The sequence below is a fragment of the Streptomyces sp. NPDC000075 genome (genome assembly GCF_040301925.1).
GTDB classification, from domain to species: Bacteria; Actinomycetota; Actinomycetes; order Streptomycetales; family Streptomycetaceae; genus Streptomyces; species Streptomyces polychromogenes.
Map to the genome: position 1 here is coordinate 1 of NZ_JBEPFL010000052.1, position 43,843 is coordinate 43,843.

General features: G+C 75.1%; 40 protein-coding genes. 22 read left to right on the forward strand and 18 right to left on the reverse strand.

Annotated features, from left to right (window positions below; genetic code table 11):
• The coding region (locus ABT403_RS36440) for a DEAD/DEAH box helicase (protein WP_502966020.1) at positions 1-1,573 on the reverse strand (1,573 nt) is incomplete at its 3' end.
• 307 nt (positions 1,574-1,880) lie between these two features.
• Here ABT403_RS36440 and ABT403_RS36445 point away from each other — a divergent pair.
• Complete coding sequence (locus ABT403_RS36445) at positions 1,881-2,084, forward strand: cold-shock protein (protein ID WP_344168195.1); 204 nt, start codon at positions 1,881-1,883, stop codon at positions 2,082-2,084.
• A gap of 111 nt (positions 2,085-2,195) precedes the next feature.
• On the opposite strand, the gene ABT403_RS36450 is transcribed toward ABT403_RS36445, so the two are convergent.
• The 3 genes from ABT403_RS36450 to ABT403_RS36460 form a co-directional block, all read right to left on the reverse strand.
• Positions 2,196-2,405, reverse strand: a complete 210-nt coding sequence (locus ABT403_RS36450; protein ID WP_344168192.1) for a ferredoxin — start codon at positions 2,403-2,405, stop codon at positions 2,196-2,198.
• Between the two features lie 5 nt (positions 2,406-2,410).
• A complete protein-coding gene (locus tag ABT403_RS36455; RefSeq protein ID WP_344168189.1) occupies positions 2,411-3,622 on the reverse strand; it encodes a cytochrome P450 in 1,212 nt (403 codons plus the stop codon).
• A 126-nt stretch (positions 3,623-3,748) separates the two neighbouring features.
• Entirely contained in the window at positions 3,749-4,093 is a 345-nt protein-coding gene (locus tag ABT403_RS36460) for a thioredoxin family protein (RefSeq protein ID WP_344168186.1), read from the reverse strand.
• Between the two features lie 80 nt (positions 4,094-4,173).
• Here ABT403_RS36460 and ABT403_RS36465 point away from each other — a divergent pair, with 80 nt between their 5' ends.
• From ABT403_RS36465 to ABT403_RS36480, 4 genes are all read left to right on the forward strand, one after another.
• On the forward strand, positions 4,174-4,443 hold the full coding sequence (locus ABT403_RS36465; protein ID WP_344168183.1) for a DUF8847 domain-containing protein: 270 nt from the start codon (positions 4,174-4,176) through the stop codon (positions 4,441-4,443).
• A 75-nt stretch (positions 4,444-4,518) separates the two neighbouring features.
• Positions 4,519-5,139 carry a DUF7691 family protein gene (locus tag ABT403_RS36470; RefSeq protein ID WP_344168180.1) on the forward strand — a complete coding sequence of 207 codons (621 nt, stop codon included), beginning with the start codon at positions 4,519-4,521 and terminating at the stop codon, positions 5,137-5,139.
• Positions 5,140-5,321: 182 nt separating this feature from the next.
• The gene (locus ABT403_RS36475; RefSeq protein WP_344168177.1) at positions 5,322-5,678 is read left to right on the forward strand and encodes a YciI family protein; all 357 of its coding nucleotides are present in this window, start codon (positions 5,322-5,324) and stop codon (positions 5,676-5,678) included.
• A 99-nt stretch (positions 5,679-5,777) separates the two neighbouring features.
• Positions 5,778-7,013, forward strand: coding sequence for an RNA polymerase sigma factor (locus ABT403_RS36480; RefSeq protein WP_344168441.1), 1,236 nt, complete (start codon positions 5,778-5,780; stop codon positions 7,011-7,013).
• Here ABT403_RS36480 and ABT403_RS36485 read toward each other — a convergent pair.
• From ABT403_RS36485 to ABT403_RS36505, 5 genes are all read right to left on the reverse strand, one after another.
• A complete protein-coding gene (locus ABT403_RS36485; RefSeq protein ID WP_344168173.1) occupies positions 7,003-8,469 on the reverse strand; it encodes a condensation domain-containing protein in 1,467 nt (488 codons plus the stop codon). The genes ABT403_RS36480 and ABT403_RS36485 overlap by 11 nt on opposite strands.
• A gap of 71 nt (positions 8,470-8,540) precedes the next feature.
• A complete protein-coding gene (locus ABT403_RS36490; RefSeq protein WP_344168170.1) occupies positions 8,541-8,930 on the reverse strand; it encodes an STAS domain-containing protein in 390 nt (129 codons plus the stop codon).
• Positions 8,931-8,980: 50 nt separating this feature from the next.
• Positions 8,981-12,544 carry an nSTAND1 domain-containing NTPase gene (locus ABT403_RS36495; RefSeq protein WP_344168167.1) on the reverse strand — a complete coding sequence of 1,188 codons (3,564 nt, stop codon included), beginning with the start codon at positions 12,542-12,544 and terminating at the stop codon, positions 8,981-8,983.
• 51 nt (positions 12,545-12,595) lie between these two features.
• A complete protein-coding gene (locus ABT403_RS36500; RefSeq protein WP_344168164.1) occupies positions 12,596-13,492 on the reverse strand; it encodes a LysR family transcriptional regulator in 897 nt (298 codons plus the stop codon).
• Positions 13,489-14,244: a GntR family transcriptional regulator gene (locus ABT403_RS36505; RefSeq protein ID WP_344168438.1), complete on the reverse strand. Its 756-nt coding sequence runs from the start codon at positions 14,242-14,244 to the stop codon at positions 13,489-13,491. Before ABT403_RS36505 ends, ABT403_RS36500 begins: the two co-directional genes overlap by 4 nt.
• A 229-nt stretch (positions 14,245-14,473) precedes the next feature.
• Here ABT403_RS36505 and ABT403_RS36510 point away from each other — a divergent pair, with 229 nt between their 5' ends.
• From ABT403_RS36510 to ABT403_RS36530, 5 genes are read left to right on the forward strand one after another with little or no spacing between them, the layout of a single operon-like run.
• Positions 14,474-15,637 carry an ABC transporter substrate-binding protein gene (locus ABT403_RS36510; RefSeq protein WP_425580325.1) on the forward strand — a complete coding sequence of 388 codons (1,164 nt, stop codon included), beginning with the start codon at positions 14,474-14,476 and terminating at the stop codon, positions 15,635-15,637.
• Positions 15,637-16,542 (forward strand): ABC transporter permease, encoded by a 906-nt coding sequence (locus ABT403_RS36515; RefSeq protein ID WP_344168161.1) that lies wholly within the window; start codon positions 15,637-15,639, stop codon positions 16,540-16,542. Before ABT403_RS36510 ends, ABT403_RS36515 begins: the two co-directional genes overlap by 1 nt.
• Complete coding sequence (locus ABT403_RS36520; RefSeq protein WP_344168158.1) at positions 16,530-17,510, forward strand: ABC transporter permease; 981 nt, start codon at positions 16,530-16,532, stop codon at positions 17,508-17,510. Before ABT403_RS36515 ends, ABT403_RS36520 begins: the two co-directional genes overlap by 13 nt.
• A gap of 5 nt (positions 17,511-17,515) precedes the next feature.
• Positions 17,516-18,610 (forward strand): ABC transporter ATP-binding protein, encoded by a 1,095-nt coding sequence (locus tag ABT403_RS36525; protein ID WP_344168155.1) that lies wholly within the window; start codon positions 17,516-17,518, stop codon positions 18,608-18,610.
• Complete coding sequence (locus ABT403_RS36530) at positions 18,607-19,266, forward strand: HAD family hydrolase (RefSeq protein WP_344168152.1); 660 nt, start codon at positions 18,607-18,609, stop codon at positions 19,264-19,266. The genes ABT403_RS36525 and ABT403_RS36530 overlap by 4 nt, the downstream gene beginning before the upstream one ends.
• Here the strand turns inward: ABT403_RS36530 and ABT403_RS36535 are convergent.
• Both ABT403_RS36535 and ABT403_RS36540 read right to left on the reverse strand, forming a co-directional pair.
• The gene (locus tag ABT403_RS36535) at positions 19,247-19,732 is read right to left on the reverse strand and encodes a hypothetical protein (RefSeq protein ID WP_344168149.1); all 486 of its coding nucleotides are present in this window, start codon (positions 19,730-19,732) and stop codon (positions 19,247-19,249) included. The genes ABT403_RS36530 and ABT403_RS36535 overlap by 20 nt on opposite strands.
• 206 nt (positions 19,733-19,938) lie before the next feature.
• Positions 19,939-22,125, reverse strand: a complete 2,187-nt coding sequence (locus ABT403_RS36540) for a TerD family protein (RefSeq protein WP_344168146.1) — start codon at positions 22,123-22,125, stop codon at positions 19,939-19,941.
• A gap of 67 nt (positions 22,126-22,192) precedes the next feature.
• Between ABT403_RS36540 and ABT403_RS36545 the strand changes: the two genes are divergently transcribed.
• Positions 22,193-23,149, forward strand: a complete 957-nt coding sequence (locus tag ABT403_RS36545) for a GlxA family transcriptional regulator (protein ID WP_344168143.1) — start codon at positions 22,193-22,195, stop codon at positions 23,147-23,149.
• A 118-nt stretch (positions 23,150-23,267) separates the two neighbouring features.
• Positions 23,268-24,263 (forward strand): type I glyceraldehyde-3-phosphate dehydrogenase, encoded by a 996-nt coding sequence (gap, locus tag ABT403_RS36550; RefSeq protein WP_344168140.1) that lies wholly within the window; start codon positions 23,268-23,270, stop codon positions 24,261-24,263.
• A 36-nt stretch (positions 24,264-24,299) separates the two neighbouring features.
• Here the strand turns inward: gap and ABT403_RS36555 are convergent, their stop codons facing one another.
• Genes ABT403_RS36555 through ABT403_RS36565 form a run of 3 tightly spaced genes read right to left on the reverse strand, consistent with a single transcriptional unit; the run spans position 24,300 to position 27,085 of the window.
• On the reverse strand, positions 24,300-25,349 hold the full coding sequence (locus ABT403_RS36555; protein WP_344168137.1) for an alcohol dehydrogenase catalytic domain-containing protein: 1,050 nt from the start codon (positions 25,347-25,349) through the stop codon (positions 24,300-24,302).
• Positions 25,350-25,391: 42 nt separating this feature from the next.
• Complete coding sequence (locus tag ABT403_RS36560; RefSeq protein ID WP_344168134.1) at positions 25,392-26,189, reverse strand: ATP-grasp domain-containing protein; 798 nt, start codon at positions 26,187-26,189, stop codon at positions 25,392-25,394.
• Positions 26,186-27,085 carry an ATP-grasp domain-containing protein gene (locus ABT403_RS36565; RefSeq protein WP_344168131.1) on the reverse strand — a complete coding sequence of 300 codons (900 nt, stop codon included), beginning with the start codon at positions 27,083-27,085 and terminating at the stop codon, positions 26,186-26,188. The genes ABT403_RS36560 and ABT403_RS36565 overlap by 4 nt, the downstream gene beginning before the upstream one ends.
• A gap of 234 nt (positions 27,086-27,319) precedes the next feature.
• Between ABT403_RS36565 and ABT403_RS36570 the strand changes: the two genes are divergently transcribed.
• The 7 genes from ABT403_RS36570 (at position 27,320) to ABT403_RS36600 (ending at position 34,180) form a co-directional block, all read left to right on the forward strand.
• Positions 27,320-28,912: a sensor histidine kinase gene (locus ABT403_RS36570; protein WP_351650767.1), complete on the forward strand. Its 1,593-nt coding sequence runs from the start codon at positions 27,320-27,322 to the stop codon at positions 28,910-28,912.
• The gene (locus ABT403_RS36575; protein WP_344168125.1) at positions 28,909-29,310 is read left to right on the forward strand and encodes a roadblock/LC7 domain-containing protein; all 402 of its coding nucleotides are present in this window, start codon (positions 28,909-28,911) and stop codon (positions 29,308-29,310) included. Before ABT403_RS36570 ends, ABT403_RS36575 begins: the two co-directional genes overlap by 4 nt.
• Positions 29,307-29,663 carry a DUF742 domain-containing protein gene (locus tag ABT403_RS36580; RefSeq protein WP_344168122.1) on the forward strand — a complete coding sequence of 119 codons (357 nt, stop codon included), beginning with the start codon at positions 29,307-29,309 and terminating at the stop codon, positions 29,661-29,663. Before ABT403_RS36575 ends, ABT403_RS36580 begins: the two co-directional genes overlap by 4 nt.
• Positions 29,644-30,252, forward strand: a complete 609-nt coding sequence (locus ABT403_RS36585; RefSeq protein ID WP_344168119.1) for a GTP-binding protein — start codon at positions 29,644-29,646, stop codon at positions 30,250-30,252. The genes ABT403_RS36580 and ABT403_RS36585 overlap by 20 nt, the downstream gene beginning before the upstream one ends.
• A 77-nt stretch (positions 30,253-30,329) precedes the next feature.
• Positions 30,330-31,559 (forward strand): cytochrome P450, encoded by a 1,230-nt coding sequence (locus ABT403_RS36590; protein ID WP_344168116.1) that lies wholly within the window; start codon positions 30,330-30,332, stop codon positions 31,557-31,559.
• Positions 31,556-32,794, forward strand: a complete 1,239-nt coding sequence (locus tag ABT403_RS36595; protein ID WP_344168113.1) for a cytochrome P450 family protein — start codon at positions 31,556-31,558, stop codon at positions 32,792-32,794. The genes ABT403_RS36590 and ABT403_RS36595 overlap by 4 nt, the downstream gene beginning before the upstream one ends.
• Before the next feature lie 213 nt (positions 32,795-33,007).
• Positions 33,008-34,180: an alpha/beta hydrolase family protein gene (locus ABT403_RS36600; RefSeq protein WP_344168110.1), complete on the forward strand. Its 1,173-nt coding sequence runs from the start codon at positions 33,008-33,010 to the stop codon at positions 34,178-34,180.
• Positions 34,181-34,219: 39 nt separating this feature from the next.
• Here ABT403_RS36600 and ABT403_RS36605 read toward each other — a convergent pair whose 3' ends face one another.
• The 3 genes from ABT403_RS36605 to ABT403_RS36615 all read right to left on the reverse strand — a co-directional run bounded on the left by ABT403_RS36605 (position 34,220) and on the right by ABT403_RS36615 (position 36,618).
• The gene (locus tag ABT403_RS36605) at positions 34,220-34,942 is read right to left on the reverse strand and encodes a zf-HC2 domain-containing protein (RefSeq protein ID WP_344168107.1); all 723 of its coding nucleotides are present in this window, start codon (positions 34,940-34,942) and stop codon (positions 34,220-34,222) included.
• Positions 34,939-35,544 (reverse strand): sigma-70 family RNA polymerase sigma factor, encoded by a 606-nt coding sequence (locus tag ABT403_RS36610; protein ID WP_344168104.1) that lies wholly within the window; start codon positions 35,542-35,544, stop codon positions 34,939-34,941. The genes ABT403_RS36605 and ABT403_RS36610 overlap by 4 nt, the downstream gene beginning before the upstream one ends.
• Before the next feature lie 87 nt (positions 35,545-35,631).
• On the reverse strand, positions 35,632-36,618 hold the full coding sequence (locus ABT403_RS36615; protein ID WP_344168101.1) for a DUF1996 domain-containing protein: 987 nt from the start codon (positions 36,616-36,618) through the stop codon (positions 35,632-35,634).
• A 149-nt stretch (positions 36,619-36,767) separates the two neighbouring features.
• On the opposite strand from ABT403_RS36615, the gene ABT403_RS36620 reads away from it, so the two are divergent.
• From ABT403_RS36620 to ABT403_RS36630, 3 genes are all read left to right on the forward strand, one after another.
• A complete protein-coding gene (locus ABT403_RS36620; RefSeq protein ID WP_344168098.1) occupies positions 36,768-37,514 on the forward strand; it encodes a DUF1838 family protein in 747 nt (248 codons plus the stop codon).
• A 430-nt stretch (positions 37,515-37,944) separates the two neighbouring features.
• Positions 37,945-39,720, forward strand: coding sequence for a S8 family peptidase (locus tag ABT403_RS36625; RefSeq protein WP_344168432.1), 1,776 nt, complete (start codon positions 37,945-37,947; stop codon positions 39,718-39,720).
• A 256-nt stretch (positions 39,721-39,976) separates the two neighbouring features.
• On the forward strand, positions 39,977-42,742 hold the full coding sequence (locus tag ABT403_RS36630; RefSeq protein ID WP_344168095.1) for a helix-turn-helix transcriptional regulator: 2,766 nt from the start codon (positions 39,977-39,979) through the stop codon (positions 42,740-42,742).
• A gap of 14 nt (positions 42,743-42,756) precedes the next feature.
• On the opposite strand, the gene ABT403_RS36635 is transcribed toward ABT403_RS36630, so the two are convergent.
• Positions 42,757-43,680, reverse strand: a complete 924-nt coding sequence (locus ABT403_RS36635) for a glycoside hydrolase family 19 protein (RefSeq protein WP_344168092.1) — start codon at positions 43,678-43,680, stop codon at positions 42,757-42,759.
• Between the last annotated feature and the right edge of the window lie 163 nt (positions 43,681-43,843).

Sequence of the window (43,843 nt, forward strand, 5' to 3'; positions counted from 1 at the left end):
CCGCAACACCTACCGCAGCGCGGACGGCCGCTGGCTGGCGGTGTCCGCGTCGGCCCGGTCCATCGCGGAGCGGGTGGTCCGTGCGGACCCGGGCCGCGCGGCGGGCCTCGGCGGCCTGGCGGGCCTCGATCGTCTTGCGGGACTCCTTGCCCCGGCCGGTCCGCCCCGGGCGGGTGCCGAGACCGCGGAAGCCCAGCTCCGTGCCGCTCGGCCGGCCCTTGGCGTCGGTCGGCAGCGCCCCCGACAGCGGAACCCCGGAGGGCTTGCGCGCGCCGGTGATCCGGCTCAGCGCGGCCTCGCCGGAGCGCACCTGGGTGATGGTCGGCCGGATCTTCGCGTCGGCCATCAGCCGGACCATGTCGCGGCGCTGGTTCGGGGTGACCAGCGTGACGACCTTGCCGGACTCGCCCGCGCGGGCCGTGCGCCCGCCGCGGTGCAGGTAGTCCTTGCTGTCGGCCGGCGGGTCCACGTTGACCACGAGGTCGAGGTCGTCGATGTGGATGCCGCGCGCCGCGACGTTCGTCGCGACCAGGACCGTCAGCTGCCCGTCCTTGAACTGCCCGAGGGTCTTGGTGCGCTGCGGCTGGGACTTCCCGCTGTGGAGTCCCTCCGCCCGGACGCCCATGGCCCGCAGGTGCTTCACGAACTGGTCGACGCCGTGCTTGGTGTCCAGGAACATGATCACCCGGCCCTCGCGGGCGGCGATCTCGGTGGCCGTCGAGACCTTGTCCGCCGCGTGGATGTGCAGCACGTGGTGGTCCATCGTGCCCACCGAGGCCGACTGGGGGTCCACGGAGTGCGACACCGGGTCCTTGAGGTAGCGGCGCACGAGCTGGTCGACGTTGCGGTCCAGCGTGGCCGAGAACAGCATGTGCTGCCCGTCGTGGTGCACCTGGTCCAGGAGCTCGGTGACCTGCGGCATGAACCCCATGTCGCACATCTGGTCGGCCTCGTCCAGCACCGTGATCCGCACCCGCTCCAGGTGCACGTCGCGCCGCTTGACCAGGTCGCTCAGCCGTCCCGGGGTGGCCACCACGATCTCGGCGCCGGTGCGCAGCGTCCCGGACTGCCGGCCGATCGACAGCCCGCCGACGACGGTGGCCATGCGCAGCCGCAGCGCCTGGGCGTACGGGGCCAGTGCCTCGGTGACCTGCTGCGCCAGCTCGCGGGTCGGGACGAGGACCAGCGCGAGGGGCCGCTTCGGGTCCGCCTGGCGGCCGGCGGTGCGGGCCAGCAGGGCCAGGCCGAAGGCGAGGGTCTTGCCGGAGCCGGTGCGGCCCCGGCCGAGGATGTCACGGCCCGCGAGGGAGTTCGGCAGCGTGGCCGCCTGGATCGGGAACGGCTCCCGCACCTGCTGGTCGGCGAGGGTCTTCACCAGCTCAGGGGGCAGTCCGAGTTCGTCGAACGAGGCCACCGGCGGCAGGGCCGGGGTGGCCGTCCGGGGCATGGCGAACTCGCCCTGCGGGCCGAGGGTCCGCGGGGCCTTGCCGCCACCGCCACCGCCCTTGGACCGGGATCCTGCCGACGCCGCGGCCTTGATGCCGAAACGCCCGTGAGCTGACGGGTTCTTCATGCAGAACCTTCCGTGAGGGGAACCGAGCGCGCGGGGGAACGCGGTCCGCAACGGCGACGAGCCGGGGTCCGTACCCCTCGGTACGGTCCCCGGCTCGTCGTACGCGTCCGCACCGGGCGAAAACGCCCCGCGCCTGAAGTCTTCGGCCCATTTTACCAGCGGGCCGCCCCGGCTCCCGGAGGTTCGCGCGGGCGTTCGACGCACCCCCGGTTGGCGGCGTCCGGAGTGTGGTCCGCGGGGCGGGTGGGCAGGATCGAGACGGCCGCGCAGGCGGCCCGAGTGGAACGTCGAGTGAGGATCAGTACCGATGGCAACTGGCACCGTGAAGTGGTTCAACGCGGAAAAGGGGTTCGGGTTCATCCAGCAGGACGGTGGCGGCCCCGACGTGTTCGTGCACTTCTCCGCCATTCAGGCGCAGGGCTACAAGTCGCTCGACGAGAACGCCCAGGTCGAATACGAGGTCACCCAGGGGACCAAGGGCCCCCAGGCGGAGATGGTGCGGCCCCTCTGACCGGGCCCTTCTGACCGTGCCCCGCGCACGCCGTGCCCTTCGCACGCCGTGCCCCGCGCACGCCGTGCGCGACCGCTGCCCCCGCCAGCCCGGCCGGCGGGGGCAGCCGCGTCACTCCGGGGCCCGCGCCTCCTCCCGGACGGTGATCGCCGAGACCGGGCAGGCCCGCGCCGCCTCCCGGACCATCGCGCTGCCGTGGCCGTCCTCACGGCCGGGGAGCACCCCGCTGAGGCCGTCGTCGTCCTGGGTGAAGACCTCCGGAGCCGCCAGTACGCACTGGCCCGCGCCGATGCAGACGTCCCGGTCCACGGAGATCCGCACGCCGCTCACCACGCCACCGGCAGTTCGATCATGCCCTGGACGGTGTCCCCGGGCTTGAACGGGATCGTGTCCGGATCGGCGTCCAGGCGCAGGCCCGGCAGCCGGTCGAACAGCGTGCCCAGGGCGATCTCCATCTCGGCCCGGGCCAGGTTCTGGCCCAGGCACTGGTGGATGCCGAAGCCGAAGGCCAGGTGGCGGTTGGCCGAGCGGTGCCAGTCGAGCACGTCGGGGTGCTGGAAGACGGCCTCGTCGCGGTTGATCACCGAGGTCGAGAAGACCACCCCGTCGCCCGGCCGGATCACGACCCCGCCGACTTCGATCTCCTCGGTGGCGAACCGCAGCATCGCGTCCGCGATCGACAGGAACCGCATCAGCTCCTCCACCGCCCCCGACAGCAGCGAGGGGTCGGCCCGCAGCTCCGCGAGCTGCTCGGGGTGGCGCAGCAGGGTGAAGGTGCCGAGGGAGATCATGTTGGCGGTGGTCTCGTGCCCCGCGATCAGCAGGATCGCGGCCAGCGAGACCAGCTCGTCGACATCGGTCTCGCCGGTCTCCAGCCGGTCCTGGATCAGCTCGTCCAGCAGGCCCTCGCCCGGCTCGGCGCGCTTGCGCAGGATCAGGTCCCGCAGGTAGTCCTGCAGCCGCTTGCGGGCGTCCTCGACGTCGGCGGGCGCGGGGCCGCGCAGCAGCCTGCGGGACTGCGCCTCGAAGAACTCGTGGTCCTCGTACGGGACCCCGAGCAGCGCGCAGATCACCATGGACGGCACCGGCAGGGCGAAGGCGCTGACCAGCTCGGCGCGCGTGCCCTTCGCCGTCATCGCGTCGAGCAGCCGGTCCACGGTCTCCTGGATCCGGGGCCGCAGGGCGGCCGCCCGCTTGACCGAGAAGCTCGGGATCAGCATCCGGCGCTGGGTGTTGTGGACGGGGTCGTCCTCCCCGAGGAGCGCGGTGCGCTGCCTGCTGATCCCCTTGAACCGGGGGCTGGGGAGGGGGAAGGCGTCGTGGGTCCGGTCGGTGGACAGCCGCCCGTCGGCGAGCAGGGCCCGCGCCTCGGCGTGGCCGGTCACCATCCACACGGAGCGGCCGTCGAAGAGGGTGACCCGGGTCAGCGGCCGGGTGTCCCGCAGGGGCTGGTAGGCGGCCGGCGGGTGGTAGGGGCAGGTGCGGTCCTGCGGGAAGGAGACGGCGTCGGGCCGGGTGGTGGGCAGGGCTTCGGACATGGAGAACAACACCTCGCAAGGGATGGTTCCGTCGTGCCGACTCCATTACATGCCTTAGGCACCTATCCTACCTATGCCACTTTCGGCCAGCCTGCCCGAGTTCACCCGTAGGGAAACGGCCCGGCCTCAGACCCCCGCCCCCTCCAGGAGCCCGCGCAGCTCCGGCGCCGTCATCGGCCCGTCGTGGGCCGCCACCGCCTCGCCCGAACGCAGCAGCACCACGGCGGGAGCACCGGTCACCCCGTAGCGGCGGGTCGCCGCCGGGCAGCGGGTGATGTCCGTGCGCACGGCCGTCAGCCGGGCGCCGTACTCCCGCGCCAGCTCCGCGACGACGGCGTCCATCTCCCGGGAGGGCCCGACGGCCTTCGGCCAGGAACCGGTGAAATAGGCCAGGACCGGGGTCTCCCGCGCCATCCCGGTGATGAAGTCGAATTCCCGGTCCTCCAGGGGCCGGTGTACCCCACGGGTCATGGGCGGTGCTCTCCTCGGTTCGTCCGTACGCTCCCCGCCAGCCTAGGCCCGTTGTCAGTGGTCCCTGTGATCCTGGGCGCATGGACCTCAGCACACCGCGCCGCAGGGTCTACGGCGCCGACCACGACGATCCCGACCCGGGCCCCCGCCCCGGCCGCCGCTACGGCGAGCTCGTCGGCGGCCCGCTCGACGGGCTGCTCCTCGACGTCACCGGCTGGAGCCCCGGCCGGCTGGCCGAGGAGGCGCGCCTGCCCACCGAGATAGGCCGCTACGGGCCGGGCGGCCGCGCCCACTACCGCCGCCGCGCCGCGGACCCGGACCGCTGGGACTGGTCGGGGGACAGCCGGTAGCCGTCGGCGGCGCCGCCTTCGCCGGAACGGCCCGGTTCGGAGAACATGAAGCATCGCCTGGGGAAGGAAGTGACCGTGGGTCACCTTGTGATGAGCACCGGCAGCATGCGCGAAGCGATGAGGCTGCTCACCGCCGTGGAGCGCACGCCCGAGCAGGAGCGGACGCTCACCGGCGTCCGCGAGAAGTGCCGGACGGTGGACGGGCGGCTGCACGCCCAGGGCATCGACCTCGACGTCTCCGTGGCCCAGGCCCTGGAGGAGCTCCTCGACGGCACCGTCAGCGCGGCCCGGGGACCCGGCTACCACCACGCCCTGCACGCGCTGATCGCCCCGCACTTCTCGGACACCCACGACCTCGGGGACTGGCGGCGCCAGTCCTGGTTCTGGACGGTCGACGAGGAACTGTCGCGCGCCGGACTCCCGGCCCGCCTGGGCATCTCCCAGATCCTCATGTCCGGGCCGCCCGTACGCCTGCCCCCCGCCGGGGACACCACCCCCTGGATGGGGACGTTCCCGACCGAGCTGGCCGCCGAGTTCACCGCCGCTCACGAGGCCGTCCTGGACCGGGTGGACCCGGAGGTCCGCGAGACCGTCGAGGTCTTCCTCAAGGCCATCCGCTTCGAGGCCGAGGAATGGGCGTCCGCCGACGAGGACCGGCGCTCCCGCCAGGACACGATGTTCTTCTGGTGCGCCTGACCAGTGCCTCCCGGTGCCTCCCGGGCCCCCGACGGCCCGGCGGGCGTACGGCCGGGCGCCCCGGTGGCCCGTCCGGAGAATTCCCCGAAGAATTCTCCGCGAGCGGTCGATCCGGGCCCCTCCCGTTCGACGCAGGGGTGAGAGGCGGGGAAAGCCCCCGCCCTCCCGACCGAGGAGTCACCATGCCGCGCTTCCTGACGCTCATCCGCATCAACGAGCAGGACCTCCCCCCGCAGGACTTCCCGCCGGAGTTCGAACAGCGGATGGGCGCCCTGCTGGAGGAGGTCACCAAGGCGGGGGTCATGCTCGACACCGCCGGGCTGCTGCCCACCGCCCAGGCCACCCGCCTCGACTGGTCCGGCGGGAAGATCAGCTTCACCGACGGCCCCTTCACCGAGACCAAGGAGGTCGTCGGCGGCTACGCCCTCCTCCAGTGCAAGGACAAGGCCGAGGCCCTGGAGTGGACCAAGCGGTTCCTGGAGACCCACCCCACCTCCTGGCACGTCGGCGCCGAGGTCCGTGAGATCCAGGAGATGTGACCCCGGCTCCCGGGAGGCGGCCGAGGCGGCCCCGGCCGCCCCCCGCGCCGCGTTTGCCCCGCCGGGCCACGGCTGCTCTGATGGGTGGCCGTGACGGCAGTGACCACGGCCCGGGCGGTCGAGACGGTGTTCAGGATGGAGTCCGCGCGGATCATCGCCGGCGTCACCCGCATCGTGCGGGACGTCGGCATCGCCGAGGAACTCGCCCAGGACGCCCTGGTGGCCGCCCTCGAACAGTGGCCCGTCTCCGGGATCCCCGACCGGCCCGGCGCCTGGCTCATGGCCACCGCCCGGCACCGGGCCGTCGACCTCGTCCGCCGCAGGGAGACCTACGCCCGCAAGCTCGCCGAGGTCGGCCGCGCCCTGGAGGACGTACCGCCCCCCGCCGAGCCCGCCGGCCCGGACGACATCGACGACGACCTGCTGCGGCTGGTGTTCACCGCCTGCCACCCCGTCCTGCCCACCGAGGCCCGGATCGCGCTCACCCTGCGCCTGGTGGGCGGGCTCACCACCCAGGAGATCGCCCGCGCCTTCCTGGCCTCCGAGCCCACCGTCGCCCAGCGCGTCGTCCGCGCCAAAAGGACCCTGGCCAAGGCCGGGGTGCCCTTCGAGGTCCCCTACGGCGCGGACCGAGAACAGCGCCTCGCCTCCGTCCTGGAGGTGATCTACCTCATCTTCAACGAGGGCTACGCGGCCACCGCCGGAGACGACCTCCTGCGCCCCGCCCTCTGCGAGGACGCCCTGCGCCTGGCCCGGCAGCTGGCCGCCCTGATGCCCGAGGAACCCGAGGCGCACGGACTCGCCGCCCTGCTGGAGTTCCAGGCCTCCCGCACCGCCGCCCGCACCGGCCCCGACGGCGAACCGGTCCTCCTCGCCGACCAGAACCGCTCCCGCTGGAACCGGCTCCTCATCCGGCGCGGCGTCGACGCCCTCGGGCGCGCCGGCAGTGGCCCCTACGCCCTCCAGGCCGCCATCGCCGGCTGCCACGCGGCCGCCGTCCGCTACGAGGACACCGACTGGACGGCCATCGCCGCCCTCTACGGGCGCCTCGTACACCTGCTGCCCTCCCCGGTGATCGAGCTGAACCGGGCCGTCGCCGTCTCCATGGCCGAGGGCCCCGAGGCGGCCCTGCCGCTGGTCGACGCCCTGGCCGCAGCACCCGCCCTGCGCTCCTACCACCTGCTGCCGAGCGTACGGGGAGACCTGCTGGAGCGGCTCGGACGCGGACCGGAGGCCCGCGCCGAGTTCGAGAGGGCGGCCTCCCTCACCCGCAACGCCCGCGAACGGGACCTGCTGCTGGCCCGCGCCGCCGCCCTCCCCGGCGTCAGCCCCTGACCCCCGCCGCCCGGGCCGCCGCCCGCGGATCCGGTTCGGGCCGGCGCGGGGCCGTCAGCCCCACCGGCCGGCGGAAGCCGCCCGTGCGGGCGACGCACTGCACCGTCCGGCGCAGCGCCTCCTGGAAGTCGTCCATGGTGCGCCGGGCGGCGGGGGTGTCCACGTACAGGGAGTTCATGTGCAGCCCGTCCGCGTCCCGCTGGAACCACGAACACGTCCCGTTGCCCGTCGCCGACCACACGTGCGTGGTCGGCCGCCACTCCTCGTGCCGCTCGGCGCCCGGACAGCGGCGCATGTCGATGTAGGAGAAGAAGTTCACCGCGTACGGCCAGGAACGCAGGGCGAACTCCTCCGGGGCCAGCAGCTCCCACGCCCGCACGAAGGGCACGTCCAGGTGCCGCATCATCTCCCGGAACCCTTCCCCGACCCCGGCCACCACCTGGGCGAAGTCCTTGCCGGGGGAGGCGTCGAACTCGATCGGCAGGGTGTTGACGAACCAGCCCACCGAGTCGGTCCACTTCTCCCGCCCGCGCTCGCTCACGGGCATGAACCCCCGGTACACGCCCGGCCCGCCGGCCTCGCGCAGACACACGGCGACCGACGCCAGCAGGCCCATGAAAGGCTTCGCGCCGGTCTCCCGGCACACCTTCTCGAACACCTCGGCCTCGGCGGCGTCCAGCAGCCACGAGGCCTCGTTGACGATCGGGTACATCCGGTCCGGCTCGACGCCCAGGTCCAGCGGGTAGCGCGGGAAGAACTCCCCGTTGCGCTCGATGAAGGACTTCCAGTAGCCCAGGCGCTCGTCGTCCGCGTCGATGGACAGGTAGCGGCGGCGCTGCTCGTCGGCGAAGTCGAGGTAGCTCGGCGCCGGCGGCAGCACGGGCTCCTCGCCGCGCAGCAGCGCCTCGTACGCGGTGAGCACCTGGTGGGCGACCACCGGCATCGACATGCCGTCGCAGACGATGTGGTCGAACGCCAGGTACACGGTCGAGGACTCGGGGCGGACCACCGCGCCCATCACGAACAGCGGCCAGGAGAGGGTGTCGATGCTCCGCTGGAAGCGCTCCGACAGGAACGCCCCCAGCCGCTCGGCCGAGCCGTGCACGGCCACGTCGTGTGCCTCCAGGGCGAGTTCCCCGGCCGGCAGGGGAGCGCACGACACCTCCCCGGCCAGCCGCAGGAACTCGCACCGCAGCACCTCGTGCCGCTGGACGAAGCCCAGCAGGGCCCGCGCCAGCACCTCTTCGTCGAGCGGACCCTCGACCTCGAAGGTGACGGCCACCCAGGACGCGACCCGGTCGCCGTCCGCGCGGCTCTCCTCGGCGACGGTGAAGTGCTTGTCCTGGTTGAACGAAGCCCTCCGGTCCGCGGCGCCGGGGGCGGTCGTCGACCGCAACCGCCACTCGACCAGGCGCCCCGGCGCCACATGGTGCATCTCCAGCGGAAACTGCCGCATTCACGCCATCCCTTCGTCCCCCGAATCAGCCCCGAGCGCCTAACGACACCCGGGCCGCCGAAGTGACGCCCTCACCCCGGCTCCCGTTCCGGGGCCCCGTCCGCCCGCCCCACCCGGTCCCAGAGGTCCAGCAGCAGCCGCACGGACCGGGAGCCGGAGAGCAGCTCCCAGGAGCGGCCACCGCCGGTCCACCGGTCCAGGAGGTGCGCCAGGGACGAGTCGCAGAAGGTGACGCGGGCCGCGTCGAGGACGAGCCGGCGGGCGCCGAGGGCGGCGCCCTCGTCGAGGAGGGCCCGCAGAGGCAGACAGCTGAAGTGGTCGAACTCCCCGGCCAGCCGGACGGAGAGGACCCCGCCGTCGAGGGCGGAGCGGATGCGGGGGGCCGGCGGACCGGCCGGGCCCGCGGGGGCGCCGACGAGGCCCGGGAGAGCGGTGTCTATCGAGTCTATGGGGGTGTTCACGCCCCTCCAACGGGCCTTCCCCCGGCCCGGAACCGGCGCCGGGGCGCACTTCACCCACGTGGCCGTGGGACGGCTGCGGGCGGCGGCAGCTGGTGGCCGCGGCGCTGTTCCGGCGTCGGCGGGTGCAGGACCCGGCCCGCGGCCAGGCGCAGCAGCGGTCCGGCGGCGCCGGGGCCGGCAGGGGTCCACAGGCGGACCGTGCGGTCGCGCGAGGACGTGGCGATCCGGGTGCCGTCGGGGGACCAGGACAGCCCGTTGACCCAGTCGGCGTGCAGCCCGACGACGACGGCGGGCCCGGCCGCCGCCGGGTCCCACAGCCGCAGCGTCCGGTCCCGGGAGACGGAGCCGAGCCGGGTGCCGTCCGGGGACCAGGCCACGTCCTGGACCCGGTCGTCGTGCCCGGTCAGCACGGCGACCGCCGCGGCCGCCCCCTCGGCGTCCGGGGCCCACAGGCGGACGGTGCGGTCCCGGGACGCGGTCGCCAGCAGGCGCCCGTCCGGCGACCAGGCCACCTCCCACACCTGGTCCCCGTGTCCCTCCAGGGTGCGCAGCCGCTCGCCCGTCCCCGCGTCCCAGACGATGACCTTCCGGTCCGTCCCGCAGGTGACCAGCCGCCTCCCGTCCGGCGACCAGTCGGCGCCCGTCACCCAGTCGTCGTGCCCGCGCAGCACCAGCGAGGGCTCCCCGCCGGCCGCGTCCCGGACGTGGACGAGGCCGTCGCGTCCGGCGGTCGCCAGCCGGGTGCCGTCCGGCGACCAGCACACCGCCGACACCTCCTCGGTGTGCCGGCCCGGCAGCACCGCCGCCCGGGTCCCTTCGCGCAGCCACAGCGCCACAGCGCCGTCCCGGCGGCCCACCGCGAGCCGCGACCCGTCCGGGGACCAGGCGAGGTCCCCGCACTGCCCGGTCTCCAGCAGCTGCGGCGACCCGAACTCCGGGGCGGGCCAGAGCAGCACGGTCCCGTCCTCCGAGGCGCTGGCGACGCGGGAGCCGTCCGGGCACCAGGCGTTCTGCCAGACCGAGTCGGTGTGCCCGCGCAGTACGCAGGGCGGCGCGGCCGGCTCCCAGACGGCCAGGGTCCGGTCCCGCGAGGCGGTGGCCAGCCGCCGTCCGCCGGGGGACCAGGCGACCGCGTGCACGGTGTCCAGGTGCCCGGTGAGCCACACGGCCGTGCCCTCCCCGTCGGCCGCGGCGCCGGCCTCCAGGTCCCAGATCCGGACGTTGCGGTGCTGGTCGCCGGCGGCGAGCCGGGTCCCGTCCGGGGACCAGGCGAGGCAGCTGACCCCGTCCATGCTCCGCAGGAGCCGCACCGTGCGGCCCGTGGCCGGGTCCCGGAGCACCACCGTACGGTCCGCCGAGGCGGAGGCCAGCAGGGCGCCGTCGGGGGACCAGGCCACGGCCGTCACCGCGGCCCCGTGGGCGGCGCCCGCGACGACGGGCCTGCCGCCGGCGGCAGGCCAGACGCGTACGGTCCCGTCGTCACCGGCGGCGGCGATCCGGGTGCCGTCGGGGGACCAGGCCGCGCTCCACAGCATCCCGGGCGGGCCCTCCAGGGTGCCGGCCGGGGTGAAGGCGGCGGTGTCCCACAGCCGCAGCTCCCCGCCGGCCCCCGCCGACACCAGCCGGCTGCCGTCCGGGGAGAAGGCCAGCGCGGCGAGTCCCGCGTCGTGCCCGCCCTCGGCACCCGGCTGCCGCAGGGCGGCCACCCGCCGCCAGGAGGCGGTGTCCCAGACGGTCAGCCGGGCGTCCCGGGTGACGCAGGCCAGCAGGGCGCCGTCGGGCGACCAGGCCACCGTACGGGGCCGGTCGCCCGGGACGTCCAGGACGACCGGCGCCGCCTCCCCGGCCCCCGCCTCCGCCCCCTCGGGCCCCTCCTCCAGGCCGTGCGCCGTCCACACGCGCAGCCGCCCGTCCCCCGAACAGGCCGCGAGCCGCGCCCCGTCGGGGGACCAGGCCGCGCCGGTCACCGCCGCGCCGAAGCCCCCGCGCACCGCCCGCAGCAGGGAGCCGTCCAGGGCGGTCCGCAGCGCCTGGAGGGCGGCCGGGGTCGGCGCCCACTCCGTGACCGCCGCGAGGGCGACCGCGACGGCCGTCTCCGGCTCCCGGCTCTCCAGCACCCGGGCCGCCACCGCGTCCGCCGTGCGCGCCCGGGCCGCGCCGTCCGCCCGGGCGCTGCGCTCCACGTACTCCGCCACCAGCGCCGACACCTCCAGCCCGGCGGGGGCCTGCTCCCGCCAGGCGCGGGCCGCCGCCAGCCGCTCCCCGGTCAGCAGGAAGGACTCGCCCCGGCCCGCGAAGTCCCATTCCTGGGCCCAGCGTTCCCACTCGCCGCGCCGCCGCAGCTGCCCGGCGTGCTCCGCGACGGCCCGCCGCAGGGGCGGCCAGCGGCGCAGCAGCGCCTCGTGGGCCAGGTCGAGGACGCCCGCGTCGGAGGTCAGCAGCCGGCCCGCGACGAAGGCGTCGGCGATCTCCCGCTCGGCGGGCGCCAGTTCGGCCCGGGCCACCCGCCGGCGGGCCGGCTCCTCGCCCTGGACGGTGACCAGCCGCAGCAGGGTCCGCACCACGGGGTCCGGCCGCGCCCCCTCCTCCCCGTCCGCTCCGAGCAGCTCGGCGCGGATCCGGTCGGCCTGTCCGACGAGCGCCCCCGCGACCCCGCCGACCTCCCGGTAGTGCGCGTACCCGATCACCGACCCGGGGCCGCCCGCCCGCCGGTACAGCTCCTGGAGGGTGTAGGCCAGCAGCGGCAGCGCGTCGCCGCCGCCGCAGTCGTCGACGATCCGGGACACCAGGCCCGCCTCGAAGGAGGCCCCGGCGGCCGCCGCGGGCCGGGCCACGACCTCGTGCAGCGCCTCCCGATCCAGCGAGCCGATCACCACCGGATCCCGTACCAGGGAGGCCAGTCCGGCCTCCAGGAAGCCGGTCAGGAAGTCCGAGCGCAGGGTGCCCACCAGCCACAGCCCCGGCTGCCGCGCCAGCTCCTCCCGTACCGCGGCGGCGAAGGCGGTCCGCTCGCGCCGGCCCGAGAGGGTCAGCAGCTCCTCCAGCTGGTCCACCACCAGCACCCGGGGCCGCCCGTCGGCCACGGCGCCGTCCAGGGCCCGCCGCAGCGCGCCGACCGGGTCGGTTCCGGGGGTGATCGCCGGGTACGCGGTCCAGCGCGAGCGGCGCCCCGTCAGCGCGGGCAGCAGCCCGGCGCGGACCAGCGAGGACTTGCCCGAGCCGGAGGGCCCGACCACGGTCACGAACCGGTGCGCCCGGGCCGGGACCGCCGGGTGGAGCCGGCCGACGAGCGCGGCGGTCTCCCGCTCCCGCCCGAAGAAGACGGCCGCGTCCTCCTCCCCGAAGGCCTCCAGCCCCGGGTACGGCGGCTGCCCGGCGGTCCACGCGACGGGGACGGCCACGGGGCGCCGCTCCAGCCAGCGCAGCCACAACTGGCCGCTGACCAGGGCGAGGAGCCCGATCCCGACCAGGGGTATCGACCACTGGCGCAGCAGCCGCAGCGGGAGCGGCACCTCGCCCTCCACGTTGGTGGCGTAGTTCGTCGCGATCCCCAGCAGGGCGCCGACCAGCATCAGCAGGACGTCGAGCACCAGGGCGAGCGGTCGTCGTTGCATGATCCCAGAACCTAGCCGCGGGGCCCGGACGTCCGCGAGCGGTTCCGGGCGCTACGTCCTGGGTCCCCCGTCGCCCACGGAGGCGCGCAGGGCCTCCGTCAGGGCCTGGGCGTACGGCTGCGGGGCGCGCGGGGGAGCGGCGACGCCGAGGTGGCGGGCCGGGCGGGGCGGGGCGAGGGGCACCACGGCTGAGCCGGCGGGCGGGGCCAGGGCGATGTGCGGGACCAGCGCGACGCCGACGCCGGCGCCGACCAGGGTCTGCGCGAAGAAGTAGTCGGTGGTCGACGCGGCGATCCGCAGCTCGAACCCGGCCCGGTCCGCGTAGCGGCGCAGGAAGGCCTCGGTCTTCAGGCAGCCCAGCACCCAGCGGTCGGCCGCGAGTTCGGCCGGCTCGACCTGCGACCGGTCCGCCAGCCGGTGGCCGGCCGGCAGGACCGCGTACAGCGGGTCCTCCAGCAGCGGAAGCCAGGACAGCCCGGTCCCGGAGGGCAGTGGGCCGTCGAAGTGGTAGGCCAGGGCCAGGTCGGCGGCGCCGGCGCGGACCATCGGCAGCGAAGCCTCCGGTTCGGCCTCCAGCACGGTCAGTTCCACCTCCGGGTGCGCGTGCACGAAGGAGGCCAGCGCCCCCGGCAGCAGGTGGCGGCCCCCGCTGGTGAAGGTGGCGACGGTCAGCCGGGGCCGGCCGGCGGCCAGCCGGTCGATGCGCGCGCGGACGCGGTCCAGCTCGGCGGTGATGGTCTCGGCCGTCTCCACCAGCATCCGGCCCGCCTCGGTGAGGGTGACCCCGCGCGTGCTGCGCTCGGCCACCGGGTGGCCCAGGCCCCGCTCCAGCGAGGCGATGTGCTGGGAGACCGCCGAGGGGGTCAGCCGCAGGGCCGCGGCGGCCCGGTTGAAGCTGCCGTGGTCGGCCACGGCCCGCAGCACGCGCAGCCGGTGCACGTCGATCATCGGTGTTCCCCTCCGCCCGGGTGCCGCTCCAGCGGCGCGGCTACCGCCGAGTTGCTCACACTGAAGGTGACGCTACCCGCCCGGTAGCGGTCGTCGGACCACTCGATGGGACGGCCCGTGCGGGTGGCCGAGACATGACGCTGGCGCAGCAGCGGGCTGCCGCGCCGGACCTCCAGGAGCCGGGCGTCCTCGCTGCCCGCCGGGAGGGCGTCGATCAGGTGCTCGCCGTAGTGGGCCACCACACCCGAGTCCGCGGCCAGGGCGTCCATCACCGAGCGGCAGTCCTCCGGCATGGCCTCGACGGCCGCCGCGACCCAGTCGGCGTAGGCGGTCCGCTCCACCATCACCGGCTCCCCGTCCAGCAGCCGCAGCCGCAGCGCGGCGAGGACCTCCGTGCCGGGCGCCAGCGCGAGGCGCTCCGCCTCCTCGGGCGTCGCGGGCCGCCGGGTCCGCGACAGGAACCGGCCGCGGGCCTCGTGGCCCACCCCCTCGGCCCACTGGGCGAAGCTGTTCAGTTCGCCGAAGCTGTGCCGGCGCTCGTGGCGCAGGACGATCCTGCGGGCCCCCTGGCTGGAGCCGACCAGCCCCTCGGCGGCGAGCGTGGCGACGGCCTGGCGGACCGTCCCGCGCGAGGCGGACCAGCGGGCCGCCAGATCGCTCTCCGACGGCAGCCGGGCGCCCACCGGGTACTCCCCGGACAGGATCGCCCGGCGCAGCTCCTCCGCGATCTCCAGATACCGGACCGTGCCCATGCCGTTCGCCCCCCGCTCGCCGTGTGCGGGTCGTCCCGCACGGCCACTCATGATCATTCCAGCAGGTTCTGTCACGACTTCTTTCGGTCATTCTCGTGTCTTCGTCGAGCCGTGCTCCACGGTCCAGGCGCCGTTCACCGCCCGTACAGCCGGCCCGGGCGAACTGGGGCCACTTGTTCAGACAAGTGAAGCCTGACGAGTGATCCCCCCTTCGTCTCCGGGAGAGACCGTGTTCCGTTCCTCCGCCCGTCGCGGTGCGGCCGTCCTGCTCAGCGCCGCCGCCCTCGCCACGCTCAGCGCGTGTGGTGCCGCCCCCGACCAGCCCGCCGCCGGCGACGGCGCCAAGGGCAAGGCCCAGCCGGCCACCGCCGCCTCCGCGGCCGACCTCGGCGGCATGGACGCGCTCGTCGCGGCCGCCGAGAAGGAGGGCCGGCTCAACGTGATCGCCCTGCCGCCGGACTGGGCGAACTACGGCGAGATGATCAAGGCCTTCCAGGCCAAGTACCCGAAGATCAAGGTCTCCAGCGAGAACCCGGACGCCACCAGCGCCGACGAGATCGCCGCCGTCAAGTCCCGCAAGGGCCAGACGCGCGCCCCCGACGTCCTCGACCTCGGCATCGCCTTCGCCCGCAGCGGAGCCGGCGAGAACCTCTTCGCCCCCTACAAGGTGACCGCCTGGGACAGGATCCCCGCCTCCCAGAAGGACGCCGACGCCCGCTGGTACAACGACTACGGCGGCTACGTCTCCATCGGCTGCGACGCCGCGAAGATCCCCACCTGCCCGCAGACCTTCGCCGACCTGCTCAAGCCGGAGTACAAGGGCAAGGTCGCCCTCAACGGCAACCCGACCAAGTCCGGCTCCGCCTTCGGCGGCGTCTACGCGGCGGCCCTCGCCAACAAGGGCTCCTTCGCCGACGTCCAGCCCGGCATCGACTTCTTCGGGCAGCTCCGCAAGAGCGGCAACTTCATCCCCGTCGAGTCCACCCCCGCCACCGTCGAGAAGGGCGAGACCCCCATCTCGATCGACTGGGACTACCTGAACGCCGGCTACGCCGAGCAGTTCAAGGGCAAGGGCGTCGACTGGAAGACCGTCGTCCCCGCCGACGGCGTCTACGCCCAGTTCTACTCCCAGGCCGTCAACAAGGAGGCCCCCAACCCGGCCGCCGCCCGCCTGTGGATGGAGTTCCTCTACAGCACCGAGGGCCAGAACATCTGGCTCAAGGGACACGCCCGGCCGGTCCTGCTGCCCGGCATGACCCAGGACGGCACCGCCGACAAGGACGCCGTCACCAAGCTCCCCCAGGTCCAGGGCACCCCGTCCTTCCCGGCCTCGACCGAGCTCGACACGGCCAAGGCCGTCCTCGCCGAGAAGTGGGACAAGGCCCTCAGCTGATGTCCGCACCCACCACCCCTCACCCGGAGGGCACCGCCGGCGGCACCACCCGCCGCCGGCGGCGGCGCGGCCCGCGCACCTGGCTCGCCGCCCTCCCCCTCCTCGTCTTCACCGGGCTCTGCTTCGGCATCCCGCTGGGCGCCATCGCCTTCGGCGCGGTCACCCGCACCGACCCGGCCACCGGCGCCACCCGGGTCACCGGCGAGCACCTGGCCCGCTCCCTCCAGGGCCCCTACCTCGGCTCCCTGACCGGCAGCGTCCAGCTCTCCGCCCTGACCGCCCTGCTCGGCGCGGTCCTCGGCGTCCTGATCGCCCAGGCGCTGGTCACCTCCCGCTCCACCGCCCTGCGCTCGGCGGCCCTCACCGCCTCCGGCGTCCTCGCCAACTTCGGCGGCGTCCCGCTGGCCTTCGCCTTCATCGCCACCGCCGGCATCTCCGGCGTGGTCACGCGGCTCGCCGACCTCACCGGCCTGGGCTGGGACCTGTACTCCTTCACCGGCCTCACCGTGGTCTACCTGTACTTCCTGATCCCGCTGATGGTCCTGGTGACCGTCCCCGCCCTCGACGGGCTGCGCCCCCAGTGGCGCGAGGCCGCCCGGAACAACGGGGCCACCGGATGGCAGTTCTGGCGCCTCGTCGGCCTGCCGGTGCTCACGCCCTCGCTGCTCGGCGGGTTCGTCCTGCTCTTCGGCACCGCCTTCGCGGCCCACGCGACGGCCGCCGCCCTCGTCGGCGGCTCCGTACCGCTGGTCACCCTGAAGATCGCGGACGCCCTCTCGGGCAACGTCCTGACCGGCCAGGAGAACGTCGCGCTCGCCCTCGGCCTCGACATGATCCTGATCGCCGGCCTGGTCATGGCGGTCTACCTGCCCCTCCAGCGACGGAGCGCCCGATGGCTGCGATGACCGAGACCACTGAGACCGCTGAGACCGCTGAGACCACTGAGACCACCGGGACCACCGGGACCGCCCCCGGGCCCGCACGCGGCGATGCCGGCGCGGCCCCCGCGAAGGCCGCCGCGCGGGCGCGGAAGGCGGCCCGCCCCCGCCCGCGGATCTGGCGCGGCGCCGTCCTCGCCCTCGCGGGCGTGTACTTCCTGCTCCCGCTCCTCGCCTCCTTCGTGTTCACCGTCCACGTCCCCGGACAGGGCGTCACCTTCGAGGCGTACACCGAACTGCTCGGCGCCGACGGGTTCTCCCAGAGCCTGCTGCTCTCCCTGGGCCTGGCCGCCGCCACCATCGCGCTGTCCCTGCTGCTGGCCGTGCCCGCGCTGGTCGCCGTACGGATCGGCTCGCCGAGGCTGCGCCCCGTGGTGGAGGTGGTGTGCATGCTGCCGCTGGTCGTACCGCCCATCGCCCTGGTCACCGGCATCACCACCGTGCTCCGCTGGGGACCCGAGCACCTCTCGCGCACCCCGCTCTACCAGACCTTCATCGCCGTCCAGGACGAGCGGTTCCCCGTCGTACTGGTCCTCGCCTACACCGTCCTGGCACTGCCCTTCGTCCACCGCTCGCTCGACGCGGGCCTGCGCGCCGTGGACGTGCCCACCCTGGTCGAGGCGGCCCGCAGCTGCGGGGCGAGCTGGCCGTACGTGGTGTGGCGGGTGCTGCTGCCGAACCTGCGGACCTCCCTCGCAGGGGCGGCGTTCCTCACCCTGGCGCTGGTGCTCGGCGAGTTCACCATCGCCTCCCTGCTGGGCTTCCGCCCCTTCGCGGTGTGGATCGTCTCCCTCTCCGGCGCCCAGGCCCGGATGTCGGTGGCCGTCTCCATCCTCAGCCTCCTGATCACCTGGCTGCTGCTGCTCGTCCTCTCGCGGGCCGGAACCGCGCCGTCCACCGCCGCCGCCCCCGCCACCTCCCGCAAGGAGTCCTGACCCGCATGTCCACCACCCTGACCGAGTCCGGGAAGCCGGCCGAGTCCGCCGCCACCCGGGGCGCCCGGATCGAATTCCGCGGCCTGCGCCGCTCGTTCGGCACCACCACCGCCCTGGACGGACTCGACCTGACCGTGGAGCCCGGCGAACTCCTCGCCCTGCTCGGCCCCTCGGGCTGCGGCAAGACCACCGCCCTGCGCGTCCTCGCCGGCTTCGAACACCCCGACTCCGGTGAGGTGCTGGTCGACGGAGAGGACGTCACCCGGGTCCCGGCCAACCGCCGCGACGCCGGGATGGTCTTCCAGTCGTACAGCCTCTTCCCGAACCTGAGCGCCCGCGAGAACGTCGCCTTCGGCCTGCGCGTGCGGGGCGTCCCGGCGCCCCGCCGCCGCGAACGCGCCGCCGAACTCCTGGACCTCGTCGGTCTTCCCGAGCACGGCGACCGCTACCCGCACCAGATGTCCGGCGGTCAGCAGCAGCGCGTCGCCCTCGCCCGCGCCCTGGCCCTGCGCCCGCGCGTGCTCCTGCTCGACGAGCCGCTCTCCGCCCTGGACGCGAAGGTACGGGCCAACCTGCGCGAGGAGATCCGCAGGCTCCAGCTCTCCCTCGGCATCACCACCGTGTTCGTCACCCACGACCAGGAGGAGGCCCTGTCGACGGCCGACCGGGTCGCCGTCCTCAACGCCGGCAGGCTGGAGCAGTGCGCCGCCCCCGCCGAGCTCTACGAGCGTCCCGCCACCCCGTTCGTCGCCGGGTTCGTCGGCACCATGAACCGGCTGCCGGGCCGCCTCGCCGGCTCGGACCGGGTGGACGTCGCCGGCACCCGGCTGCCCGTCGACGGCCCCGTCCCCTCCGGGCCCGAGGTCGAGGTGCTGGTCCGGCCCGAGAACCTCACCGTCACCGCCGACACGGCCGGCACCGCCACCGTGTCCTCGGCCTCCTTCCTCGGCGCCGTCACCCGCCTCCACCTCGACCTGCCCGGAGGCACCCGGGTCAAGGCGGACGTCCCCTCCCGGGACGCGGGCGGCCTCACCCCCGGCGCGCGGGCCACCGTCGGCCTGGCCGAGCGGCCCGTACTCGTCGTGGCGAGGGCCGTGTGAGCGGACTCGCCGCCGTCCTCTTCGACATGGACGGCACCCTCGTGGACACCGAGGTGCTCTGGTGGGAGACCACCGGGGAGGTCGCGGACCGTCTCGGCCACCGGATCGGCCCGGCCGACGCCCCCGAGGTCGTCGGCCGCGCGGTCGCCGACACCGCCGCCCACCTCGTCCGGGTCACCGGCGGCGCGGACGCCGGGGCCGTGGCGGACGAACTCACCCAGGGCTTCTTCCGCCGGGTCGCGGCCGGCGCCCCCGTCCGGCCCGGAGCCCAGCGGCTGCTGACCGCCCTGGAGGCGCAGGGCGTGCCCTTCGCCCTGGTCAGCGCCTCCCCGCGGGTGGTCGTCGACCAGGTGGTGGGGGGCGCGCTGGCGCACGTCCCCTTCGCCTTCACCCTCTCCGCCGACGACACCGCGCGCACCAAGCCGCACCCCGACCCCTACCGCGTCGCGGCCGGACGCCTCGGCTTCGAACCGGGGGAGTGCGTCGCGGTGGAGGACTCCCCGGACGGCGCGGCCTCCGCCGAGGCGGCGGGCTGCCCGGTCCTGGTCGTGCCCTCGCTGCTGGAGGTACCGGGCTCGGCGGCGCGCACCTTCGCCGCCTCCCTGGAGGAGGTCACGCCGCGACTGCTGCGCGGCCTCAGGCGCACAGCCGGATGATGTCGAGGATGCCGTCGGCGTAGGCGGCCGTCGGGCTGCCGGGCCGGCCGGCCAGCGGGCCGGTCAGCTGTGGCAGCCCGGCCCGGACGTGGGCGGCGCACTGCCCGTAGAGGCCCGCCTCGTACGCGCTCCCGTCGTCCTCGGAGGTGAGCAGCGTGAGCAGCGTCCGCAGCAGGGCCTCGCGGGTCGCCAGCCGGGGCGGCCCGGCCGCCCAGACGGCCATCAGCACCGCGCACGCGGCGGGGGCGGGCGGCCAGAGCCTGGGCCGGGTGAAGACGTGCCCCTCCAGGGCGTGGAAGGCCGCCGGATGCCCTTCGGCGGCATGCCACAGGGTGTCCGCCAGATGCTCCGCCGAACGGCCGCAGCCGCAGGCGGTGGACGCCCAGTCGTGGCGTGCGATCGTCTCCGCGACGGCGGCGGGCACCAGCGGGCTGCTGCGCGCGGTGTCCTTGTCCTTCCCTCTCATGAGCCCCAAGTATGGGAGCGGGCGGCGGGCCGGTCGAGCCGCCCGTCCGGGGGCCGGACACCCTCCGCCGACACGACGGAGCCGGGACGCCCTGGGGCATCCCGGCTCGCGGTCGTTCACGTCGAGGGCGAGGAGAGCGGGGGGACTAATTCAGTGGTGTGGAGAAGGAAGTCCTCCCATGGCCTCGCCGGGGCCAAAAGTAGCACCTACCCCGGGATCAGGGCACGCAGGTTTTCCGGAGTGAACACCACCGAGTCTGGGTGCAGCCCGTCCGGGCGCTCCAGCCCGATGTAGGTGACCGGCCCCTGCGGCGGCTCCCCGCCGTCCCACTCCGCGGTGCTGCGGGCGCGGTCGGCCAGCAGCCCGGCCAGGTGGCGGACCGTGAGGTACTCGCGCTCGACGATCCCCCGCACCAGCGTGCCGACCGTCGCCCGGTTCTCCTCCACCCGGTTGCCGCCGGGGGTGCCGCGCAGGTACACGTGCAGCCACTTGGCCCGCCAGCCGCCGTCGGCGCCGCGCAGGAACACCAGCGGCAGGGCGACCCGGCCCGGCCCGCGCAGCTCCGACTTCATCCGGACGGTGCGCGGTTCGAAGGGCCGGCCGAGCTGCTCGCCGTCGCGCAGCATGAAACCGAAGAAGGACTCGGCCACCTCCTCGAAGCCCTCCCCGGAGAAGAGGTTGACCATCGGGACGATGAAGTCGCCCTGTACGGCGTCCAGGCGCAGGTTGATGAACTCCGAGGCGCCGTCGGGCGCGGGCGCGTCGGTGATGTCGCCCGAGTGCTCGCCGCCGACCGCCTGGAGGGCCGTGTACGACAGCCAGGAGACGGTCTCGTACGAGCCGTCCAGCATCACCGCCGACAGGTCGTAGTCGGTGCTGTGCTTCGTCTGCGTCCAGTGCACGAAGAACCGCAGCAGCTCCCCGTCCACCGGCGACAGCGAGCCGCGCGGCAGCACGCCGAGCCCGGCGGCCGTCGCCTTCCCGCTCAGCGGCAGGGCCACGTCGAGGACGGCCGGGTCGACCAGCAGGTGCCCGGGGTCGGGCAGGCGCCGGAGCACCTCCGCGTCCAGGATCCCGGCCAGGCGCCCGGCCTCGCCGCCCGGCAGGGGCGCACGGGTGTCCGGGGTGACCCAGGCGCGTCCCCGGGGGTTGACGAAGACCCGGCGCGCGGCCGGTCCGCGGTCCCGGTCCCGGTCGCGCAGGTGCTCGCGCACCGACAGCAGGACCCGGCCGGAGACCCGCGGCGCGGCCTCCCCGGCGGCGTCCGCGACGGCCCGGCGCTCCTCGGGGCCCGGGCAGGTGCGCAGCAGCCGGTCCACGGAGCGCAGCAGCCGGCCGGGCGCGGCGGCGGCCAGCAGCCGCGCCGCCGCGACGACGTCGCCGGAGCCGAGGAGTTCCTCGGCCCGGCTCTCCAGGGTCCGTGCCTCCTCCTCGCCCCGGGCGACGGCGAACACCCGGGCGGCGTGCGGCCGGTGCGGGTACTCGTGCGGGTGGAGGCGTTCGCCGAGCCGCTTGAACTCCTCGCGGTGCGCGAGGACGTCGGCGAGCTTGGCGGGGGACTGCTCGACCACCGCGTCCAGGGCGGCCACCAGGGCCCGCCGGACCGGACGCGACAGCCCCTTCAGCCGGGTCGGCTCCGTCAGGGACACGTCCCCGTCCGACAGGGCGCAGGCCAGCCGCAGCACATCGGTGACGGTGTCCACCAGCAGCTCCGCACCGAGGCCCAGGCGGGCCCGGTTGACCACGGCGCGGTTCTCCCGGACCGGGATCTCCGCCGGCTGGGGGCCGTCGGCGCAGTGCCCGGCGAGCCGCGCGAGATCGCCCAGCCCCTCCTCGCCGAGCGGTGTGGTGCTGCCCGCCAGGGCCAGGTAGAGGGCGGTCACCTCCTCGTCGGGGGTGCCGCCCCGGTGCAGGACCGTCATCCGGTCCCCGGCGGCCGCGATCAGCTCCTCGTGCGCGGCGAGCATCTCCGCGTAGGTGTGGCGGTAGTCGCCGTACGAGGGGAGGGTCAGCAGGTCCAGGACACCGGTGCGCAGCTGCGCGAGGGTGCTGCCGCGCGTGGCGTCGTCGGCCAGGGCCTCACGGACGCACGTCATCCAGAACTCGAAGGTGTCCGGCACGTTGGCCGGGAAGTCCTTGAAGTACACGTTGTGCACGACGTGGTCGCCGGTCATCTCGCGGACGGTGTCCAGCGTGCGCGCCGCCGTCTCCACGACGGTCTCCTCCGCGAGCCCCGACAGGTGCTCCAGCAGCGGGGCCGAGAGCTTGAACCCGACGGACAGCAGCGCGGCGTCGAACCGCCGCGCCGCCGTGCCGCCCTGCCCGGAGGGGCCCGAAGGGGCCGGGACGCGGAGGGTGTGCCGGACGACGAGGGATTCGAGAGGACGTTCCATCCGGGCATGCTCGCATTCCGGTCCGGCGGCGCGCACACGGGTTTCGCCGGCGCGTACGCTCTGTGACGTGCCCCGATCCCGCCTCCACCGCGTCGCCGTCCTCGTCCTCGAAGGGGCCAAGCCGCTCGACGTCGGGATCCCCGCGCAGGTCTTCAGCACCCGCGCGAGCATGCCGTACGAGGTCCGGGTGTGCGGGGCGGCCCCGGGTCTGGTCACCGGCGGCGACGGGCTCTCGTACCACGTCACCCACGGGCTGGAGGCGCTGGAGTGGGCCGACGTCGTCTTCGTCCCCGGCTACCGCTTCCCCGACCGCGAGGACCCGCCGCGCGAGGTCGTCGAGGCGCTGACGGCCGCCCACGCGCGGGGGGCGCGGCTCGCGGCCATCTCGACGGGCGCGTTCGCGCTCGCCGCCACGGGACTGCTCGACGGCAAGCGCGCCACCACCCACTGGCACTACACGCGGGCGCTGACGGCGAAACACCCCCTCGTCCGGCTCGACGAGAACGTGCTGTTCGTGGACGAGGGAAGCGTCCTGACCTCGGCCGGCGCCGCCTCCGGCATCGACCTGTGCCTGCACATCCTGCGCCGCGACCTCGGCGTGGCCGCCGCCAACCACGCGGCCCGGCGGCTGGTCGCGGCCCCGTACCGCAGCGGCGGGCAGGCGCAGTACCTGCCGCGCAGCGTGCCCGAACCGCTCGGGGAGCGCTTCTCCGCCACCCGTGAGTGGGCGCTGAAGCGGCTCGGCGAGCCCCTGACCCTCGAAGCGCTCGCCCAGCACGCGGCCGTGTCGGCCCGTACGTTCTCCCGGCGTTTCGCCCAGGACACCGGGTACACCCCGATGCAGTGGATCATGCGGGCCCGGGTGGACGTGGCCCGTGAGCTCCTGGAGCGCTCCGAGCGGAGCGTCGAGCAGATCGCCGCCGACGTGGGCCTGGGGACCGGCGCGAACCTGCGCCTGCACTTCCAGCGGATCCTCGGCACCACCCCGACCGAGTACCGGCGCACCTTCACCCGGGGCGAGTAGGCGGCGGAGTGCCGCCGGGCGCCGGTTGGCGGGATACTTGCGAACCATGGCGATCTCGCCACTGTCACGGGCGGGCGCCGGGGGCGAACCTGATGGCGAACAGAAGGGGACACCGCTCATGACTCGCATCGCCATCAACGGATTCGGCCGCATCGGACGCAACGTGCTGCGCGCGCTGCTCGAACGCGACAGCGACCTGGAGGTCGTGGCCGTCAACGACCTCACGGAGCCGGCCACCCTCGCGCGGCTGCTCGCCTACGACTCCACGGCCGGCCGCCTCGGCCGCCCGGTGACCGTCGACGGCACCACCCTCGTGGTCGACGGCCGGCGCATCGCGGTCCTCGCCGAGCGCGAGCCGGAGCGGCTGCCCTGGGCCGAACTCGGCGTCGACATCGTCCTGGAGGCGACCGGCCGCTTCACCTCCGCCGAGGCCGCCCGCGCCCACGTCAAGGCGGGCGCGAAGAAGGTGCTCGTCAGCGCCCCCTCGGACGGCGCGGACGTGACCCTCGCCTACGGCGTGAACACCGGCGCGTACGACGCCGAGCTCCACACGATCGTCTCGAACGCCTCGTGCACGACGAACGCGCTCGCGCCGCTCGCCGCCGTCCTCGACGAACTGGCCGGCATCGAGCACGGCTTCATGACCACGGTGCACGCCTACACCCAGGAGCAGGCGCTCCAGGACGGCCCGCACCGCGACCCGCGCCGCGCCCGCGCCGCCGCCGTGAACATCGTGCCGACCACGACCGGTGCGGCCAAGGCGATCGGCCTGGTGCTGCCGAACCTCGACGGGAAGCTGTCGGGCGACTCGATCCGCGTGCCCGTTCCGGTGGGTTCGATCGTCGAGCTGAACACGACGGTCTCCCGCGAGGTCACGCGCGACGAGGTGCTGGCCGCCTACCGCGCCGCCGCCGAGGGCCCGCTGGCCGGGGTGCTCGAGTACTCCCAGGACCCGCTGGTGTCGTCCGACATCACGGGCAACCCCGCCTCGTCGATCTTCGACTCGGAGCTGACCCGCGTCGACGGCCGTCACGTCAAGGTGGTCGCCTGGTACGACAACGAGTGGGGCTTCTCGAACCGCGTGATCGACACCCTCACCCTCCTGGCCGGCTGAACCCCGGTTCGTGAACCCCCTGCCCCGGGCCTCCGTTCAGGCCCGGGGCAGGATCACGGTGACCCCGCGTCCCGGCGCCGTGCCCAGCGCGGCCAGGGCCGCCGGGGCCGCGTCCAGCGGGATCGTGGAGGTGACCAGGAGGTCCGGGCGCAGGGCGCCGGAGCGGACGAGTTCCAGCATCGGGGGATAGGCGTGCGCGGCCATGCCGTGGCTGCCGAGGATCTCCAGCTCCCAGCCGATGACCCGGTCCAGCGGCAGCGCCGCCGGGCCGGCCGCCGCCGGGAGGAGCCCCACCTGGACGTGCCGCCCGCGCCGGCGCAGCCCGGACACCGAGGCGGCGGCCGTCGCGGGGGAGCCCAGGGCGTCCAACGAGAGGTGCGCGCCCCCGCCGGTCAGCTCCCGTACCGCCCCGGCCGTCCCGCCGGGACCGGCGGAGGCGGGATCCACGCAGTGCGCGGCCCCGAACTCCCGGGCCAGCTCCCGCGCCCCGGGCGCGGTGTCGACGGCGACCACCCGGGCCCCGGCCGCCGCGGCGATCATCACGGCGGACAGGCCGACCCCGCCGCAGCCGTGGACGGCGACCCACTCGCCCGCCCTCACCCTGCCCTGCGCGACCACCGCCCGGAACGCGGTGGCGAAGCGGCAGCCCAGTGAGGCGGCCGTCGCGTAGGACAGTTCCTCCGGTACCGCCACCAGGTTCACGTCGGCGTGGTCCAGGGCCACGTACTCGGCGAAGGACCCCCAGTGCGTGAACCCGGGCTGCGTCTGGCGGGCGCACACCTGGTGGTCGCCGGCCGCGCAGTCGGGGCAGCTTCCGCAGGCGCAGACGAAGGGCACGGTCACCCGGTCGCCGGCCCGCCAGTTCACCACGCCCGCGCCCACCGCCTCGACCACCCCGGCCAGTTCGTGCCCGGGGACGTGCGGCAGGGTGATGTCCGGGTCGTGGCCCATCCAGCCGTGCCAGTCGCTGCGGCACAGCCCCGTCGCCTCGACGCGCACCACGACCCCGCCCGGCGCGGGTGCCGGGTCCGGCACCTCACGCACCCCGGCCGGCTCCCCGTACCGTTCGAACACCACCGCGCGCATGGACCCCGCCCTCCCGCCGTCGCCCGCCCGAAGGCTACAGGTCTAACGCGGGGTTGCGGCGGCCCGGCGCAGGGCCAGGGCGGCGAGGGCCTCGGGGGCGCCCGCCTGGCCGCGGATGCCGGGGAAGGCGTTGACGTCGACGATCAGGGGAGCGCCGTCCCCGGTGGCGAGGACGTCCACCCCGTACACGTCGAGTCCGAAGACCCCGCCGGCCCGCAGGGCCAGTTCGGTCCAGCCCTCGGGCAGCCGCCCGGGGCCGGGGTCCGCCTCCCCGCCGCCGGCCGCGAGTTCGGAGCGGCGCACGCCGGCGAAGACCTCGTCCCCGACCACCCACAGCTTGTGGTCCCAGCCGCTGTTGGGCGCGAACGCCTGCGTGACCACGGGCTCGTGGCCCCAGCGCGGCGCCAGCTCCCGCAGCCGGGCGGGCCCGTCGAGGCGTACGACCAGGTCGTCCTTGCGGCTGCGGCGGCTCTTGACCACCAGCGGCCACTCCAGTGCGGGCGCGGACTCCAGCAGCGCGAGGGAGCCGAAGGTCCGGGTGGCGGCGAAGGGCAGGCCGGCCCCGAGGGCCAGCGCCGCCATGCCGGTGCGGTCCTGGCAGCGTTCGGTGGCGGCGGCGGAGTTCACCACCGGGGCCCCTGCCCGCTCCAGCGCGCGGGCCAGTTCCAGCGCCTGCGGGGTCCGTGCCTTGAGCAGGTACACGTCGGCGGGGGCCCCGACGGCCGCCTCGGCCCCCGCGCCGGGGTGCAGCACCTCCACCTCGTGCCGTGCGCCGAGCAGCGCGGCGGTGGCCGCCAGCAGCGGATGCCCGGGGTCGGGGGTGATCAGGCCGATCCTCACGCGCCGTCCCCCGCCCGCGCCGCCGCCTGCACCGGGATGCCCACCGGCAGGGCGTACGGCAGGGCCGGCGCGCGGGTGCGGCCGCCGCCCGTACGGGCCAGGTCCAGGACGGCGCCCGCCACCCGGGCCGCCGCGTCCGGTACCTGGCGGAAGCTCGGGAAGTCGTTGACGTCGACCACCACCGGCCCGTCGGGGCCCAGCAGCACGTCCACCCCGTACAGGTCCAGCCCGTACACCTCGCCCACCCGGGCGGCGATCTCCGCGACCTCGGCCGGCAGCGGCACCCGGCGCTCGCGGACCGCCGCGTCGGGGTGCAGGGGGGAGCAGCGTTCGGTGGCGTGGAGTTCGCCGCCCACGCAGTACACCTTGACGTCGGTGCCGGGGTTCGGGACGTACGGCTGGGCGATGAGCATGCCCTCGCCCACGAGCGCGGGCAGCAGGGCCGCCAGCCGGTCCGGGGAGGGCAGCAGGTGCACCCCCCGGCCGGAGCTGCCGTCGGCGGGCTTGACCACGAGCGGGTACAGCTCGTCCGGTATCTCCGCCAGGAGTTCCGGGCGGGCGACCGCGTACGTGGGCGGCAGGGGGAGCCCCCGGGCGCTGCCGAGGGCGGCGGCGAGCGCCTTGTCCCGTACCCCGCGGATCGACCGGGCGTCGTTGACGGTGGTCACCCCGGCGGCCGCCGCGGCCTCCAGGAGGGTGAGCCCGGGGCCGCCCGAGACGGTCTTGAGCACCCAGGCGTCGTGAGTGCCGGCCCGGACCAGGTCCGTCATGCGCAGGAGCGAGCCGCCGGGCCGCACCACGTCCACCCGGTGGCCCCACGCGGTCAGCTGACGGATCACCTCGTTCGGCATGCCGTCGTGGCGGTAGTGCTCCTCCACCAGGAAGCAGAGCCTCATGGATCTTCCTCGTATTCCCCGGACGTCCGCCGCCGATCCCGTCCGGCGAGTTGTGACGTCACAGGATGCCATGACGCGGACCCGAAACCGCTCCAGAAGCAACCTTAGTGGGCGCTACGCAGCGTGATCTTCATCAAGGGCTTTCCTAAACGATCACCAATCCTCTTATAGTGATGCCTCGTTGCCACAGGAACCCTCTCTTCCATATACGCCCCTTTTATGAGGCTCTGATTGATGACGGCGTCGCCCTCCCCCCTGCGCCCCTCCGTGCTCGCCCTGCTGGTCACGGCGGTGGCCGCGGGCACCGTCTGCGCGGCGGCGGTGGCCGCGGCCCCGACGGGCGTACGCGCCCCCCTGGGCTGGTTCGCCGCCTTCGGTACCCTGCTGCTCTCCCTCGCCGCCTTCGCCGTCACCTGGTGCGCGCGCACCACCCGGCAGCTGCGCGGCGACCTCGCCCTGCTCACCGGGGAAGTCGCCACCCGCGACGCCTACATCGCCCGGCTGACCGCCGACGCGGCCCGTGAGACGGCCGGCCTCTCCGCCGAACTCGCCCGGCTCACCGCGGACCACACCGCCCGCATCGCCCGGCTCACGGCCGAACACGCCGCCGAGACCGACCGGCTGACGGCCGACCGCACCGCCGAGGCCGCCCGGCTCATCGCCGCCCACACCGCCGAACTCGACCACCTGGCCGCCGCCCAGCAGGCCACCCGCGAGCGGCTCGGCGAGGAACTGCGGCGCGCCCAGTCGGGCCGGGCCGCCGCCATGGCCGCCGCCGCCAACGCGGCCGGCCGGATGCAGGCCCTGGCCACCGGCATGCTGGCCGACCTGCGCGAGATGGAGCACAACCACGCCGACGAGGAGGTCCTCGGCGACCTCCTCCACCTCGACCACCGCACCGCCCAGGCCGGCCGCCTCGCCGACTCCATCGCCGTCCTCACCGGCGCCCGTTCGGGCCGCCGCTGGGCCAAGCCCATCGTCATGGAGTCCATCCTGCGCGGCGCCATGGGCCGCATCGGCGGCTACCAGCGCGTCCGCCTGCACTCCGTCAGCGAGGCCGCCGTCGCCGGACACGCCGCCGAGGGCGTCATGCACGCCCTCGCCGAGCTCCTCGACAACGCCGCGAACTTCTCCCCGCCGACCGCCGAGGTCCACGTCTACGTGGAGGAGGTGCCGGCCGGGATCATCATCACCGTCGAGGACAGCGGCCTCGTCATGAGCGAGCTCCAGCTGCGCCGCGCCGAACAGGCCGTCGCCGCCGAGACCCTGGACCTCGCCGGGCTCTCCGGGACCCGCCTGGGCCTCGCCGTCGTCGGCCGCCTGGCCCGCAAGCACGGGCTGACCGTCTCCTTCCGTCCCTCCGCGCGCGGCGGCACCGGCGCGCTGATGATGATCCCCGAGGAACTGGTCAGCCACGCCCCGGCCGAACCCGTCCCCGCCCCGCCGCTCCTCGCGGCCCCCACCGCCGGCCGCGCCCCCGCCCCGGGCCGCGCCCTCCCGCCGGTTGCCACCGGCCGCGCCCTCCCGCCGGCCGCCCCGCGCGCGGCCGCCGGGCCCGCACCCGGCGGCCCCCACGACCCCGAACCCACCGGCACGACCCCGGTGCTCGGCGAGAGCGGACTGCCCCAGCGACGGCGCGGCCGCACCCTGGCCGCCGCCCACCCGCAGGGCCCCGACGCCGCGGACGCGGCGTCCCGCACCCAGGCCGCCCCCACCGGCGCGTCCCGGTCCGCCGCCCGCTTCGGCAGCTTCCGCCAGGCCGTGCGCGACGCGCCGGCGCGGCAGCGGCCCACGAACCCCCAGCACCCGGAAGGCGACACGAGATGACCGGCCCCACCACCGACGAGAAGCTCAGCTGGCTCCTGGAAGGCCTCCTGGAGCGCACCCCCGGCGCCCGGCACGCCCTCGTGCTCTCCCGCGACGGCCTCAAGCTGTGCCGCACCCCGGAGCTCTCCGTCGACCAGGCCGACCAGCTCGCCGCCATCGCCGCCGGCATCCAGAGCCTCTCGCACGGAGCCTCCGTCGAGTTCGGCGACGGAACCGGCGGGGTCCGCTCCGCCATGGCCGAGTTCTACGGCGGGATCCTCTTCATCGTCGAGGCCGGAGAGGGCGCCCACCTCGCCCTCGTCGCCGCCGAGGACGCCGACGCCGGACTCGTCGGCCACAACATGTCCGAACTGGTCGAGCAGCTGAGCGAGCATCTGATCGCCAGGCCCCGGGGATGAGCCGAGCCCGGCCCGGCCGGGACGACTCCCCGGACCGCCTCTACACCCTCACCGGCGGCCGCAGCCGCTCCGGGAGCGACGCCTTCGACCTGGTGACCCTCGTCGTCGCCGAGTGCGACCCCGTCCCCGGGATGCAGTCGGAGCACGCGGCCATCCTGCGGATGTGCCGCCACCCGGCGGCCGTCGTCGAGGTGGCGGCCGGACTGGGCCTGCCGGTGTCGATCGTACGGATCCTGCTCGCCGACCTCCTGGCCGCCGGACGCATCAGCGCCCGGCACCCGCGCGCCGCGACGTACCGCCTTCCCGACCCCGAACTCCTGGAGCAGGTGCTCGTTGGACTCCGCAACCTCTGACCCGGGCGCGCCCCGGCAGGCACTCAGCAGCACCGCCGACAACGGCCTGAAGATCGTGATCGTGGGCGGCTTCGGCGTCGGCAAGACCACCATGGTCCGCTCGGTCAGCGAGATCCGCCCGCTGAACACCGAGGAGACGATGACCCAGGCCGGGGAGGCCGTCGACCACACCGACGGCATCGCCGCCAAGACCTCCACCACCGTCGCCTTCGACTTCGGCCGGATCACCCTCGACGCCCGCAACGTGCTCTACCTCTTCGGCGCCCCGGGCCAGGAGCGGTTCTGGTTCCTGTGGGACCGCCTGTTCTCCGGCACCCTCGGCGCGGTCGTCCTCGTCGACACCCGGCGGCTCGCGGACTCCTGGTACGCCATCGACCGCCTCGAACACCACGGCACGCCCTTCGTCGTCGCCTGCAACGACTTCGGCGGCCCCGCCCACACCCCCGAGCAGATCCGCGCCGCCCTCGACCTGCCGTCCGAGGTGCCGCTGCTGTTCTGCGACGCCCGCTCCCGCGAGTCCAGCAAGCGGGTGCTCATCTCCCTCGTCCAGCACCTCCAGCACCTCCACAGCCTCCAGCCCCTCCCGTAACGCCCGACCGCCCGCGCCCCCGAGACCAGAGCCCTCCACCGGACGGCCGTCCCCCGCACCCTCCCGGAGCCCACGCAGTGACCACCCCCGAGTCCCGGCCCGTCTACCTCGGCGGACCCCGCTTCCAGAGCGACCCCGCCGAGCTGTACCGGGAGATGCGCCGCGACCACGGCGCCGTCGCCCCCGTCGTCCTCGACGGGGACGTCCCGGCCTGGCTGGTCCTCGGCTACCGCGAACTGCACCAGGTCACCAGCGACCCGCAGCTCTTCTCCCGGGACTCCGACCTGTGGAACCAGTGGGACCGCATCCCCGCGGACTGGCCGCTGCTCCCGATGATCGGCCGCAAGCAGCCCTCCATCCTCTACACCACCGGCGAACGCCACCGCGAGCGCGCCGCCGTGATCAGCGAGGCCCTGGAGTCCGTCGACCCCTTCGAACTCAAGGGCCACGCCGAACGCTTCGCGGACGAGCTGATCGACGGACTCTGCGGCAGGGGCGCCTGCGACATCGTCGGCGAGTACGCCATGCTCCTGCCGCTGCGCGTCCTCGCCCGCCTCTACGGCTTCTCCGACGAGCAGGGCCCCGGCCTCGTCACCGCCATGAACGACATGATCAACGGCCGCGAGGGCGCCCTGGCGGGCCAGCGCCACCTCGGCGAGTCCATGTACGCGCTGCTCGCCGCGAAGGCCGCGGTCCCCGGACACGACGTCGCCTCCCGGATGCTCGCCAACACGGCCGGGTTCACCCTCGACGAGGTGGCCCAGGACCTGATGGTGATGATGGCCGCCGGCCACCAGCCCACCGCCGACTGGATCGGCAACTCGCTGCGCCTGATGCTCACCGACGACCGCTTCGCCGCCTCCCTCGCCGGCGGCCGCCACAGCGTCGGCGAGGCCATGAACGAAGTGCTCTGGGAGGACACCCCGACCCAGAACGTCGCCGGCCGCTGGACCACCCGCGACACCAAACTGGCCGGCCGCGCCATCGCCCGCGGCGACCTGGTCCTGCTGGGCCTCGCCGCCGCCAACGGCGACCCCCACGTACGCGCCGACGCGGGCGCCCTCACCGGCGGGAACAACGCCTTCTTCTCCTTCGGCCACGGCGAACACCGCTGCCCCTTCCCGGCCCAGGAGGTCGCCGAGGTCATCGCCCGCACCGGCATCGAGGTCCTCCTCGACCGCCTCCCCGACGTGGACCTCGACGGACCGGCCACCGCCCTGACCCGGCGCCCCTCGCCCTGGCTGCGCGGCCTGACCGCGCTCCCCGTGACCTACACCCCGACCCCCGCGCTTGGAGCCCACCGATGAGCTGCCCGATCGACCACACCGGCGCCGCCCCGATCACCCTCGACCCCTTCGTCACCGACCTCGACGCCGAGAGCGCGGCCCTGCGCGCCGCCGGCCCGCTGGTCCGCGTCGTCCTCCCCGGCGGCGTCGGCGTGTACGCCGTCACCCGCCACGCCGAGGCGCGCGCCCTGCTCACCGACCCCCGGGTCGTCAAGGACATCGACGTGTGGGGCGCCTGGCGGCGCGGCGAGATCCCCGCGGACTGGCCGCTGATCGGCCTCGCCAACCCCGGCCGCTCCATGCTGACCGTCGACGGCGAGGAGCACCGCCGCCTGCGCACCCTCGTCGCCCAGGCCCTCACCGCCCGCCGCGTCGAGAAGCTGCGCGCCGGCATCGAGGCCCTCACCGAGGAGTCCCTCGACAAGCTGGCGGGCCTGCCCGCCGGCGAGACGGTCGACCTGAAGGCGGCCTTCGCCTACCCGCTGCCGATGAACGTCATCAGCGAGCTGATGGGCGTGGACGCCGCCGAACACCCCCGGCTGAAGACCCTCTTCGAGAAGTTCTTCTCCACCCAGACCCCGCCGGAGGAGGTCCCGCAGATGATGGCGGACCTCGGCGCGCTCTTCTCCCGCATCGTCGAGGCCAAGCGCGCCACCCCGGGCGACGACCTCACCAGCGCCCTCATCGCCGCCTCCGAGGACGGCGACCGCCTCAGCACCGAGGAGATCACCAACACCCTCCAGCTGATGGTCGCCGCCGGCCACGAGACCACCATCAGCCTCATCGTCAACGCCGTCGTCGCCCTGGAGACCCACCCCGAGCAGCGCGCCCTCGTCCTCTCCGGCGAGGTCCCCTGGGAGAACGTGATCGAGGAGACCCTGCGCTGGGCCACCCCCACCTCGCACGTCCTGATCCGCTTCGCCACCGAGGACATCGAGGTGGGGGACCGGATCCTGCCCGAGGGCGAGGGCCTGATCGTCTCCTTCGGCGCCCTCGGCCGGGACGAGGCCCAGCACGGCGGGACGGCCGGCTCCTTCGACGTCACCCGCACCCCGAACCGGCACATCTCCTTCGGCCACGGCCCCCACGTCTGCCCCGGTGCCGCCCTGTCGCGCCTGGAAGCCCTGGTCGCCCTCCCGGCCCTCTACGCCCGCTTCCCCGGGCTGTCCCTCGCCGTACCGCGAGCGGAACTGCGCAACAAGCCGGTCCTCACCCAGAACGACCTGTTCGACCTGCCGGTACGCCTGCACCCCTGACCGGCGGAGGGAAACGCCGCCGGCGGGCGCGACCGGGCGGCACACAGGGGCCCGGGAACCGGACATCTCCCCGGGCCCCTGTGTGCCGCCCCGGCGGCCGGGCCGGAGCGGCCCGTACGACTTCCCGGGGAGGGCGGCTCCGACCGCAGACGGAGGCGGACGTCAGCCTCCGGTCCGACGAGCCCCGGACTCCGGCCGCATAGCGTCTCCGGCATGAACACCACACGTCGTACCGCGGCCGCCGCGGCGTTACTCGCCCTCCTGCTCCCGGCCCCGCTCCTCGCGGCCTCCGCCGCCTCCGCCGCGCCCGTGGCCGCCGCGGACACCCGGACCGCCGGGCCCGTACTGCCGGCCCCCACCGGGCGCTTCGCCGTCGGCTCGGAGGACCTCCACCTCGTGGACCGCGGCCGCACCGACCCCTGGGCCCACACCGGCCCCCGCGAACTGATGGTCACCCTGCGCTATCCGGCGCGGCGCGGCACCGGCCGGGCCCCGGCGCCCTACATGAGCACCGAGGAGGCCCGGCTGATCCTCGCCGACAAGGGACTCGACCGGATCGTCGACCCCGCCGCCTTCGCCGCCACCCGCGCCCACGCGCGCGCCGGCGCCCGCCCCGCCGAGGGCCGCTACCCGCTGATCGTCCTCTCGCCCGGCTTCACCGTCCCGCGCGCCACCCTCACCTCGCTCGCCGAGGACCTGGCCTCCCGCGGCTACGTCGTGGCCGCCGTCGACCACGCCTACGAGAGCGCCGCCACCGCATTCCCCGGCGGCCGGATCCTCACCTGCCTGGCCTGCGACCAGACCCGGGGGCCGGGCGGACACGAGGCCGTCGCGGAGGTCCGCGCCCAGGACGTCTCCTTCCTGCTGGACCGCCTCACCGGCAGCCGTCCCGCCTGGCGCCACGCCGGGCTCATCGACCCCGGCCGCATCGCCATGGGCGGCCACTCCATCGGCGGGTCGGCCGCCCTGACCGCCATGGCGGCCGACCCGCGGATCAGGGCGGGCCTGAACATGGACGGGGGCCTGCCCGAGCCCTATCCGGCCGCCGGGATCGGCGGCCGCCCCTTCATGCTGCTCGGCTCGGCCGCGAGCGTGCCCGGCAGCGGCCAGAACACCAACTGGTCCACGATGTGGGCCGACTTCGACGGCTGGAAGCGCTGGATCACCCTCGACGGCACCGACCACTTCGGCCCCACCGACTACCCGGCCCTGCGCGACCAGCTCGGCGTCCCCCACCCGGACGCGCCGCTGCCCGGCGCCCGCGCCCTGGAGCTGACCCGGACCTACGTCTCCGCCTTCTTCGACCGGCACCTCAAGGGGCAGCCCCGGCCGGTGCTGGACGGCCCCCGGGCCGACGCCCCCGAAGTCCGCTTCCACAACCCCTGACGGCCCGTGCGGGGCCCCGCCGTGGCGGGGCCCCGCACCTCACACCGGCACGGACACGAACGTCCGCCCCGACTCGTTCTCCACCAGCACCGCCTTGACGTCCGCCGGGTCCACGGCCGCCGAGCCGTCCAGGGCCGCGCCCCTGCCCTCGCCGTGCTCCGCCGTGCCGACGACCCAGCCGCCCGCCGTGGACCGCGTACCGTCCCGGGAGACCACCACCAGACGGCACCGCTCCCCGGCCGGCACCCCGGTCACCGCCGCCCGCACCCGCACCCACTTCGCCGCCGGGGTCACCTGCACGGTCATCCGCGCTCCGGTTCCCGGATCCGTCGCCGAGGCCACCCTGGTGCCGGCCGGCGGCGAGGGCGCGGCCGACGCGCTCGGCGACGGCGGCGGGGGCAGCGCGGCGCCGGTCCCGGCGTCCCCGCCGAGGCGGGCCCCGGCCCAGAACACGGCCGCCAGCGAGGCGGCCGCCGCCAGGCCCGCCACCGCGCCCCGCCAGCGGTTGCGCGCGGCCCGTTCGCCGCGCACCTGCCGCAGGGTCCGCTGGAGCAGCAGGTCGCCGCCCTGCGGCGGCCCGTCGAGGAACGCCTCCTCGGGCACCTCGCCCAGGACGGCCTCCATCTCGCGCAACGCGGCCACCTCCTCCCGGCATCCCAGGCAGTCGCCGACATGCTCCTCGACGCGCCGTACGTCCTCCTGGTCCAGGACGCCGAGCACGTACGGTCCGAGCAGCTCCTCCTCGTGCCTCGGCGCGTTCACGCCACCACCTCCCGCAGTCCGCCGGGCTGCTGGGGCGGCCGGCCTGATCGTCTGTCCACGCCGAACCCGTCGGCGCCGCCGTCCGTGAACACCGCGCGCAGGGCCTTGAGCGCGTAGTGCGAGCGCGACTTGACCGTGCCCGCCGGAATGCCCAGGCGGTCCGCGGCCTCCGCGACGCTGTGCTGGCGGTAGTACAACTCCGTGAGCACGTCCCGGTGTTCCGGGGAGAGCCGGTCCAGGGCGCCGAGGACCGTCACCGTGTCCACCACGGAGTCCGCGTGGTCGCCCTCCACCGGGGGAACGGCCTGCGATCCGGAGACCTCCGGCGGCCGGGCCGCCCTGGCCCGGTACCGGTCCGTGATGATGTTGCGGGCCACCGTGAGCAGCCAGCCGCGCACCGAGCCCTTCCCGTTGACCAGCACCTCGGCGTGCCGCCAGGCCCGGATCAGGGTCTCCTGGACGACGTCCTCGGCGGCGGCCCGGTCACCGGTCAGCCGGGTGGCGTACGCGAGCAGGGCGTTGCCGTGTTCCTCGTAGACCGCCCTGATCAGTGCCTCGTCGGTCGAGCCCCGCCGCGCGCGGGGCCACAGTGGTCCGGCCATTCACGCTCTCCGTCCGCCTCACGTCTTCCACCAGGTGCGGTCGGAACACGCCCCCGGCGCGGCGGCGGTTCACGTGACCTGCGTCACTCAGGTCCGGCAGGTGCGGCCCTCGTTGAGGCAGCCGACGATCCCGGCCATTTGTTCTTCGGTCATCACGTTCACGAACATCGCGTGGTCGGTGAGCGGGCTGTGCCGCTGCTCGGGGAAGGAGTCCAGCGCCAGCGGCACCCCCGGCGCCACCGCGTACGCCAGCGACACCCGCAGCTCGGGCACCGGGAAGGTGCCCTGCGGGCAGACCCCGCCGGGGGAGGGGAACAGCAGGTGGGAGCGGTGGTCCGGGGCGGTGGTGTCCAGGCCGTTCCAGCAGCTGGGGAAGACCAGCGTACGGGTGACCAGCTCACCGGCCGGACAGCGCGGGTAGCCGGTGGTCGACCGGTCCGGCAGGCCCGAACACCCCCAGCGGGCCCGGACCCCGGCGCCCCCGCCCGCCGTGTACGCGACGGCGTCGCCGGTGATCGCCCGCAGGAACCGGGGCATCGCCACCACCGCGCTCACCGGACTGCCCCGGAACTCCACCCGCACCGAGGCCTCCCGCAGGATCTCGCCCGCGTTGCCGTGCCCGGCCGCCCCCTCGTGCGGGCCGCTCCCGGGCTGGTCCGTGCGGCGCAGGACCGGCCAGTAGTACGTGGAACGGTCGCCGCCCGTACAGCTGGTGGCTGCCCCCGCCAGCGAGGCGTCCGTCGACAGGGCGTCCGTGGACAGGTTCCCCACGTACGCGTGCGTGTGGTGGGCGCCCGCCCGCACCCCGGGCGAGACCACCAGGTTGTCCTCGTTCCAGTGGCCCTCCTCGTCGCGCCCGCACTCCACCGTCACCGTGCCCGTGGAGGCCCCCGGCCCGGGCGCCGGCCCGGCCGGCCCGGGCGGCACCCGGCGCAGGTCCACGTACGGTCCCGCCGCGGCGGCGGGCCCCGATCCGGCGGCCCGTGCGGCGCCCAGGACGGCCGCGGCCAGCCCGAGGCACAGGACCAGGCAGGCGAGCAGCAGCGGAAGCCGGCGTTCCTCGGGGTTCCCCATGGCGGTCACGGTCGCCGGTGACGCGTACGACCGTCAACCGGGCGACCGTACGAAGGGCGCCCCGCGCCTTCGTAGAGGTCGCGCGCCGGACGGGAGTTGGCGCGCGGGTCGCTTGCCCGGCGCGGCGGGGACCGGACAGAGTTCTCCGTATGACTCCGGACGACCTCCTGCGCGACTTCGCCCGCACCCGTGCCTCCCTCGACGGAGAAGAGGTCGTCTACGGGTGGAGCGGCGACGTCCACTCCTGGGCCCCCGGCGAGCCCTACCGGCGCCTCTTCGGCTTCGAAGGGGTCAACGTCTCCCGGCTCCTCGCCGACGAGGAGGAGGGCGGCTACCGGCTCCTGACGCGCGAGGCGGCCTTCTACCTCGACCCCGCCACTCGGGAGATCCTGGAGACCTGGCAGGGGAAGCCCGTGGTCCACGTCTGGAACGATCCGGCCAACCTGCGCCTGCGGCCCTTCCCCGTCCCCCGCACCGAACTCGGCGACCAGGTCTGCTTCAGCCTGGAGATCCCCCTCGCCTACCCCTCCCCGCTGCCCGTCGCCGACTACCCCCTCCACTCCGCCGACGACACCTACCGGGCCCTGGAGCTCTTCCAGTTCTTCACCCCCGCCGCCGCCCTCGCGGGCGGCGCGCCGAGCGTGCCCGCGACCATGTCCTGGACGCGCATGTCCCCCTGGCTCCCCTGGATGGAGCAGGGACAACGCCCCGGCGGCCTCACCTTCCACTGCCGGGGGGCCAAGCTCGGCTCCTACGCCGAGGTCCCCGAGCGCACCCGCGCCTACATCGCCGGACGCCATCCGGAGTTCGCCCGCGCCCCGGAGAAGTGGACCGAGCCGAACGAGACCAGCTGGACCTACTTCCGGGCCCTCCACCCGCGCGGCAACCCCGAGTAACCCGGGGCCGGGGGCGTCGGCGACGACGGGTGTGTTGCGTGCGCGTTGCACAGGTGTTTCACAGGGGTCCCACAGGGTTCACCAGGGTCCGGACAAGGGTTTTCCCCGTATCGGGTTCACCCGCGCTTTGCCTACTGTCTGCCCACCGGCGATCTCCCGCCCCCCGAACTGCCCCCGCGCCAACCCCACATGGTGTGAAGCCGGACGCGGTGGCGGGAGCGCCGGTACACGCTGTCGCCCAGCCTCGCCGTTGCGGCCGGGCGACAGGAGCGCGGCGGCGGCCGGGGCGGTATGACCAGCCCTCCCGGTCCCGCGGCGCCGGTTCCACCTCCCACACCGCACACACCGGCCGCTCCGGCCTGCCCGGAAACGGCCCGTAAAGGGGAACACCGTGCACGCACCCCGACGACGGCTCATATCCGTCGTGGCCATGTCCGTCACCCTCCTCGCAGGCTCCGCCACCGCCGCGGTGGCCGTGACCCCCGCGAGCGACCCGGCCGCCCACACCCTCCCGAACGCGGCGGCCCCGGCCGCCCCCGCCGCCGCCCCGGTCGAGCACCTGATCGTCGGCTACAAGTCCTCCGCCCCGGAGGCCGGATCCAACACCGCGGCCGCCGCCGACGCCACCGCCAAGGGCGAGAAGGCCGGCAAGAAGGCGAAGTTCGACCGCCGCCTGGGCACCGGTGCCGCGCTCGTCAACCTGGGCGGTGCGACCGCCCCGGCCGACGCCGCCAAGCTGATCGAGCAGTTCCGCGCGGACCCGGACGTCGCCTACGTCGAGCCGGACTCCCGGGCCTACGCGATGGCCACCCCGGACGACACCGAGTACGCCAAGCAGTGGGACCTCTTCGAGCCCACCGCCGGCATGAACGTGCCCGCCGCCTGGGACAAGACCACCGGCTCCGGCGTCACCGTCGCCGTGATCGACACCGGCTACGTGGCCCACTCCGACGTCGCCCCCAACATCGTCGCCGGCTACGACTTCATCTCCGACTCCACCGCCGCCCGCGACGGCAACGGCCGCGACAACAACCCGGCCGACCAGGGCGACTGGAGCGCCGCCGGCGAGTGCGGCACCGGCTCCAAGGCCAGCGACTCCTCCTGGCACGGCACCCACGTGGCGGGCACCATCGCCGCCGCCACCAACAACGGCAAGGGCGTCGCGGGCATCGCGTACAACGCGAAGATCCAGCCCGTCCGCGTGCTCGGCAAGTGCGGCGGCGCCACCTCGGACATCGTCGACGCCATCACCTGGGCCTCCGGCGGCACCGTCGCGGGCGTCCCGGCGAACCCCACCCCGGCCAAGGTCATCAACATGAGCCTCGGCGGCTCGGGCACCTGCAGCTCCAGCTACCAGAACGCCATCAACGCGGCCGTCGCCCGCGGCACCACCGTCGTCGTGGCCGCCGGCAACAGCAACGCCGACGCGAGCTCCTTCACCCCGGCCAGCTGCAACAACGTCATCACCGTGGCCGCCACCAACCGCACCGGCGACCGCTCCTTCTACTCCAACTTCGGCGCCAAGGTGGACGTCTCCGCCCCCGGCGGCGAGACCCGCCGCGCCACCGACACGCCCGGCACCGTCACCACGCCCGAGAACGGCATCCTCTCCACGCTGAACAACGGCACCACCACCCCCGGCGCGGAGATCTACAAGCCGTACCAGGGCACCAGCATGGCCGCCCCGCACATCGCGGGCCTCGCCGCGCTCCTCGTGGCCGCCAAGCCCTCCCTCACCCCGGCCCAGGTCGAGGCGGCCATCAAGGCCAACGCCCGCCCGCTGGCCGGTACCTGCACCGGCGGCTGCGGCGCCGGCCTCGCCGACGCGGCCGCGACCGTCAACGCCGTGACCTCCACGCCCGCCACGCCGTTCTTCGAGAACACCGCGGACTACGCCATCGCCGACAACAGCACGGTGGAGAGCCCGATCACCGTCACCGGCGTCACCGGCAACGCCCCGGCCGCCCTCAAGGTCGGCGTGAACATCGCCCACACCTACATCGGCGACCTGAAGGTGGACCTCGTGGCCCCCGACGGCACCGTCTACACCCTGCACAACCGGGCCGGCGGCAGCACCGCGAACATCAACCAGACCTACACCGTCGACGCCTCCTCGGAGGTCGCGAACGGCACCTGGAAGCTGCGCGTGAACGACAACGCGGGCGGCGACACCGGCAAGATCGACTCCTGGAGCCTCGGCTTCTGATCCCCGCCGGGCCACCTCGGTCCACTCCCGGGTCCGCGCTCCCGCCGGAGTCCCCCACCTCCGGCCTGACGGAGCGATAGTACGGACCAACCCAGCCCGCGGACCTGCCGATACCTCCCGTACCGGCAGGTCCGCGGGACATTCCTGTCGCCCGACTGAATTCTGCGTCACAATCCGGGTCCGCCGGGGGGCCGACCTCGTATTGTCGCGTCTCACAGGAAGCGCGGACCGGGGAGCGAAAGGCGGGTGGCTGTGCGTGGCGGCGACGGCGAACCCTGACACCAACGTCGGACACGGCGTACTCATCGAGGCCGTCGGCCGTGCGCTGGCCACACACGCCCGCGCCATCCTCACCGGCCCCGCCGGAGCCGGGAAGACGGAGGTCGCCCACGCCGTCGCGGCCGCCGCCGAAGCCCGCCGCGAGACCGTCCTGCGGCTCGCCCCCGAAGCCGCCGACCGGCACATACCCGAGGCCTCCGCCGCCGCCCTCCTCGCCTCCGTCCCGCCCTGCGCCCTCGACCGCCTCGCCGGACCCCAGCGCGCCGCCGTCGCCCTGCTGCGCCGCGAGGCCGACGCCCCCCGTGCCGGACGCGACCACGTCGCCCTGCGCCTGGCCCTCGTCGAGGTCCTGCGCACCCTGGCCGCCACCGGCCCCGTCCTGCTCCTCCTCGACAACGCCCAGTGGCTCGACGCCGAGAGCGGCGACCTGCTCCGCTTCGCCCTGCGCCTGACCCCGCCCCGCGTCCGCGTCCTCGTCGCCGAACGCGCCCACGGCGGCGCCCCCGCCGCCGAAGCCCTCTGCGGCCCCGGCACCCCCGCCGTCCGCGTCCCCGCGCTCGGTGCCGACGAGGTCGCCGAACTCCTGCTCCGCCACGGCCTCCCCGCCCGCCTCGCCGGCCGCATCCACCAGGCCAGCGGCGGCAACCCCCGCCTCGCCCTCGCACTCGGCCACTCCCTCGCCGAAGCCGCCGGCGTCCAGGGCGGCCACGCCCACCACGCCGACCCCCTCCCCGTCTCCGGCCAGGCCCGCGACGTCGCCCGCCGCCTCCTCGCCGAAGCCCCGGCCCGGACCCGCCCCACCCTCCTCCTCGCGGCCCTCGCCGCCCGGCCCACCACCGCCCTGCTGCGCCGCGCCGGCCGCCCCGACGCCGAAGCGGAACTCGCCGAGGCCGAACGGGCCGCGCTGGTCACCGTCGGCGAGGACGGCGCCGTCGCCTTCACCGCCGGCGCCCTGCCCACCGTCCTGGCCGCCGACGCCGGCTGGCCCGAGCGCTCCGCCGGCCACGCCGCGCTCGCCGCCGCCGTCGACGACCCCGTCCAGGCCGTACGCCACCGCGCGCTGGCCGTGGACACCCCCGACGCGGAACTCGCCGACGCGATCACCCGGGCCGCCGACGCCTGCCGCCGCCGGGGCCAGCGCGCCCTGGCCGCCGAACTCGGGCTGCTCGCCGCCGAACGCACCCCCGCCGCCCTGCCCGGAGAGGAACTCGCCCGGCTCGTCGGCGCCGCCGAGGACGCCGGCTGGGCCGGCCGCGCCGACCTCGCCCGCCGGGCCACCCGCGCCGTCCTCGCCCGCGACGCCTCGCCCGCCCAGCGGGTACGGGCCCGGCTCGCCGTGATCGACGCCGCCGGGCAGGCCCTCGCCGCGCTCGACGAGACCTTCGCCTTCGCCTGCGCCGAGGCCGACGCCGCCGACGACCCCTCCCTGCTGGCCGCCGTACAGCTGCGCATCGCCTGGAAGCACAACCTCAGCGACGGCGACCCCGTCCGCTCCCGCGACGCCGCCGCCGAGGCCGGAGCCCTCGCCAAGGCCGGGGGAGACCAGGTCGCCGAGGCCATGGCCCTGACCGTGCGGGCCCGCATGGGCCGCATCCTCGCCGACCCCGACGCCGAGGAGATCCTGGCCCGGGCCCTCGCCCTGCCCGCCCCCGAGGTCCCCCTCGGCATGCGCAACGCGCCCCAGTACCTCGCCGTCCGCCACGCCCTCTTCGACGACCGCCTCGCCGACGCCCGCCGTCAGCTCCTGGTCCTGCTGCCCGCCGTCCAGCGCACCGGCTCCGCCGAGGACGTCTTCGAGGTGCTGCGCAGCCTCACCGAGGTCGAACTGCGGCGCGGCCGCTGCGTCCCGGGCGCCGCGCACGCCCGCCGCGCCCTGGAGCTGACCATCGAGGCGGGCCTCTCCCCGGGCCCCGCCTGGTACGTCGCCGCGACCGCCGAGGCCGCCGCCGGCGACTTCGCCCGGGCCGCCGCCTACGCCCGACGCGGCATCAGGGCCTCCGAGGAGGAGCACGACCAGGTCTTCCTGTCCCGCGGGCTGTACGCCCTCGGCACCGTCGAACTGGCCACCGGGGAGGCCGCGAAGGCGGTGGCCACCCTGAGCCGGGTGGCCGAACTGGAGGCGGCCCAGCAGGTGGTCGACCCCTCCATCCTGCGCTGGCACGGGGAGCTCGCCGAGGCCCTCGTCGCCGCCGACGACCCCGCGGCCGCCGTCGCCCTCCTCGACTCCGTCACCCCCGTCGCCCGCTCGCTGGGGCGCACCCCGGTCCTCGCCGCCCTGGACCGGGCCCGGGGGCTCGCGCTGTCGGCGGGCGGCGAAGCGGAACCGGCCGTCGCCCTGCTCCAGGACACCGTCCGGCGCTTCGACGCCCTCGGCCTGCCGCTGGAGCGGGGCCGTACGCTGCTGGCGCTGGCCCGGGTGGAGCGCCGGCGCCGCCGCCGGGCGCCGGCCCGGGCCGCCCTGCGGGAGGCCGCCGAGGTGTTCGAGCGGGCCGGTGCGAAGCCCTGGCTGGGCCTCGCCCGCGAGGACGCCCCCGCCGCCGGAGCCCCGCACCCGGGGGTGGCGGCGCTGACCGACGCCGAGGCCCGCCTCGCGATGCTGGTCGGCGGGGGTGCCAGCAACCAGGAGGCGGCGGCGAAGCTGTTCCTCAGCGTCAAGACCGTCGAGGCGCGGCTCACCCGGATCTACCAGAAGCTGGACGTCCGCTCCCGGGCCCAGCTGGCCACGGCGCTACGGGGCCACTGAGGCGGCCGGGCCGGTCAGCAGCTCAGCCGGTCGCCCGGGGTGACCCCGAGGATCTGGGTGAAGGCCTGGTAGGCGTTGACCCGGCTCTGCACCTGCGCCGGGTTGCCGCCGTTGCACTCCAGGGCCCCGTTGATGGAGCGGATCGTCTCGCCGAAGCCCGCCCCGTTGACCATGGCCGCGTGCGCGGTCATCGTGCCGGGGCCGTTCTGGGTGTTCCAGTACCACAGCGCCGTCTTCATGGCGACGGCCGGATCCTGCTCCACCAGGTAGGGGTTGGCGAGCAGGTTGATGCCCAGGGCGTCGCCGGCCGCCTTGTAGTTGAAGTTCCACGACAGCTGGATCGGGCCGCGGCCGTAGTACGCGGCCTGGCCGGCCGGACAGCCGTAGGGCTGGGAGGCGTCGCAGTAGTGCGGGTAGTTGGCGGTGTTCTGCTCCACGATGTAGACCAGCCCGCCCGTCTCGTGCGAGACGTTCGCGAGGAAGGCCGCCGCCTCGCGCCGCTTGACCGTGTCGTCCCCGGTGTGGGCGAATCCGGGGTACGCGGAGAGCGCCGCCACCAGGCCGTTGTAGGTGTAGAAGGGGTTCCGGTTCGGGAACATCCGGTTGAACTGGGCCTCGCTGACCACGAATCCGGACGGGTCGCCGGTGCCCGGGTCGGGGTCCTGGCCGCCCCCGCCGCCGCAGGCGCCCTGGTCCGACCAGACGCCCCACTGACCGGTGGTGCCGGGGGTCTCGCCCTGGGTCCACCACTTGGCCTGCCAGTTGTGGCCGCCGTACGAGGCGCTCATGCCGTTGGTGTAGACGGCCGAGGAGCTCCAGGCCCCGGCGCAGGCGGGGGCCGCGGCGGCGGGGGAGGCGGGCAGGGCGACGGCGAGCCCGAGGGTCGCGGCGGCGGCGGTGGCGAGGGAGAGGGCCCGGCGGCGAAGCGCACGTATCACGTAACTGCTCCTTGAGTGGGGGGAGTCGTCGCGGTGGTGGGGGGGGCGACGGGTTACCGCCACTGAACCGAAATGGTCTGGACCTGTCAAGGTCTAGACCAAACTTCGCCGTTGGTCCCTGCGGAGAAACGCCGGAGCGGCGTGGCGACTGCGTCGCCACGCC

Coding starts and splice junctions, on each gene's coding strand:
- ABT403_RS36445 (WP_344168195.1), top strand. CDS start 1,881: ATGGCAACTGGCACCGTGAAGTGGTTCAACGCGGAAAAGGGGTTCGGG.
- ABT403_RS36455 (WP_344168189.1), bottom strand. CDS start 3,622: ATGTCCGAAGCCCTGCCCACCACCCGGCCCGACGCCGTCTCCTTCCCG.
- ABT403_RS36460 (WP_344168186.1), bottom strand. CDS start 4,093: ATGACCCGTGGGGTACACCGGCCCCTGGAGGACCGGGAATTCGACTTC.
- ABT403_RS36465 (WP_344168183.1), top strand. CDS start 4,174: ATGGACCTCAGCACACCGCGCCGCAGGGTCTACGGCGCCGACCACGAC.
- ABT403_RS36475 (WP_344168177.1), top strand. CDS start 5,322: ATGCCGCGCTTCCTGACGCTCATCCGCATCAACGAGCAGGACCTCCCC.
- ABT403_RS36485 (WP_344168173.1), bottom strand. CDS start 8,469: ATGCGGCAGTTTCCGCTGGAGATGCACCATGTGGCGCCGGGGCGCCTG.
- ABT403_RS36495 (WP_344168167.1), bottom strand. CDS start 12,544: ATGCAACGACGACCGCTCGCCCTGGTGCTCGACGTCCTGCTGATGCTG.
- ABT403_RS36500 (WP_344168164.1), bottom strand. CDS start 13,492: ATGATCGACGTGCACCGGCTGCGCGTGCTGCGGGCCGTGGCCGACCAC.
- ABT403_RS36505 (WP_344168438.1), bottom strand. CDS start 14,244: ATGGGCACGGTCCGGTATCTGGAGATCGCGGAGGAGCTGCGCCGGGCG.
- ABT403_RS36515 (WP_344168161.1), top strand. CDS start 15,637: ATGTCCGCACCCACCACCCCTCACCCGGAGGGCACCGCCGGCGGCACC.
- ABT403_RS36520 (WP_344168158.1), top strand. CDS start 16,530: ATGGCTGCGATGACCGAGACCACTGAGACCGCTGAGACCGCTGAGACC.
- ABT403_RS36525 (WP_344168155.1), top strand. CDS start 17,516: ATGTCCACCACCCTGACCGAGTCCGGGAAGCCGGCCGAGTCCGCCGCC.
- ABT403_RS36535 (WP_344168149.1), bottom strand. CDS start 19,732: ATGAGAGGGAAGGACAAGGACACCGCGCGCAGCAGCCCGCTGGTGCCC.
- ABT403_RS36540 (WP_344168146.1), bottom strand. CDS start 22,125: ATGGAACGTCCTCTCGAATCCCTCGTCGTCCGGCACACCCTCCGCGTC.
- gap (WP_344168140.1), top strand. CDS start 23,268: ATGACTCGCATCGCCATCAACGGATTCGGCCGCATCGGACGCAACGTG.
- ABT403_RS36555 (WP_344168137.1), bottom strand. CDS start 25,349: ATGCGCGCGGTGGTGTTCGAACGGTACGGGGAGCCGGCCGGGGTGCGT.
- ABT403_RS36565 (WP_344168131.1), bottom strand. CDS start 27,085: ATGAGGCTCTGCTTCCTGGTGGAGGAGCACTACCGCCACGACGGCATG.
- ABT403_RS36570 (WP_351650767.1), top strand. CDS start 27,320: ATGACGGCGTCGCCCTCCCCCCTGCGCCCCTCCGTGCTCGCCCTGCTG.
- ABT403_RS36575 (WP_344168125.1), top strand. CDS start 28,909: ATGACCGGCCCCACCACCGACGAGAAGCTCAGCTGGCTCCTGGAAGGC.
- ABT403_RS36580 (WP_344168122.1), top strand. CDS start 29,307: ATGAGCCGAGCCCGGCCCGGCCGGGACGACTCCCCGGACCGCCTCTAC.
- ABT403_RS36595 (WP_344168113.1), top strand. CDS start 31,556: ATGAGCTGCCCGATCGACCACACCGGCGCCGCCCCGATCACCCTCGAC.
- ABT403_RS36600 (WP_344168110.1), top strand. CDS start 33,008: ATGAACACCACACGTCGTACCGCGGCCGCCGCGGCGTTACTCGCCCTC.
- ABT403_RS36610 (WP_344168104.1), bottom strand. CDS start 35,544: ATGGCCGGACCACTGTGGCCCCGCGCGCGGCGGGGCTCGACCGACGAG.
- ABT403_RS36615 (WP_344168101.1), bottom strand. CDS start 36,618: ATGGGGAACCCCGAGGAACGCCGGCTTCCGCTGCTGCTCGCCTGCCTG.
- ABT403_RS36620 (WP_344168098.1), top strand. CDS start 36,768: ATGACTCCGGACGACCTCCTGCGCGACTTCGCCCGCACCCGTGCCTCC.
- ABT403_RS36625 (WP_344168432.1), top strand. CDS start 37,945: ATGTCCGTCACCCTCCTCGCAGGCTCCGCCACCGCCGCGGTGGCCGTG.